Origin of the sequence: Collinsella aerofaciens (genome assembly GCF_028206795.1) — a bacterium.
Lineage (GTDB): Bacteria > Actinomycetota > Coriobacteriia > Coriobacteriales > Coriobacteriaceae > Collinsella > Collinsella aerofaciens_AX.
Map to the genome: position 1 here is coordinate 57,672 of NZ_JAQLFJ010000006.1, position 57,671 is coordinate 115,342.

The 57,671-nt window shown below is 60.0% G+C and carries 48 protein-coding genes and 6 tRNA genes (2 of these 54 cut by a window edge); 51 read left to right on the top strand and 3 right to left on the bottom strand.

Features of this window, described 5'->3' with window-relative positions; translation table 11 throughout:
- On the bottom strand, positions 1-686 hold the start of the coding sequence (gene pyk, locus PMX70_RS05320; protein ID WP_117637393.1) for a pyruvate kinase. 775 nt of this gene lie to the left of the window's left edge; only the first 686 of its 1,461 coding nucleotides appear in the window; the start codon lies at positions 684-686; its stop codon lies beyond the left edge, outside the window.
- A gap of 442 nt (positions 687-1,128) precedes the next feature.
- Here pyk and PMX70_RS05325 point away from each other — a divergent pair, with 442 nt between their 5' ends.
- The 26 genes from PMX70_RS05325 (at position 1,129) to proC (ending at position 24,696) form a co-directional block, all read left to right on the top strand.
- Positions 1,129-3,810 carry a cation-translocating P-type ATPase gene (locus tag PMX70_RS05325; RefSeq protein ID WP_117773233.1) on the top strand — a complete coding sequence of 894 codons (2,682 nt, stop codon included), beginning with the start codon at positions 1,129-1,131 and terminating at the stop codon, positions 3,808-3,810.
- A 383-nt stretch (positions 3,811-4,193) separates the two neighbouring features.
- Positions 4,194-5,378, top strand: coding sequence for a ribosome small subunit-dependent GTPase A (gene rsgA, locus PMX70_RS05330; RefSeq protein ID WP_416378134.1), 1,185 nt, complete (start codon positions 4,194-4,196; stop codon positions 5,376-5,378).
- Positions 5,379-5,630: 252 nt separating this feature from the next.
- Positions 5,631-6,290: a Flp pilus assembly protein CpaB gene (gene cpaB, locus PMX70_RS05335; protein WP_231500753.1), complete on the top strand. Its 660-nt coding sequence runs from the start codon at positions 5,631-5,633 to the stop codon at positions 6,288-6,290.
- On the top strand, positions 6,290-7,939 hold the full coding sequence (locus PMX70_RS05340) for a nucleotide-binding protein (protein ID WP_117839816.1): 1,650 nt from the start codon (positions 6,290-6,292) through the stop codon (positions 7,937-7,939). The genes cpaB and PMX70_RS05340 overlap by 1 nt, the downstream gene beginning before the upstream one ends.
- Complete coding sequence (locus tag PMX70_RS05345) at positions 7,936-9,264, top strand: CpaF family protein (RefSeq protein WP_117839815.1); 1,329 nt, start codon at positions 7,936-7,938, stop codon at positions 9,262-9,264. Before PMX70_RS05340 ends, PMX70_RS05345 begins: the two co-directional genes overlap by 4 nt.
- Entirely contained in the window at positions 9,237-10,163 is a 927-nt protein-coding gene (locus PMX70_RS05350) for a type II secretion system F family protein (RefSeq protein WP_117563706.1), read from the top strand. The genes PMX70_RS05345 and PMX70_RS05350 overlap by 28 nt, the downstream gene beginning before the upstream one ends.
- Entirely contained in the window at positions 10,160-10,801 is a 642-nt protein-coding gene (locus PMX70_RS05355; RefSeq protein WP_117759583.1) for a type II secretion system F family protein, read from the top strand. The genes PMX70_RS05350 and PMX70_RS05355 overlap by 4 nt, the downstream gene beginning before the upstream one ends.
- 10 nt (positions 10,802-10,811) lie before the next feature.
- Positions 10,812-11,045 (top strand): hypothetical protein, encoded by a 234-nt coding sequence (locus PMX70_RS05360; protein WP_117583818.1) that lies wholly within the window; start codon positions 10,812-10,814, stop codon positions 11,043-11,045.
- Positions 11,009-11,572 carry a hypothetical protein gene (locus tag PMX70_RS05365; protein ID WP_271743111.1) on the top strand — a complete coding sequence of 188 codons (564 nt, stop codon included), beginning with the start codon at positions 11,009-11,011 and terminating at the stop codon, positions 11,570-11,572. The genes PMX70_RS05360 and PMX70_RS05365 overlap by 37 nt, the downstream gene beginning before the upstream one ends.
- Position 11,573: 1 nt before the next feature.
- A complete protein-coding gene (locus PMX70_RS05370) occupies positions 11,574-11,792 on the top strand; it encodes a hypothetical protein (RefSeq protein ID WP_117563704.1) in 219 nt (72 codons plus the stop codon).
- Positions 11,728-12,264, top strand: a complete 537-nt coding sequence (locus PMX70_RS05375) for a TadE/TadG family type IV pilus assembly protein (protein ID WP_117839813.1) — start codon at positions 11,728-11,730, stop codon at positions 12,262-12,264. Before PMX70_RS05370 ends, PMX70_RS05375 begins: the two co-directional genes overlap by 65 nt.
- Positions 12,265-12,328: 64 nt before the next feature.
- Positions 12,329-14,389 (top strand): hypothetical protein, encoded by a 2,061-nt coding sequence (locus PMX70_RS05380; RefSeq protein ID WP_117839812.1) that lies wholly within the window; start codon positions 12,329-12,331, stop codon positions 14,387-14,389.
- Positions 14,389-14,865, top strand: coding sequence for a hypothetical protein (locus tag PMX70_RS05385; RefSeq protein WP_117773223.1), 477 nt, complete (start codon positions 14,389-14,391; stop codon positions 14,863-14,865). Before PMX70_RS05380 ends, PMX70_RS05385 begins: the two co-directional genes overlap by 1 nt.
- Complete coding sequence (locus tag PMX70_RS05390) at positions 14,862-15,221, top strand: DUF192 domain-containing protein (RefSeq protein ID WP_231500755.1); 360 nt, start codon at positions 14,862-14,864, stop codon at positions 15,219-15,221. Before PMX70_RS05385 ends, PMX70_RS05390 begins: the two co-directional genes overlap by 4 nt.
- A 58-nt stretch (positions 15,222-15,279) precedes the next feature.
- Entirely contained in the window at positions 15,280-15,570 is a 291-nt protein-coding gene (locus tag PMX70_RS05395) for a hypothetical protein (RefSeq protein WP_117773219.1), read from the top strand.
- Positions 15,545-15,829: an ATP-binding protein gene (locus PMX70_RS05400; RefSeq protein WP_035137167.1), complete on the top strand. Its 285-nt coding sequence runs from the start codon at positions 15,545-15,547 to the stop codon at positions 15,827-15,829. The genes PMX70_RS05395 and PMX70_RS05400 overlap by 26 nt, the downstream gene beginning before the upstream one ends.
- 123 nt (positions 15,830-15,952) lie before the next feature.
- A tRNA-Phe gene (locus PMX70_RS05405) sits at positions 15,953-16,025 on the top strand.
- 482 nt (positions 16,026-16,507) lie between these two features.
- A complete protein-coding gene (locus tag PMX70_RS05410) occupies positions 16,508-17,569 on the top strand; it encodes a glycoside hydrolase family 5 protein (RefSeq protein ID WP_161115712.1) in 1,062 nt (353 codons plus the stop codon).
- A gap of 6 nt (positions 17,570-17,575) precedes the next feature.
- Positions 17,576-18,454, top strand: a complete 879-nt coding sequence (gene rsmI / locus PMX70_RS05415; RefSeq protein ID WP_271739842.1) for a 16S rRNA (cytidine(1402)-2'-O)-methyltransferase — start codon at positions 17,576-17,578, stop codon at positions 18,452-18,454.
- Between the two features lie 69 nt (positions 18,455-18,523).
- Positions 18,524-20,125, top strand: a complete 1,602-nt coding sequence (gene metG, locus PMX70_RS05420; protein WP_271739841.1) for a methionine--tRNA ligase — start codon at positions 18,524-18,526, stop codon at positions 20,123-20,125.
- 107 nt (positions 20,126-20,232) lie between these two features.
- The gene (gene rsmA, locus PMX70_RS05425) at positions 20,233-21,093 is read left to right on the top strand and encodes a 16S rRNA (adenine(1518)-N(6)/adenine(1519)-N(6))-dimethyltransferase RsmA (RefSeq protein ID WP_271743112.1); all 861 of its coding nucleotides are present in this window, start codon (positions 20,233-20,235) and stop codon (positions 21,091-21,093) included.
- The gene (locus tag PMX70_RS05430) at positions 21,083-22,000 is read left to right on the top strand and encodes a TatD family hydrolase (RefSeq protein WP_271739839.1); all 918 of its coding nucleotides are present in this window, start codon (positions 21,083-21,085) and stop codon (positions 21,998-22,000) included. Before rsmA ends, PMX70_RS05430 begins: the two co-directional genes overlap by 11 nt.
- Before the next feature lie 43 nt (positions 22,001-22,043).
- Positions 22,044-22,130, top strand: a tRNA-Leu gene (locus PMX70_RS05435).
- A gap of 306 nt (positions 22,131-22,436) precedes the next feature.
- Positions 22,437-23,375 (top strand): SPFH domain-containing protein, encoded by a 939-nt coding sequence (locus PMX70_RS05440; protein ID WP_118256237.1) that lies wholly within the window; start codon positions 22,437-22,439, stop codon positions 23,373-23,375.
- A 6-nt stretch (positions 23,376-23,381) separates the two neighbouring features.
- Positions 23,382-23,852, top strand: a complete 471-nt coding sequence (rlmH, locus tag PMX70_RS05445; RefSeq protein ID WP_271739838.1) for a 23S rRNA (pseudouridine(1915)-N(3))-methyltransferase RlmH — start codon at positions 23,382-23,384, stop codon at positions 23,850-23,852.
- A gap of 73 nt (positions 23,853-23,925) precedes the next feature.
- Positions 23,926-24,696 carry a pyrroline-5-carboxylate reductase gene (proC, locus tag PMX70_RS05450; protein WP_271739837.1) on the top strand — a complete coding sequence of 257 codons (771 nt, stop codon included), beginning with the start codon at positions 23,926-23,928 and terminating at the stop codon, positions 24,694-24,696.
- 155 nt (positions 24,697-24,851) lie between these two features.
- Here proC and PMX70_RS05455 read toward each other — a convergent pair whose 3' ends face one another.
- Positions 24,852-25,025, bottom strand: a complete 174-nt coding sequence (locus PMX70_RS05455) for a DUF6724 family protein (RefSeq protein WP_006235069.1) — start codon at positions 25,023-25,025, stop codon at positions 24,852-24,854.
- Positions 25,026-25,136: 111 nt separating this feature from the next.
- On the opposite strand from PMX70_RS05455, the gene serS reads away from it, so the two are divergent.
- The 7 genes from serS to PMX70_RS05490 all read left to right on the top strand — a co-directional run bounded on the left by serS (position 25,137) and on the right by PMX70_RS05490 (position 30,822).
- Positions 25,137-26,420, top strand: a complete 1,284-nt coding sequence (gene serS, locus PMX70_RS05460; protein WP_271739836.1) for a serine--tRNA ligase — start codon at positions 25,137-25,139, stop codon at positions 26,418-26,420.
- A 173-nt stretch (positions 26,421-26,593) separates the two neighbouring features.
- Positions 26,594-26,971, top strand: coding sequence for a hypothetical protein (locus PMX70_RS05465; protein WP_271739835.1), 378 nt, complete (start codon positions 26,594-26,596; stop codon positions 26,969-26,971).
- Between the two features lie 77 nt (positions 26,972-27,048).
- Positions 27,049-27,125: transfer RNA gene (locus PMX70_RS05470), tRNA-Arg, on the top strand.
- Positions 27,126-27,480: 355 nt separating this feature from the next.
- Positions 27,481-27,557, top strand: a tRNA-Arg gene (locus PMX70_RS05475).
- A 378-nt stretch (positions 27,558-27,935) separates the two neighbouring features.
- A tRNA-Arg gene (locus tag PMX70_RS05480) sits at positions 27,936-28,012 on the top strand.
- Positions 28,013-28,197: 185 nt separating this feature from the next.
- Positions 28,198-30,639 (top strand): tetratricopeptide repeat protein, encoded by a 2,442-nt coding sequence (locus PMX70_RS05485; RefSeq protein WP_271743113.1) that lies wholly within the window; start codon positions 28,198-28,200, stop codon positions 30,637-30,639.
- 92 nt (positions 30,640-30,731) lie between these two features.
- A tRNA-Ser gene (locus PMX70_RS05490) sits at positions 30,732-30,822 on the top strand.
- Between the two features lie 316 nt (positions 30,823-31,138).
- Here the strand turns inward: PMX70_RS05490 and PMX70_RS05495 are convergent.
- Positions 31,139-32,479 (bottom strand): D-alanyl-D-alanine carboxypeptidase family protein, encoded by a 1,341-nt coding sequence (locus PMX70_RS05495; protein ID WP_271743114.1) that lies wholly within the window; start codon positions 32,477-32,479, stop codon positions 31,139-31,141.
- Between the two features lie 197 nt (positions 32,480-32,676).
- On the opposite strand from PMX70_RS05495, the gene PMX70_RS05500 reads away from it, so the two are divergent.
- From PMX70_RS05500 to larA, 18 genes are all read left to right on the top strand, one after another.
- Entirely contained in the window at positions 32,677-33,372 is a 696-nt protein-coding gene (locus PMX70_RS05500) for a response regulator transcription factor (protein ID WP_117745652.1), read from the top strand.
- 26 nt (positions 33,373-33,398) lie between these two features.
- On the top strand, positions 33,399-34,637 hold the full coding sequence (locus PMX70_RS05505) for a sensor histidine kinase (protein ID WP_271739832.1): 1,239 nt from the start codon (positions 33,399-33,401) through the stop codon (positions 34,635-34,637).
- A 103-nt stretch (positions 34,638-34,740) separates the two neighbouring features.
- Complete coding sequence (gene pstB, locus PMX70_RS05510) at positions 34,741-35,616, top strand: phosphate ABC transporter ATP-binding protein PstB (RefSeq protein WP_215694906.1); 876 nt, start codon at positions 34,741-34,743, stop codon at positions 35,614-35,616.
- A gap of 64 nt (positions 35,617-35,680) precedes the next feature.
- A complete protein-coding gene (locus PMX70_RS05515; protein WP_271739831.1) occupies positions 35,681-36,409 on the top strand; it encodes a response regulator transcription factor in 729 nt (242 codons plus the stop codon).
- Positions 36,410-36,412: 3 nt separating this feature from the next.
- Positions 36,413-37,837, top strand: coding sequence for a sensor histidine kinase (locus PMX70_RS05520; RefSeq protein WP_271739830.1), 1,425 nt, complete (start codon positions 36,413-36,415; stop codon positions 37,835-37,837).
- A gap of 196 nt (positions 37,838-38,033) precedes the next feature.
- On the top strand, positions 38,034-38,690 hold the full coding sequence (locus tag PMX70_RS05525) for a YveK family protein (RefSeq protein ID WP_022094058.1): 657 nt from the start codon (positions 38,034-38,036) through the stop codon (positions 38,688-38,690).
- Between the two features lie 2 nt (positions 38,691-38,692).
- Entirely contained in the window at positions 38,693-39,430 is a 738-nt protein-coding gene (locus tag PMX70_RS05530; protein WP_055285949.1) for a CpsD/CapB family tyrosine-protein kinase, read from the top strand.
- 17 nt (positions 39,431-39,447) lie between these two features.
- Complete coding sequence (locus tag PMX70_RS05535) at positions 39,448-40,098, top strand: tyrosine-protein phosphatase (RefSeq protein ID WP_022094060.1); 651 nt, start codon at positions 39,448-39,450, stop codon at positions 40,096-40,098.
- 39 nt (positions 40,099-40,137) lie between these two features.
- On the top strand, positions 40,138-40,638 hold the full coding sequence (locus PMX70_RS05540) for a GNAT family N-acetyltransferase (RefSeq protein WP_271739829.1): 501 nt from the start codon (positions 40,138-40,140) through the stop codon (positions 40,636-40,638).
- Positions 40,639-40,840: 202 nt separating this feature from the next.
- The gene (gene htpG, locus PMX70_RS05545; protein ID WP_271739828.1) at positions 40,841-42,865 is read left to right on the top strand and encodes a molecular chaperone HtpG; all 2,025 of its coding nucleotides are present in this window, start codon (positions 40,841-40,843) and stop codon (positions 42,863-42,865) included.
- A 326-nt stretch (positions 42,866-43,191) separates the two neighbouring features.
- On the top strand, positions 43,192-45,957 hold the full coding sequence (locus tag PMX70_RS05550) for a YhgE/Pip domain-containing protein (protein WP_271739827.1): 2,766 nt from the start codon (positions 43,192-43,194) through the stop codon (positions 45,955-45,957).
- Positions 45,958-48,147, top strand: a complete 2,190-nt coding sequence (locus PMX70_RS05555; RefSeq protein ID WP_271739826.1) for a YhgE/Pip domain-containing protein — start codon at positions 45,958-45,960, stop codon at positions 48,145-48,147. It begins immediately after the preceding gene.
- Positions 48,148-48,480: 333 nt separating this feature from the next.
- Positions 48,481-49,464, top strand: a complete 984-nt coding sequence (locus PMX70_RS05560; RefSeq protein ID WP_271739825.1) for a DMT family transporter — start codon at positions 48,481-48,483, stop codon at positions 49,462-49,464.
- 116 nt (positions 49,465-49,580) lie between these two features.
- On the top strand, positions 49,581-50,879 hold the full coding sequence (locus PMX70_RS05565) for a M20 family metallopeptidase (protein ID WP_271739824.1): 1,299 nt from the start codon (positions 49,581-49,583) through the stop codon (positions 50,877-50,879).
- Between the two features lie 122 nt (positions 50,880-51,001).
- On the top strand, positions 51,002-51,421 hold the full coding sequence (locus PMX70_RS05570) for an MFS transporter (protein WP_271739823.1): 420 nt from the start codon (positions 51,002-51,004) through the stop codon (positions 51,419-51,421).
- Between the two features lie 192 nt (positions 51,422-51,613).
- Complete coding sequence (gene hisS / locus PMX70_RS05575; protein ID WP_271739822.1) at positions 51,614-52,927, top strand: histidine--tRNA ligase; 1,314 nt, start codon at positions 51,614-51,616, stop codon at positions 52,925-52,927.
- 256 nt (positions 52,928-53,183) lie between these two features.
- Positions 53,184-55,997, top strand: coding sequence for a phosphoenolpyruvate carboxylase (locus tag PMX70_RS05580; RefSeq protein ID WP_416378135.1), 2,814 nt, complete (start codon positions 53,184-53,186; stop codon positions 55,995-55,997).
- A 992-nt stretch (positions 55,998-56,989) separates the two neighbouring features.
- Positions 56,990-57,671: the 5' portion of a nickel-dependent lactate racemase gene (larA, locus tag PMX70_RS05585; RefSeq protein ID WP_271743115.1), read on the top strand. 596 nt of this gene lie beyond the right edge of the window; 682 of the gene's 1,278 nt are visible here — the first part of the coding sequence; it begins with the start codon at positions 56,990-56,992; its stop codon lies off the right edge, out of view.

Consider the following 57,671-nt stretch of genomic DNA (forward strand, 5'->3'; position numbering starts at 1 on the left):
AGGGCGCACTCGATCTTCGGGAAGATCGTCACGTGCTCGCCACCGTTCTCGCGGCAAAGCTTGCGGATGCCGCGGACGGACTCGCCGTCACGGATGAAGGAAGCGGCGATGTAGTCGATGTTCTCGGTCAGGCCAAAGAGGATGTCCTGACGATCGCGCTCGGTGATGGCGGGCAGCGAAATGTTGACGTTGGGCATGTTGACGCCCTTGCGCTCGCCAATCAGGCCGTCGTTCTTAACGACGCAGGTCATGTCCTGGCCGCTGACGGACTCGACCTCGAGGGCAACCAGGCCGTCATCGATCAGGATGAGGGAGCCCTTCTCGACCTCGGAAGGCAGAGCCAGGTAGTCGAGGGAGATGTGCTCAGCGGTGCCGTGGAAATCCTCGGACGTGGGCTGAGCGGTGACGACGATCTTATCGCCGGTCTTGACGGCAACCTTCTTGCCGTCGACCAGAAGGCCGGTGCGGACCTCGGGGCCCTTGGTGTCGAGCAGGATGCCGACAGGCAGACCGAGCTCCTTGGAAATACGGCGGACGCGCTCGATGCGACCGTGGTGCTCGTCGTAGGAGCCGTGCGAGAAGTTAAAACGGGCGACGTTCATGCCCGCCTTGATCATCTCGCGGATGGTCTCGTCGCTATCGCAGGCGGGACCCATGGTGCATACAATCTTAGTGCGCTTGTACATTCAGACCTCCATCTGACATCGTCTTGCGCTGATAGATAAACCATAAGAAATAAAACCGAGATGATTATAACGAAATGCCGACCGAATACCCCAAAAAATCGACCGTATGCCGAAATGGAAGTTCATTTTTTGCGGGAAAAACGGTATATGAAAAATCTTTACCAACCACTCCAACCGCTGCTATCTGGGAGATATGTCAGTTTGGCGATGTGCCGAAGAAAAAACGTTTTACCAATGTTGAGCATCACACGGTCTGCACCGTTGCGTGCGGACCATATTTCCAAACCGATTGTTTTGGCTAGACGCGTCGCTTTGGGGTACCATAGCTCCACTATCAACTGCCGCTCAGCACGGCAGCCTTGATGAGCCCTTGCCCTTCTCCTGGGAATTATGATCGGGCATCAATCTGCTGAGTGGCCCGAATCCCAGGAGGGGACTCTATATGCAAAAGGAATACCTGTCCGCCGCGGCGGAGGTGCTCAGCGACCAAGGTGTCGATGAGAACCTCGGCCTGAGCAACGACGAGGCGTCTTCGCGCCTCGCCAAGACAGGCCCTAACAAGCTCGAGGAAGCCGAGAAGACACCGCTGTGGAAGCGTTTCTTTGAGCAGATGGCCGACCCCATGGTCATCATGCTGATCGTTGCCGCCGTCATCAGTGCGCTCACGGGCATGGTCAAGGGCGAGCCCGACTTTGCCGATGTTGCCATCATCATGTTCGTCGTTATCGTCAACTCGGTGCTGGGCGTGGTCCAGGAAGCCAAGAGCGAGGAGGCCCTCGAGGCCCTGCAGGAGATGAGTGCGGCGCAGTCCAAGGTGCTGCGCGACGGCAAGCTCGTGCACCTGCCGAGCGCCGAGCTCGTGCCCGGCGACGTGATCATGCTCGAGGCGGGCGACTCCGTCCCGGCCGACTGCCGCGTGCTCGAGAGCGCCACGATGAAGATCGAAGAGGCCGCGCTCACCGGCGAGTCCGTGCCCGTAGAGAAGCACGCCAACGTGATCGAGCTCGCTGCGGGCACCGATGACGTGCCGCTCGGCGACCGTAAGAACATGTGCTATATGGGCTCCACCGTCGTGTACGGCCGTGGTCGCGCCGTCGTGGTCGGCACCGGCATGAACACCGAGATGGGCAAGATCGCCGGCGCCCTGGCCGAGGCCAAGGAAGAGCTCACGCCGTTGCAAGTGAAGCTCGCCGAGCTCAGCCGCATCCTTACCATTATGGTTATCGTCATCTGCGTCGTCATCTTTGGCGTTGATATCATCCGCCACGGCGTGGGCAACGTTCTTACCGACCCGACCGCCCTGCTCGATACCTTTATGGTCGCCGTCTCGCTCGCCGTCGCTGCCATCCCCGAGGGCCTGGTCGCCGTCGTGACCATCGTGCTATCGCTTGGCGTGACCAAGATGGCTAAGCGCCAGGCAATCATCCGCAAGCTCTCTGCCGTCGAGACTCTCGGCTGCACGCAGACCATCTGCTCCGACAAGACCGGTACCCTTACCCAAAACAAGATGACCGTCGTCAAGCACGAGCTCGCTGCGCCCAAGGAGAAGTTCCTGGCCGGCATGGCGCTGTGCTCCGATGCTCAGTGGGACGAGGAGCTGGGCGAGGCCGTGGGCGAGCCGACTGAGTGCGCGCTCGTCAACGACGCCGGCAAGGCGGGCCTCACTGGCCTGACTGCCGAGCATCCGCGCGTGGGCGAGGCCCCGTTTGACTCGGGCCGCAAGATGATGTCCGTGGTCGTCGAGACCCTGGATGGCGAGTACGAGCAGTACACCAAGGGTGCGCCCGACGTGGTGATCGGCCTGTGCACCCATATCTACGAGGGCGATAAGGTCGTCCCCCTGACCGAGGAGCGCCGCGCCGAGCTCGTGGCGGCCAACAAGGCCATGGCCGACGAGGCCCTGCGCGTACTGGCGCTGGCAAGCCGCACCTACACCGAGGTTCCCGACGACTGCAGCCCCGCTGCGCTCGAGCATGACCTGGTCTTCTGTGGCCTGTCCGGCATGATCGACCCGGTCCGTCCCGAGGTGGCCGACGCTATCCACGAGGCGCACGACGCCGGTATCCGCACCGTCATGATCACGGGCGACCACATCGACACCGCCGTGGCCATCGCCAAGCAGCTGGGCATCGTCGCCGATCGCAGCCAGGCCATCACCGGTGCCGACCTCGATCGCATGAGCGACGAGGAACTCGACGCGCACATCGAGGACTACGGCGTGTACGCCCGCGTCCAGCCCGAGCACAAGACACGCATCGTCGAGGCTTGGAAGTCGCGCGACCAGATCGTGGCCATGACGGGCGATGGCGTCAACGACGCCCCGTCCATCAAGCGCGCCGACATTGGCGTTGGTATGGGCATCACCGGTACCGACGTCACCAAGAACGTCGCCGACATGGTACTTGCCGATGACAACTTCGCTACCATCATCGGCGCCTGCGAAGAGGGTCGTCGCATCTACGACAACATCCGCAAGGTCATCCAGTTCCTGCTTTCGGCCAACCTTGCCGAGGTGTTCTCGGTGTTTATCGCCACGCTCATCGGCTTTACCATCTTCCAGCCGGTGCAGCTGCTGTGGGTGAACCTGGTCACCGACTGCTTCCCCGCGCTTGCGCTGGGCATGGAGGATGCCGAGGGCGACATCATGAAGCGCAAGCCGCGCAACGCCAAGGACGGTGTCTTTGCCGGACATATGGGTCTGGACTGCGTGGTCCAGGGCCTAATCATCACCGCGCTGGTGCTGGCGAGCTTCTTTGTGGGCGTGTACTTTGACATGGGCTACATCCACATCGCCGATATGATCGCCGGCAATGCCGACGAGGAAGGCGTGATGATGGCGTTCATCACGCTCAACATGGTCGAGATTTTCCACTGCTTCAATATGCGCAGCCGTCGTGCGTCGCTGTTCACCATGAAGAAGCAGAACAAGTGGCTGTGGGCTTCCGCCGCGCTGGCACTGGTGCTGACGGTGATCGTGACCGTGCAGCCGACGCTTGCCGAGATGTTCTTTGGCCCCGTGACGCTTGAGCTCAAGGGCGTTGTCGCTGCCCTGGGCCTGGCCTTCCTGATCATCCCGCTGATGGAGATCTACAAGGCGATCATGCGCGCGGTCGAGAAGGAGTAAGTTAACCTGTCCGGGCCCGCCCCTGCGTGTTTTCTTCTTCGCTGGTCCTCGCGCTTCGCGCTGCGGGATCGCTCAGAAGAAAACACTCCCAGGGTGGGCCCTACGGTATCCTTACTGGCTTTTCTCCCGCGCGGATGAAAAAGGGCTGAGGGAAAGAAGGTGAGCGGCCGAGCAATTGCTCGGCCGCTCGTTTTGAATAAAGGATGTGCCCTTTGGAAACCCCTCTCGGCGGGCGGGCCCTGCGGTGACGTTGCTGACTTTTCTCCCGTGTGGATGATAAAGGCTGAGGGAAAGTGTGTGAGTCGGTCGAGCATTTGCTCGACCGACTCTTTTTTGTGGGAAAATACCTGCTCAGTTGTGATTTTTGGTGCTGGGAGGCGTTTGTGGCTAAGGCTAAGGCTAAGGCGAAGAAAAAGACGACGGGGGCGCGGGCTAAGCGCGATCGTCGTCGGAAGCTCGCGACCGAGGCTCCCGCACCTGCTGAGGAGCTGCTGGCAAGCGTGCCGGGGCTCGACGCGCTGCAGGATGTTCCGGCGTTTGATGACCTGCCGGTCGATGAAGCCCAGCAGGCTGCCTTTGATGATTTCTGCGCACATGCCGAGGAGCCCGAGCAGATGCAGCTTGGCGCCGTGGTGCGCTTGGATCGCGGGTTTCCACTGGTGGCGACTGCCGATGACACGTTTCGTGCCGAGCATGCTGTGGGGTTTGCCAAGTCACGCGGCGAGGACGAGGTCCTGCTGCCTGCCGTGGGCGATCGTGTGGCGGTGCGCCGCGCTCCCGGGCACGATATGGGCGTGATTGAGTGCGTGCTGCCGCGCCGTACGAGCTTTGAGCGTTGGCGCGGCCGTGCCCGCGGGGAGCGTCAGGTGCTCTGCTCCAACGTGGATAGCGTGCTAATCGTGCAGGCGCTCGGTGCCGGCGAGGTGCTGCTCGACCGCGTGGCGCGCTCGCTGGTGTTGGCGCTCGACTGCGATGCCGAACCGGTGGTGGTACTCACCAAAGCTGACCGCTGCGATGCCGAGGAACTCGAGCGCGATCTGGACCGCGTGCGCCGCCTGGTGGGTCCGGACGTGCGCGTGATCGTGACGTCCTCTGCCGAGGGCCGCGGCCTGGACGAGGTCCGTGCCTGCGTGCCCGCCGGGAGCTGCGCCATGATTCTGGGCGAGTCGGGTGCCGGCAAGTCGACGCTGCTCAATGCGCTGCTGGGCCACGATACGTTGGCGACCGGCGGTGTGCGCGAACGCGACGATCAGGGCCGTCACACTACCGTCGCGCGCGTGATGGTGGCACTGCCGGGCGACGCCGGCGTGATCGCCGATGCCCCGGGCCTGCGTAGCCTGCCGCTCGTGGGTCACGAGCGGGGTCTGGCGCGCGCTTTCCCCGAGATTGTCGAGGCATCGCGCGCGTGCCGGTTTGGCGATTGCACGCATGTCCATGAGCCGGGCTGCGCCGTTCGCGAGGCCGAGGACGCCGGGCAGATCGATAGCCTGCGTCTGGAAACGTTCCAAAACCTGGCGTCATCCATGCGCGTGAGTGCTCAAATGCTCGATCCCGATGTCCATCTGTAATTGATTTTTCCTATGACAGCCGTCTCCCAACTGTTCGGGAGACGGCTTTTTTGCTGTGGAAAAGCCTCGAAACATGCAGTTTGCTGACGTGCTGACCAAAACCTTGCCACGAGCTTGACGGGCTGGTCAGCTTTTGGTCAGCGATTGGTTTGACATCGAAAACCAAGATTGCGATTGCGCCGCTTTGCACTCTGACCGCCCAGACAATGGTGGTACGGGCATTCGCCCGGCACTGCCATGAGAGGAGCGGCCGTGAACAAGAGCAAGCGCATCGCCATCAGTCTGGTCGCGGGCGTGCTCGCTGCTCTGCTCTGCATGGTTTACGGCTCGTCGATCCGCTCGCAAGCCGAACAGGTCCAGGCTGAGACCTTGGCCAAGTACGGTGGCGATCGCGTCGAAGTTTGCGTCGCGGCGCGCGATATCGATGTGGGCGAGACCCTCGATGAGACCAATGTCATAACCCAGGAATGGCTGACGAGCCTGCTGCCGCGTGACGCAGCGACCGAGCTGCGCCAGGTGCGCGGCGACGTGACGACTTCGCGTATTCCCAAAAACGCCGTGATCTGCAATGTCTACACCAAGGCCGAGAGCCGCAAGCTCGAGGTGCCTAAGGGCAAGGTCGCCGTTTCGGTGGCGGTCGATGCCGAGCACTCGGTCGGCGGTGCTACGGGCGTGGGCAGCTACGTGGATGTGTATGTGCAAAAAGACGGCGTGACCGATCGGCTGTGCGGCGCGTACGTGATCGATACCAGTGAGGATTCCGGTGCCACGCGCGAGGGCAAGATCGAATGGGTGACGCTGGCGGCTGACCCCGAAGACGTCAAGGAACTGCTGGGAGCCTCGGGCAAGGGAACGGTCAGCTTGACGATTCCCGCCACGGCGCGCGGCAAAAAGAGCGGAGGCGACGAGTGATGAAGGCGATCTGGCTTGCGTGCTGCGCGTGCGGCGATTACGGGCTGTTGCAGCGGGAAGTCGAGGGCCGTGATGCGGGTGCACAGGTGCTTCGCGTGGGTGACCTGGACGGGCTGGTTTCCATGGCGCGGGCGTTTCCGTCGCGCCGCGGGGCTGCCATCATCGCGGCGTCTCTGTTTGATACCGAAGATGTGCGCAAGACTGTTGCGCGCCTGACGGCCGAAGGCCGCGTGAGTCGCGTGGTCGTGTTGATAGAAGCGCTCGATCCGTCGGATATCGAGGGGCTGTTTCGCGCGGGGGCGACCGAGGTTATCGCTGCACACAGTATATGCGGCAACGGGCGCGCGGGCGAGGGAGCGGTTGATTCCGATCGGCGCATGACGATTGAGCCCGATGCTTTTGTTGATAGGGAACCCGGGGCGCCTCGCGCTACAAGAGGCCCGCGTGTTGATGATTATGGAAAAGCGGAAGCCGAGCATGGTCGGCGCCCCCGGAACCCCCTTGTATACGATGACGCTGGAGGGCCGGCGCAGCATGCTGGCGACTCCCCGGCAGTAGATATGGGATACGTGCACGGCGTGAATCTGGCGGATGAACTCGACGAAGTTGAGGGCCTTGCCGGGTGCGGCGAGTTGTCGCTGATGCAGCATGAGCAGATTGCGCAGAACGAGCCTGCCTCGCAGACCGAACAAGCAGCCATGCCGGCTTGGACGCAGCACGTGGTTGCGGCGGGGGAGACGGGGACGCTGTCACCGACGCCCGCCCCGCCGCCTCCGATGCCGCCGGCAGACGCTACCGCTCCGCCGCATCGAGCTCCAGTCATCTGCGCTATTTCGGGTTCGGGCGGTTGCGGCAAGTCGACGATCGTTGCCGCCATGGCACACACATCGTCGCTGTTGGGCTTGCGTGCCGCCGTGCTCGACCTGGACCTGATGTTTGGAAACCTTTACGACTTGTTAGGCGTCGATGCTCCGCGCGATATGGCGGCACTTATCGAGCCATCGGCGGCGGGCGCGCTCACCGAGCCGGATATCGTAGCCACATCGATGCGCGTGGCGCCGGGCGTTACGCTCTGGGGTCCCGTCGCGGCGCCCGAGCAAGCCGAGCTCATGGCACGTCCGGTGGAGCTACTGCTTGATGTCCTGCGTCGCGAATCCGACGTGGTCTTTATCGATACCTCGGTCTTTTGGGGCGACGCCGTGGCGGCTGCGGTGGCGGCGAGCGACCGTTGCCTGGTCGTTGGCGATGCGGCGGTGTCGTCCGCGGCATCGGCGTCGCGCGTCATTGAACTGGCAAGTCGAGTAGGTGTGCCGCGCACGCGTATGAGCGCCGTGTTCAACCGGTTCGGTGCGCGCGGGGCAGACGAGGACGTCGCTATGCGCTTTGAGATTGCCTGTGCGTTGAGCTCCAAGATTCGTATCGCCGATGGCGGGCAGGATCTCGCCGCGCTCATGGCGTTTGGGCGTGCTGACGAGGCAGTGGGGCAGACCAGCGCTTTTGCGACCAGCGTGCGCGAGGCCACGCGCGAGATGCTCGTGGAACTGGGGTGCGCCGTCGGCCCTTGGAGCGATATGGTCGCCGACCGTGCAATGCGCACCGAACGCCCGCGTATCCGCCTTCCCTGGTCGCACGAGGGTGATCAGCGATGAGCCTGCAAACGAGGATTAAGGCTGCCGGCGCTGCGGCGGCGGCAGCGCCTGTAGATGCGGGGCGTCGCCGCGCCGTGAAACGACGCACCAAGCGCGCCGTGATGGACCGCATGGGTTACGACGAAGTGGCGCGTATCAGCGCCTATATCGACCCGGCACTTGCCCGCTCGGAATTGCGTCCTGCGGTGGAGGCGGCGCTCAATGTTGAGGAGCCGACCGATCTCGCGACGCCCGAGCGCGAGGCCATCATCGACGAGATTTTGGATGACGTGGTGGGCTTGGGGCCGTTGCAGCCGCTCATCGAGGACGACACCGTTACCGAGATCATGATCAACGGCTGCCGCTCGGCTTTCTTTGAACGCGGCGGCGTCTTGTACCCCATCGAGCATGCGTTTGAGGATGATGAGCAGATCCGTGTGCTTATCGACCGCATTATCTCGCCACTTGGCCGCCGTATCGACGAGCGCAGCCCCATCGTCAACGCCCGCCTTAAAACGGGCTATCGCGTCAACGCGGTGATTCCGCCTGTGGCGATTGACGGACCGATTCTCACCATCCGAAAGTTCTCGGACCGTATCTGCTCGCTGGACGAGCTCGTGGGGTTGGGATCGCTGCCGCTTTGGTATGCGCAGCTGCTGTCGTGTGCGGTGTCGCTGCGACAGGACTTGGCGGTTGCGGGAGGCACGGGATCTGGTAAGACCACCCTGCTCAACGCGTTGTCATGTGAGATTTCCACCGGCGAGCGCATCGTGACGATCGAGGACTCTGCCGAGCTCAAGTTTGCGCATCATCCGCACGTGGTGCGCCTAGAGGCGCGCGAGGCTTCAATTGAGGGCGAGGGCGCGGTGACGATCCGCGACCTGGTGACTAATGCCCTGCGCATGCGCCCCGACCGCATCGTGGTGGGCGAGGTGCGCGGTGCCGAGTGCTGCGACATGTTGCAGGCCATGAACACGGGCCACGACGGGTCGCTCACCACGCTTCATGCGGGTTCAGAACAGGAGACCGTGGTGCGTCTGACGTTGCTTGCACGTTATGGCATCGATCTGCCGAGCGAGCTCATCGAGGAGCAGATTGCCATGGCACTCGACGGTATCGTGATGTCCGAGCGCCACGCCGATGGCAGGCGCTTCGTCTCCTCGTATTCGGGGGTGCGACGCGCCGCATCGGGCGGCGTAGAGCTCGAGCGCTATGTGACGTTCGATGCCGCCGAGCGCACCTGGACGCTTGACCGCGAGCCGCCGTTTATCGCAGAAGGCTTGCGGTCGGGGACGCTCACACAAGAGGAGGTGGACGAATGGAGATCACTGTGCCCCTCGTCGTAGGGGGCTTGGCAGGGCTTTCTGTCGCGACGGCGTGCGGGGCGGAACCTCGTGTGCCGCAGGTACCGCCGGCGGAGCTGGCACGTCAGGCGCTCGAGACGGTGGCAGAGAAGCTGCCGCGTGAGCTGGTGGAAAACGATCTGCTGAAAAAGATCGCCCGTTCGTGGGCATCGCTGGCTCCGGCGCATCGCCTTGGCCTCGTGATCGAAGATGCTTCGGGACGTTTGGCGTTTCTGCTGCTATCGAGCGGTGTCTGCTGCGTTTTACTAACGATGGTGTCGTTATCGCCCCTCGGATTTGCCTTGGGACTTGTTGCTCCGTTTGCCGTCGGTGCCGCCCGGGATGGCTTTGAGAGCCGGCGCGAGCAACACGATGCAGAAGAGGCGATGCCCGAGGCGTTTACCGCACTTTCCATGTCGCTTGCCTCGGGACATTCGCTGGCCCAGGGCATGCGCTTTGTGGGCGCTCATGCGCAAGAGCCAGTGCATACCGAGTTTTTGCGGGTGGCGGCGGCGATCGATTGCGGCATCTCGGCGACCGACGCGCTCGATGACTTGCTCGTACGTATCGACGCCCCCGGTCTTTCGCTTGTGACCTTGGCGCTTAAGGTGTCTCAGCGCACCGGCGCTCCGCTTGCCGACTTACTGTCCGAGGCGTCGAGCATGGTGGGGGAGCGCATTGAGCTCAAGCGCCGCCTGGATGTTAAGACGTCGCAGGCTCGCATGTCTGCGCATATGGTCGCGGCGATGCCGGCGGGCATGTGCGCGGTGTTGGCGCTGCTTTCGGCAGATTTTCGTCGCGGTCTTGCGACGCCTGCCGGCGCGGGCGCTGTGGTGCTGGGTCTTGCCCTCAACGCCGTTGCCCTGGTGGTTATCCGGCGCATTATGCGGGTGGAGCTATGAGCGCCTCGGTTGCAGTTGCGGCTTGCCTGTGCGCCCTGAGTGTATTTGTCGCGACGGGTTTTGATCGGGCGGATGCACGCAAGATCGCAGGGGCCTGCAAGCGCGAGGCGGTGCTGGTCGCTGCCGCGGGTCGCTCGGTGGTCGATGCTCTGACCGCGCGAGTGAAGGGCGCGGTTGGAGCGGGCGGCCCGGCGCGAGTGTCGCTCGGCGAAGTGTCCGAGATGATCGATGTTGTGCGCTTGGGTCTTTCGGCCGGTCTTTCGTTTGATGCGGCGCTTGAGATTTTCTGCGCCAACCGCCGGTCAGTGCTGGCTCTTCGCCTTGAGCGCGCCTGCATGGCGTGGCAGGTGGGCGTGGGCACGCGTGAGGACGAGTTGTTGGCCGCCGCGCGCGACCTGGACGTGCGAGCGCTCGAGACCTTTGCCATCACGGTGGGGCAGGCGCTCGCCCTGGGTGCCCCACTTGCCGAGACGCTGGCCGCTCAAAGTCGCGAGATCCGTGCGGCTCATCGCGCCGCGGTCGAGCGCGAGATCGAGCGTGCGCCCGTCAAGCTGTTGATTCCCACCGGCACGCTCATCTTGCCGGCGTTGCTTCTGTCCATATTGGGCCCGCTGCTGGGAGCAGGCGGGATGATGTAGGGAGGAATACATGAACACGATGGTCGAAGTTGCTGACAAGGCTTGGAGCTGGGCTTTTTGCCGGGCGATTCACACTCGCCAGCATGCCAAGGAGCTGTTGCAGGAGGAGAGCGCGCAGGGTACCACCGAGTACGCCATTTTAGTGGGCGTACTTGTGGTGATCGCGATTATTGCCATCGTTGCATTTAAAGGCAAGGTTAAAGAGCTATGGGATGCGATCAGCGAGGGCATCAACAGCCTGTAGAGGGCGAGCGCCCCATCGGGGTGCTGCTGGTGTTTGCTTGCCTGACCGTGGCGATAGCGGCGGTGCTTTGGGGGCTTAACGCCGCGCGGCAGCAGCGTCCTGGGACCGCCTCCGATTTGGGCTCAGATTCGGCGGTGGCGTCTCAAAAAGATGAGATGCGAGATGCGGACGATTCGGATGTCGCTGTCACGGCGCAAACCTTTCTGCGGACGCTCGACAAGCGGTCTGGCACTGCGACGGATTCGCCTGAGGGCAACGCGATTGCGGTCCGGCTTGCATGGTCCGAGGACCGACCGATGACCGAAGCGGCGGCGGATATGCTGCGTGCCTATCGCGAGGTACCCACGGCGCAACTTGCTCTGAGCGGCTATCTCGACATCAAGGGAAACGTGTGGGGCGCCATCGTGCGCGACGGACGCGGCTGGGTCGATATGGTGACAATTGCCGCGGATGCTGGCGATGCTTCGTGTCGTCTGCGCGCCGTGCGCCTGAGCCCGCAGGCAACGGACTCAAAGGAGGGATCGTGAAATGCATGATGTCCTGCGTGAGGAATCTGCCCAGGCGACGGTCGAATACGCCATCGTCACGGTGGCGCTGTTATCGATCGTGCTGGCGATCGCGGGACTTTGGCGTGCCGGCACCGATGGGCGCTTGGCGGCGCTGGTTGAGCGGGCGGCATCTCATGGCGTTGCCTCGACGTCGGTTATCGACGCCGCTGCGGCCGCTAAGGACATCGCGTTGTATTGATGCCGCGCGCGAGGACCGGGCGCAGTCTACGGTCGAGGCCGCTTTTTTGCTGCCGACGTTTCTGACACTCATCCTTCTCGCGCTGCAACCGGTGTGCCTGCTCTATACGCGCGCGGTCATGGAGTCTGCCGCCGCCGAGACCGCGCGGCTCATGACCACGACGACGGCGGAGGACGACGATCTTAAGGAGTTCGCCCGCCGCCGACTTGCCGCAGTGCCCAACGTTTCGATCTTTCATGCCGGCGGGCCGTTGTCGTGGGATATCGAGCTTGGCCGGGCCGGTGCGGGTGGCGTCTCGTCCGTGTCCGTTTCCGGCGAGGTCAAGCCGTTGCCTGTGATCGGTGCGTTTGCGCAGGCTATGGGTGGTACCGCCGAGGGCGGCTACGTTGAGCTCAAGGTCGATGTCTCGTATCAATCGCGTCCCGAATGGCTGGAGGGAGATTATGATTCGTGGATTGCTGCATGGGATTAAGCGTTTCTGGTCTAGACGCGTTTTGACGCACCGTCCGAGCTGCCATCGCAAGCGAGGCGGCTTTATGGGTCGAGCCGGTGTCGATCTGTTTATCGAAGACGGCGCCTATACCACGCTTTCTTCTGCCGTGGTCATCCTAGTGGTGCTCACATTGTTGTTTTCGTCGACCGCGGCGATATGGAGCATGTCGCGTGCCGGGGATACCCAGGTGGCGGCTGATAGTGGCGCGCTGGCGGGTGCCAACGTAGTGTCGTCCTATCACACGGCTGCAACGGTGGTTGATGCGAGCATCTTGAGTCTGGGGCTGGCGGGGTTTGCCACGATCGGGACGGGCCTGGTCGCCATCCTCATCCCGGGTGCCGAGCCGGTTGCCGGCAATATGGTCGACACCGGGATCGAGATCATTAAAACGCGCAACAAGTTTGCCAAAAGCGCATCGGAAGGCTTACAGAAAATCGAGACGGCCCTGCCGTATCTGATCGCCGCGCGTGCCACGCAGGCGGTGTCGGCGCAGGATACCGATAGTGTGACCTATACCGGTACGGCGCTTGCCGTGCCCAGGACATCCGAGTCTGACTTCGCTGCGCTCAAAGGGTCAGAGATCTCGACCGATACCATTAAAGACACATCAGATGATTTAGAGGGTGCGGCCGAGGAGCTGCGGAAGGCTTCTGAGGACACGGCGAAGGCTAAAGAGCGTGCTTGGCTGGCGGATTGTGGTGGGTCTGACAAGGGCTCGGTCGGCAGCTGTTCTTGCATGTGGGAGCGTGCGAAAAGCCTAACGGATCTCTCCGGTGTTCAAAATCCGCATTACTCATCGAGCGTTACGTGGGAGCCCCAAGTTGCCCTTGATCGCGCGAAGGACTACTACCATTGGCGTCTGACAAATGAGAAGCCCCACGGCTCGAGTGTCGAGATGAAGGCAGAGTCTGCGGCGCGTAAGGCGTTTTATACCTATGCGAGCGCGGAGGTCGATCGGGCACATATAACCGAGAACGGAGACAGGGTTTCCTCCTATATTCCGCTGCTGCCGCGCAACTCTGATGAGGTTCGGGCGACGGAGCTCTATACCGATGCGGTGTGGCCGACGAGCGTGAACGATGACAAGGCGTATCTGCATTACGGGACGACCTGCCCTAACTATAAGAAAGGGACGCCGAGCGGATTTGCTTCGGTTGCCGATTACGATGGACAGGATAAATGCAGCAAATGCCATTTTGGCGTTTCGTCGCTTGGTGCTGTTGCGGCGCCTTCAACCTCTATCGAAAACGGCTTCGAGTATCACTTTGACAAGTTTAAAGACGCCCTGGAAGGCTACGTCGAATGCCGCAACAAAGAGCTCGAGCTCGAACGTCAGACCGAAGACGAGACCGACCGTGCGAGCAATGCGTTTGACCAGGCCATCAAAGCGCTTTCGGGCGAGCGTCCGCGTATCGCTCCTCCCGGTCGCAACGGCGTGGTTGCCTTTGCGGTTTCGGGTGCCATCTCGAGCCCCGATGAGCTCAACTCTTCGTTTAACACGGCAGTCAGGCTTGGCGATCGCGGTGCCATCTCTGCCGCGGTGCTGGCGCCCGATGAGGCGACGGCGCAAAACAACGTGCTTTCGCGATTTTTCTCGACATTGAAGGAACGCTCGGGTGGCGTTGCCGGCGTACTCGATGGCGTCATGGATGTCTGGGGACGGCTGCTTGTGGGATACGGAGACATCCAAGGTTCGGCCGACGAACTTATGGACGAGATGATTAAAGGCCTAGGAGGGGGCAGCGGCGCGTTGGGCTCCATCGCATCGTGGCTCGGCGATACCGTTTCGGCGTCCGTGGCGGCGTTGGATCTGGAGCCGTGCGACTTGCGCCTGCGAAAGCCGGTGCTGACTGATTCCGCCAACGTCATTAAGAGCCCGGGGTCTGACATTGCCGGTCTCTCTCAAGCGCAAGACAAGCTGCGAAGTATTCCGTTGGGCGTGACCGATCCCAAGGCGCTTTGCGAAGCGCTGGAATATCAAGTCGAGCGCACCATCAGCGGCACGACGTTCACGCTTGCGGAGATTCCGCTGCCCGGCGGCGGTTCCATCCCACTTACCGTCGATGTCACCACACTGGCGGGTGCCCTGGGCGGTGGGTCGTAATGGGCATCCGCACGCGCCTGTGCGAGGAGTGCGCCCAGGCGACGGTCGAGATGGCCGTGGTCACGCCCGTCCTGCTGGTTCTGGCGCTTATCGTGTACAACGTCATGGTCTTTGCCGGTGCGGTCGCACGCTTCGATCGCGTGGTGCCCGATATCGTGCTAGCACATGCCGTGGCGCCGAGCGGGGAGGGCGATGGCAGCTCCATCGATGCTTCCGCGACCGTTCAGGCTCAGATCCAACATGCCATGGAAGGCTATGACTTGCTGATCGAGGTCTCGAGCGAACAGGGTGCGACGACATCGGATGGCGGTTTGCTTTCGCTTTCCGGCACGTTTAGGACCTACACCTGCACCATGCACTATGAGCCGTGGCCGACTTCTCTCAGCATCGCTGGCGTTCCGCTGGGGGCGCCGACAACGTTGTCGCACGAGCGCGCGGTGACGGTCGATCCATGGCGCCCGGGGGTGGTCATGTGACCGCGGTCTCGTCCTACATCGCCTACGCGCGGGCACTCAATAGGCTGGGTTGGACGCCGGCGGAGTTTGTGGTGGCGGAGTCGTTTGTCGTGCGCCTGCGCGGCATGCTGGGACGGCATCCGGTTGCCGCCAACGGCTTGCCGCTCGTCATGGCGTTTCCACGCTGCTCTTCGGTCCATACGTGTTTTATGGCCTATCCCATCGATATCGCCTTTATCGATGCACGTGGCTATGTCCTCGTATGCTACGAAAACGTACGTCCCTGGCGTATGTGCTCCTGCCCCGGCGCCTGGGCCGTACTAGAGCGTCCTTCAATCATTGTTTCGACCCCTGCTCTCCAACGCGTGCCGGCTTAAGAATTGGCGACAGCGGACTTTCGTCATACGAAATTGGGTAAGATGGAGGAGAAGATGCATGGATGTTGAGATCCATCCCAACGCTAAAAAGCACCTGACGGAAAAGCAGGTGCTTAGCGCTTGGCTTGCGGTTACTGAGTGCATTCGTCGCGAGCCGAAGGGCGAGCCGCTGAGATGGCTTGCGATTGGATGGCTCCCAGACGGACGAAGCGTGGAGCTTGTCGCGGTCGAGCTTGTCCGTGGGGGCTTATCATTCATGCCTTGTCTCCAGTCCAGAAGAAATTTTGGCAGGAGATTGAACGGGCTCGGCAAAGGGGTCGATGATGGGCAAGACGTATACGGCCGCTAATGGTCAGGTTGTAACGGATGAAATGATTGACGCGTGGTGCGAGTCGTACGAGCGCGGAGAGTTTCCGGATGGCGAACACACCGTTGGTGGGATCGTGCATGGACGGCCCCCACTCTCAGGTGAGGGGACGGCAACGCTGTCGGTCAAGATTCCTCTGGGAATGAAGGAGGCCATTCGTCGACGGGCGGCTGCCGAGGGGATGACTCCAAGTGAGTTTGCCCGTGCGGCTCTGAGCGAAAAACTTCTTGCTGCCGGCTGATGCCTCTGACGTGCCGATTTAAAGAACCGAGGCTGTGCTCAAAAACTTTTTTAAAATTCTCGGTTGACCGGAACGCGTCCTTGGTTATACTAATCAAGCCTTGAAACAAGGCACACCTCAAATGGCTGGGTAGCTCAGTTGGTAGAGCAGAGGACTGAAAATCCTCGTGTCAGGGGTTCGATTCCCTTCCCCGCCACCTTGAATTGACTAGGACCTCTGCAAAGGGGTCCTTTTCTTTTATGCAGCTCCCACATGGAATCGAACCCCGTGAGGGCGCGGAGCTGAGTAAACGCGTAAGCGTTTGCCAGCGCAGCTCGCAAGGCGCGTAAGCGCCGCAGCGGTCCGTCCGCGCAGCGCGCGGACGCGATTCCCTTCCCCGCCACCTTGAATTGACTAGGACCTCTGCAAAGGGGTCCTTTTCTTTTATGTAGGGTTCTGCGGAAACTGCGTCCCAGAATAAGGGCTCAGAACGGGACACACTTTCCGGTGCCTGCCTCCGGCGCGCGTACACACCTCGTCGCACCATTCCGAGCCCGCCCGCCCCAGACATTCCTCCCACTTTCGCGCCACTTTACAGACCGTTCGGTCGTCTGTCCGCACGCGCGGGTATACTCAAAACGATACTTTTCCTATGCAATACGATGCAGGCTCGGCCTGCACGATCCGAAGGGGGCAGTGATGGAGAGGATACTCGGCGTTAATCTCTCTGGCTGGTTTATTCCCGAGCCTTGGGTGACCCCGTCGCTATACGCGGCGACCGGTGCATCCAATGCGGCCGAGCTGCAGGAGGCCATGGGCACCGCCGCCTATAACGAGCGCATGCGCCGTCATTACGAGACGTTTGTGAGCGAGGATGATTTCCGTCGCATGGCGCAGATCGGCCTCAACGCCGTGCGCCTGCCGGTGCCTTGGTATGCCTTTGGCTCACAGGAGTCCGATGCCTCCTACATCTCGGTTGTCGATTACATCGACCGCGCGATTGAGTGGGCTGCCAAGTACGACATCCGCGTGCTGCTCGATCTGGCAACTGTGCCCGGTGGCCAGGGCGATTCCAACGATTCGCCCGCCACGCCGGAGGCTGTTGCCGAGTGGCATTCGTCCACCAACGGCCGTCATGTCGCACTCGACGTGCTCGAGCGCTTGGCCGATCGCTACGGCGAGGCCGAGAGCCTGCTGGGCATTGAGCTGCTGGATACACCACAGATGAGTGTCCGCAAGAGTCTCTTTACCATGACGGATGGCATTCCGGCCCACTACCTGCGTAATTTCTATCGCGATGCCTACGAGCTCGTCCGTTCGTATATGCCCGAGGATAAGATCGTCGTCTTCTCGTCGTCGGGGCATCCCAGCGAGTGGAAGCATTTTATGCGCGGCGCCAAGTACAAGAACGTCTACATGGACCTTCACCTGTACCATTACCGTGACGAGTATGCGCTCGACATCACGAGCCCCCGCGGGCTGACGACGGCGATTTCGCGTAACAAGCGCGAGCTTAAAGAAGCGATCTCGACTGGGTTCCCCGTGCTGGTGGGCGAATGGTCGGGTGCGGCGATCTTTGCCAACTCGTCGGTCACGCCCGAGGGCCGCAATGCCTACGAGCGCGTGTTTATCGCCAACCAGCTGGCTTCGTTTGCGCCGGCTGCCGGTTGGTTCTTTCAAACGTGGAAGACCGAGAAGCGCATTGCAGCATGGGACGCCCGCGCGGCACTCGGCACGCTCGAGCGCGGCATGATTGAATAGGTTGATATGACGCAAAACAGCGCCCATACGGGCAAACTCTATGTGGTCGGCACACCCATCGGCAATCTGGGCGACCTGTCCCCGCGCGTTGGCGAGGCGTTTGCCGCCGCCGATGCCATTTGCTGCGAAGACACGCGTGTGACGTCAAAGCTGCTGATGCACTTGGGCATTTCCAAGCCGCTTGTCCGTTGCGACGAGAATGTGATCGCGAGCCGCGCCACCGGCCTGGTCGACCGTCTGCTGGCAGGGGAGACCCTCGCTTTTGCCTCGGATGCCGGCATGCCGAGTGTGTCCGATCCCGGCCAGGCGCTGGTCGAGGCAGCACGTGAGGCCGATGTGCCTGTCGAAGTTATTCCCGGACCCTCTGCTTGCGTCACGGCACTCGTTTCGTCCGGCATTCCCTGCGAGCATTTTTTCTTCGAGGGCTTTTTGGGCCGAAAGCACGGCGACCGCGTGCGCCGTTTGCAGCGCCTTGCCGTGGTGCCCGGCGCACTCATCTTCTACGAGTCTCCACATCGCATCGTGGCGACGCTCGAGGCCGTGACAGAGGTCTTTCCTCAGCGTGAGGTTGCCGTCTGCCGCGAACTCACCAAGCTGCACGAGGAGGTCTTGCGCGGGCCCGCTGCCCAGCTCGCCGAGGAGCTGCGTGCTCGCGGCGAGGTAAAGGGCGAGATTGCGCTGGTCATCGCGCCGCCGAGCGAGGATGAGGAGGCCGGCATCGTGCCGGTTGGCGCCGCGGCAGCGGATCCCGATGAGGCCCTGCGCGAGGATATCCGCACCGCACTCGAGGAGGGGGAGCCCGCCTCTGCGGTGGCCAAGCGCCTGTCTCAGAAGTACTCGCGCCGCAAGCGCGATGTCTATGCCATGGCGCTCGATATGCAATAGATGGAGGATATCCAGCCCTTGCGCTAGAATCATCCCCTGTATGCAACGTTTTTCTGGAGGACAAACCCCATGGATCAAAGCAAGCCTTCGTTCTTTATCACGACGCCCATCTACTACGTCAACGCCGATCCGCACCTGGGCACGGCTTATTCCACCATCATCGCCGACGTTCAGGCTCGCTATCGCCGCTCCGCCGGCTATAACGTCAAGTTCCTGACCGGCATGGACGAGCACGGCGAGAAGGTCGCCGAGGCCGCAGCCAAGCATGGCATGACGCCGCAGGAGTGGACCGACAGCCAGGCCCCGCACTTCAAGGAGCTTTGGAGCAAGCTCGAGATTTCCAACGACGACTTCATCCGTACCACCGAGCCGCGCCAGCATCATGCCGTGCAGTACCTGTGGGAGCGCATGAAGGAGTCCGGTTACCTGTATAAGGGCAGCTACGACGGCTGGTATTGCGTGCCTGACGAGACTTACTTCACCGATACTCAGGTCCAGAAGGGCGACGAGGAGTACGGCAGCGTCGGCCAGCACCTGTGCCCCGACTGCCACCGTCCGCTTGAGCGCGTGCAGGAGGAGTCCTACTTCTTTAAGCTTTCCGCCTTCCAGGACAAGCTGCTCAAGCTCTATGACGAGCACCCCGACTTTGTCGAGCCCGCGTTCCGCATGAACGAGGTGCGTAGCTTTGTCGAAGGCGGCCTCAACGACCTTTCCGTGAGCCGCACGAGCTTTGACTGGGGCATTCAGGTCCCGTTTGACGAGGGTCACGTGACCTACGTGTGGTTCGATGCACTGCTCAACTATATGACGGCCGTCGGTTACGGTGTCGACACCGACGAGGCGCGTGCCGAGCTGGCCTATCGCTGGCCTGCGCAGTTCCACATCGTGGGCAAGGACATCATCCGCTTCCACTGCGTCATTTGGCCCGCCATGCTCATGGCCATCGGCGAGGCCCTGCCCGAGCACGTCTTTGCCCACGGCTTCCTGACCGTGCGCAATGCCGAGACCGGCAAGGCCGAGAAGATGTCCAAGAGCCGTGGCAACGCTATCGCTCCGCAGGACGTTATCGACATGTTGGGCGTTGAGGGCTATCGCTACTACTTTATGACCGACGTCGTCCCCGGCACCGACGGCGCCATCAGCTTCGATCGCATGGAGCAGGTCTACAACGCCGACCTGGCCAACAGCTGGGGCAACCTTATCTCGCGTTCGCTCAACATGAGCGGCAAGTACTTTGACGGTTGCGCGCCCGCCAAGCCCGCGTCGTTCGACGCGTTCGACAACCCGCTGGCAAAGATCGCCGATGGTCTGGTCGAGCGCTACATGGCCAAGATGGACGTGCTCGATTACGGTGGAGCCAAGGACGAGGTCATGGAGCTCATCCACGCCGCCAACCACTACATCGAGGACTCCGAGCCTTGGGCGCTTGCCAAGGACGAGGCCAAGGCTGACGAGCTGGCGTTTGTGATCTACAACCTGCTCGAGGCCATCCGCATCGCCGCTCACCTGCTGATGCCGCTCATGCCCCAGACCTCTGCCGAGGCCCTGCGCCGCCTGTCCTGCGAGGACGAGGCCACGAGCGACGACCTTAAGGGCATTTGCACTTGGGGCCTGCTTGCTGGTGGTCAGCCCGTCGAGAAGGGCGAGCCGCTGTTCCCGCGTCTGGGCTAAGACGCCGCGCGCCATATCGGCAATTTGCTGTTTAGATGTAAGGGCATGGCCGCAACGGTCCATGCCCTTTTGTTTCAAGACGCCGCCACCATGCTAAGGAGGCAACTATGACAACTTCGCCTTTGGCTAACCTCACGGCAACAAGGGAACTGCTGGAGGAGTTTGGCCTTGCGACCAAGCATCGCCTGGGGCAGAACTTCCTGATCGACAACCATGTAATTGAGCGCATTTGCGAGCTTTCCGAGCTTGCGGGCGATGAACGCGTGCTCGAGGTTGGCCCGGGCGTTGGCACGCTCACACTTGCACTGCTGCAGGAGGCGGCGTGCGTCACGTCGATCGAGGCAGATCCCGAGCTCGAACCGGTGCTCGATGCCCATGCCGCCGACTATGCCAACTTCCGCTTTATCATGGGCGACGCGCTCAGGGTGACGCCGGAGCAGATTGAGCAGGCTGCGGGCGGTGAGCCGACGGTGTTTGTCGCGAATCTGCCCTATAACGTGGCGGCGACAATCATTCTGCAGTTCTTCCAGACGATGCCTGCGCTCAGGCGCGCCGTTGTCATGGTTCAAAAAGAGGTTGCCGATCGCATTGCCGCAACGCCGGGCAACAAGACCTATGGCGGCTATACGGCAAAGCTTGGCCTGTATGCGCAGGTGACGGGTCGTTTTGAGGTGCCGCCGCGCTGCTTTATGCCGGCACCGCATGTGGACTCGGCCGTCGTGCGTATCGACCGTGTTGACGGCGTGGTGCCCGAGGGGCTCGATCGCGAGTTTGTGGCCCGCGTGATTGACGCTGCATTTGCTCAGCGTCGCAAGACCATCCGCAATTCCATGAGCGCCAACGGCTTTGCCAAGGACGCGCTTGATGCCGCCTTTGAGGCTTGCGGTATCGCACCCACCACGCGCGCCGAGACGCTTGATGTTGCCGACTTTGTCCGCCTGGCCCAGGAGCTAATCCATGATGCCTAATGCCGCACGCGTGACGTTTACCAAGAAAAAGAAGACGGTTGCTTGTCCCGTGCCCTTGGCACCGCTTGCCGACACGCATGCGCATCTGCTTTCGTTTTGGGGCAAGGAGGTGCCCGAGACGCTCGTGCGCGCCAAAGCCGTGGGCGTCGACCTGTTGGTGACGATGTTCGACCCCATCGCTGACAAACGCAGCGTGACGGACTATAGCGACTGGCTGGTGCGCGAAATTCTGCCGATGCGGGATATTCCGCAGATCAAGTATCTCGCCGGCGTGCACCCCTATGGCGCGCCGGACTATACCGACGACATTCACGCACAGGTCGTTGCCGCGCTCGATGACCCTTTGTGCGTCGGTATCGGCGAGATCGGTCTGGACTACCACATGGATTACGACGACGACATCGCGCCGGCGCCCCACAGCGTGCAGATTGATTGCATGGCACGTCAGCTCGAAGTTGCCGTGCGCCGCAATGTGCCGGTGGAGCTGCATCTACGGCACGAGGACTCGGATGGGGAGCGCACCTCGCACGTTGATGCGTACAACGTGCTTCGCGAGGTAGGTGTGCCTCAGGCCGGTTGCGTGCTGCACTGCTTTGGCGAGGATCGAGCCACGATGGAGCGCTTTGTGGGTTTGGACTGCTATATCGCCTATGGCGGCGCGGCCACCTTTAAGCGCAACGACGACGTGCGCGAGGCATTTGCGGCGACCCCGCTCGACCGTATTTTGTTCGAGACGGATTGTCCCTATATGGCGCCGGAGCCCATTCGCGGTCTTGAGTGCGAGCCGGCAATGATTTCCATCACAGCAAACGCGCTGGTCAACGACCGCGTCGATCGTACCGGCGAGGACGCTGAGGCAATCGCTCGAGCCGCCTGGGAAAATGCCTGCAAACTTTTTCAAAAATAGTTCTTGCGTTCGCGGTGGCGCTCCGTTATTCTAATTCCTGCACGCGGGCGTGGCGGAATTGGCAGACGCGTACGGTTCAGGTCCGTATGGGGGCAACCCCATGAAGGTTCAAGTCCTTTCGCCCGCACCATTAAATGAAAGAGCTCCCAGCAATGGGGGCTTTTTTGTTATGGGCCCATCGCGGGGACTTGAACCTGCGAAGGAGCGAGCGTCAAGAAAACGCGGAGCGTTTTTAGCGAGCTGGCGAGGACGCCGGCAGGCGGCCGAAGCCGGCGCGGATCCGCGAAGCAGATACGCGGACGTCCTTTCGCCCGCACCATTAAATGAAAGAGCTCCCAGCAATGGGAGCTTTTTTGTTATGGGCCTCCTGTTGATGTCACGTGGCTGCTTCGTGCGGGTATCCTAGTGCCAACGTGAGCCTATCAGAGGAGAGACCATGCTGTTGTCCGGAATCATTGCCGCCCTTACGAGTCTTCTGCTTCCCATCATCATTTTGTTGCTGCTGCTCCCCAACGCCTGCTATGTCGTTGAACAGCAGCATGCTGTAATCATTGAGCGCCTGGGCAAGTTCAACCGCATCGTCAACGCGGGCTTCCACATGAAGGTGCCCGTAATCGACCGTAAAGCCGCCACGGTGAGTCTGCGCACCATGAAAAACGGTTTTGGCATCGACGTTAAGACCCAGGACAACGTGACTATCGGCCTTGAGGTCTCTGCTCAGTACCACGTGAGCTATGACATGGGCGCCGGCCCGGCAGATTCGGGCATCTACAAGAGCTACTACATGCTGCAGGAGCCCGTCGACCAAATGCGTGACTTCATCACCGATGCCCTGCGCTCTTCTATCCCCGTCTACACGCTCGATGAGGTCTTTGCCAAAAAAGACGATATCGCCAAGGACGTCAACGCCACCGTGTCCGAGCAGATGGCCGCCTACGGCTTTACCCTCGTGTCGACACTTATCACCAAGATCGCGCTGCCGACCGAGGTCGAGAACTCCATGAACGACATCAACGCTGCCCAGCGAAAGCGCGCCGCTGCGCAGGAGCTCGCCGAGGCCGATCGCATCAAGCGCGTTACCGAGGCGACCGCCGAGGCCGAGGCAATGGAAAAGGCGGGCGAGGGCATCGCCAACCAGCGCAAGGCCATTGCTCTGGGCATCAAAGATTCGCTCGAGATCATCCAGGAGACGGGCGTCGGCAACGATGAGGCCAACCAGCTGTTCATGTTTACGCAGTGGTCCGAGATGATGACGGAGTTCGCTCGCACGGGCAAAACCTCGACGGTCGTGCTGCCGAGCGATTTCTCGCAGTCGGCCTCGATGTTCGAGCAGATGCTGACCGCCGGCAAAGTTCAGAACGAGTCAAAGGAGTAGACGCGCGTGAAATATACCGTTGTTTGCGTTGGCAAGCTCAAAGAGCGCTTTTGGAAGGACGCGTGCGCCGAATACACCAAACGCCTAGGCGCCTATGCCAAGGTAGATATGCGCGAGGTTGCCGATATCGATCCGGCCAAGGCGGGCGGCGTGGATGCCGCGCGCAACAAAGAAGGCGCGGCGATTCTTGCTGCCCTGCCACCGCGGGCACATGTGATTCTGCTGGCTATCGAGGGCAAGGAGCGTTCGAGCGAGGAGTTCTCGGCCTGCCTCGATGACCTCATGCTGAGAGGCAACAGCGACATCGCTTTTGTAATCGGCGGATCGGACGGCGTGAGCGATGCCGTGCGCGCCCGCGCCGACGAGATGCTCAGCTTTGGACGCATTACCTTGCCGCACAACCTGGCGCGCGTGGTGTTGCTGGAACAGATCTACCGCGCCTGCAAGATTAGCCGTGGCGAGCCGTATCACAAGTAGGTCGGCAATACGAAACAATGGCGTGGGACAATGACTTTCGTTTTGAGGAACGCATCTGAGAGGACTGTGTGATATGAAGATCGGATTTGTCGGTTTTGGCAATATGGCGAGCGCTATGGCCGATGGCTGGATTGCCGCCGGCGTGGCCGCGGGCGACATGTGCGCTTGCGCAGGCCGCTACGATGCTCTGGTTGAGCGTTGCGAGGCGCGGGGCATGGCTGCCTGCCACGATGCGGCGGAGGTTGTTGCCGCGTCCGATATCGTGGTTGCGGCGGTCAAGCCGTACATGATTGAGAAGGTCTTCGCTCCACTCAAGAATGCGCTTGCCGACAAGGTCGTCCTTTCGGTCGCCTGGACCTGGGATAGTGTCAAGTGGGAACAGGTCCTGCCAGGTGTCGCTCATATCTCGACGGTGCCCAACACGCCGGTTTCGGTGGGCGAGGGCGTTATCGCCTGCGAGAAGGCTTCCACGCTTAGCGATGAGCAGCGTGCCACGGTGCTCGGTCTGCTCGGAAAGCTTGGCACGGTGGTCGAGCTCGATTCGAGTCTGCTGTTTGTGGGCGGTACCGTGGGCGGTTGCGCCCCGGCGTTTGTCGCCATGGCGATCGAGGCTCTGGGCGATGCGGCTGTCAAACACGGTATTCCGCGCACCGATGCCTATCGCATTGTGAGCCAGATGGTGCTGGGTACGGCAAAGCTGCAGCTTGCAACCGGTCAGCATCCCGCAGCGATGAAGGATGCCGTGTGCTCGCCCGGCGGTGCTACCATCAAAGGCGTCGTCGCGCTCGAGGACGCCGGCATGCGCAGCGCCCTCGTCAAGGCCATCGACGCAACCCTCCAGTAAACTGACCAATAAGGGACAGATTTATTTTGGCAGGTTTTTCCTGCGGTTTTGTACCTTGAGCAAAAAGCGCCCCGCAACTGGCTCAATTCCAGTTGCGGGGCGCTTACGTTTGCCCAGATAAAACCGACCAAAATAAGCCTGTCTTTTTTTGCAGGTTAGTCCCAGAAGCTGTCTTCTTCATCCTCGGACTTGGGGCCGCGGTCGACATACATCTTATGGGTGCGCTTCTCCATCACAAAGGCAAGAATCGCAAACAGCAGGATGCCGCCGGCGAAAAGGATGGCAAAACCGGTGCGGGTGCCAAACAAAAAGGAAAAAACTGCGTCCATTGGGTGCCTTCTTGCGTAGTTGGGTTGGGTCGTAAACGCTCATAAGTATATACTTGCCCATACATGTACAAGGTTGCAACCTAAATGGAATGTATATCGCCGGAGGATCTAATGCTTGATATCAAGTTTGTTCGCGAGAACCCCGATGCCATCGATGTCGCCATGGCTAACCGCCAGACGTCTTGGGATCGCGAGAAGTTCTTTGAGCTCGACGACGAGCGCCGTGCCGTCATCACCGAGGTCGAGGAGCTCCAGGCTACGCGCAATGCCGAGTCCAAGAAGATCGGCGCCCTGATGAAGGAGGGCAAGAAGGGCGAGGCCGAGGCCGCCAAGGAGGCCGTGCGCGCCGTCAACGAGAAGATTGACGGTCTGGCCGAGCGCCGCACTGCTCTCGAGCAGGAGCAGTACGACTTCATGGCTCACCTGCCCAACATTCCGTGCGATGCCACCCCGTACGGTAAGGACGAGGACGAGAACATCGAGCGTCGCCGCTGGGGCACCCCGCGCGAGTTCGACTTCGACTTTAAGCCGCACTGGGACCTGGGCACCGATCTGGACATCCTCGACTTCGAGCGTGGCAACAAGCTCTCCGGCAGCCGCTTTACCGTTCTCGGTGGCGCCGGCGCCCGCCTGGAGCGTGCCCTCATCAACTTCTTCCTCGATACGCACACCAGCCGTGGTTTTAAGGAGTGGTGGCCGCCCATCGTCGTCAAGCGTCAGACCATGTTTGGCACGGGTCAGCTGCCCAAGTTCGAGGACGACGCCTATCACGTCTCGGGTGACAACTTCCTGATCCCCACCGCCGAGGTCGTGCTCACCAACCTGCACGCCGGCGAGGTCCTCGACGCCGACACCCTGCCGCGCCGCTACACCGCCTTCACCCCCTGCTTCCGCGAGGAGGCCGGTTCCGCCGGTCGCGACACCCGCGGCATCATCCGTCAGCACGAGTTCGACAAGGTCGAGATGGTCAAGTTCGCTAAGCCGGAGGAGTCCGACGAGGAGCTCGAGAGCATGACCGCCGAGGCCGAGTATCTGCTGCAGCAGCTGGGCCTTCCGTATCGCGTGATTAGCCTGTGCACCGGCGACTTGGGCTTCTCTGCCCGTCAGACCTACGACGTCGAGGTCTGGCTGCCGAGCTACAACGCCTACAAGGAGATCAGCTCCTGCTCCAACTGCGGTGACTTCCAGGCTCGCCGCGCCAACATCAAGTATCGCGACCCCGAGAACTTCAAGGGTTCGCGCTACCTGCACACTCTCAACGGTTCCGGCCTGCCGGCCGGCCGCACCATGGCCGCCATTCTGGAGAATTACCAGAACGCCGACGGCACCATCACGATCCCCGAGGTTCTGCGTCCTTACATGGGCGGTCTCGAGAAGATCGAGCCGGTCGCGTAACTTGGCTGCATAGGGGATATGCAAGGGCGCTCCTTCGGGGGCGCCCTATTTCGTGCGCAGGTCCATATCATGCCGTGCGGACAGCTCAATAGAAAACACACGAACAACTGTTCTGTATACAGCCATCTACCTGCTATGCTTTTGCTAAATAAGAGCGAGAGAAAGGGGACGCGATGGAGTTGTTTGATGATCGGGCGGTTTTGTTTGAGAGCGACGAGGGCGGGGAGTACCTGCTTGTAACGTGTGAGCCGTCTGGCATGGGCGGCCTGGTGGTTCGGCAGACGAGTGAGGGTCCGTTGACACAATGGTGCTTTGAGGAATCGCCGCATGTGGTCGAGACCTTTGTGACGCACGAGGGGCTTGTGGCGCTGGAGCACTTCTATGGAGTTGGGACTTCCAACCAGGTCGCGCGCATGCTGAGCATCTCGTTTGCCGATTATGACTGTGCCCAGCGGGTGAGATCGCTCCTGAGGGAACTTGATGCTAAGTTTGACGTGATCGAAAAGCCAATCGATCGTACGGGGAACGGCGGTATATGCGGAGCAGCATGACAAAACTGCGTTCCACAAAAAAGTTTGAGATTATGCTTGACTCCAATAAGCTAAAGTGGTTTTATATGTCTTGCGCTGCGGCGTTACCTCAGCTGGATAGAGGGTCTGACTACGAATCAGAACGTCATAGGTTCGAATCCTATACGCCGCACCAATTGAAATCGAAAGCCTCCGGCAACGGGGGCTTTTCTTTTACGCCGCCGCTGCATGGATTCGAACCTCGGTCGAGGCGCGGGCGTCAAGAAAACGCGGAGCGTTTTTAGCCCGCGGGCGAGCACGCCGGCAGGCGGGCGAAGCCGGTGCGGATCCGCGAAGCGGATGCGCGGAATCCTATACGCCGCACCAATTGAAATCGAAAGCCTCCGGCAACGGGGGCTTTTCTTTTACGCCGCCGCTGCATGGATTCGAACCTCGGTCGAGGCGCGTGCGTCTTAATCATCACTTCGTAAAATTTTTCCAAATTGTCGCTTGACCCATCGAGGGGTCACGTGCATAATAATCCGTGCGTTGCGGCGTTACCTCAGCTGGATAGAGGGTCTGACTACGAATCAGAACGTCATAGGTTCGAATCCTATACGCCGCACCAATTGAGCTTTAAGCCTCCGGAAACGGGGGCTTTTCCTTTACGGGGACATTGCGGAGATTCGAACCTCGTTCGAGGCGCGAGCGTCAAGAAAACGCGGAGCGTTTTTAGCGAGCGGGCGAGTCCGCCGACAGGCGGGCGAAGCCGGTGCGGATCCGCGCAGCGGATGCGCGGAATCCTATACGCCGCACCAATTGAATTTTAAAGCCTCCGGAAACGGGGGCTTTTCTTATATGTCGACATACTTGAGGAGTTGCTTTCGCCGTGTTTGAAAGTATCGAGTCGATCGACTGCATCAAATGAGTAAAAATCAAATTTGATAACTTTTTTCGAAAAATGCTTGACCTTTATTCAGTCGATGTGCATAATAATCAACAAGTCGCGGCGTTACCTCAGCTGGATAGAGGGTCTGACTACGAATCAGAACGTCATAGGTTCGAATCCTATACGCCGCACCATTTGAGATTAAAGCTCCCGGCAACGGGGGCTTTTCTTTTACGTAAACACCGCATGGATTCGAACCTCGGTCGAGGCGCGGGCGTAAAGCGGACGATTTCCTGTCGACTCGTGTAAGATTCCGAGTAGATGTCGCGACTAATTCGCGACCACTCCTTCTTCAAGCGACCGATCAGGGTGATACTTCGTGGCAGAGCGTCCGACATACAAGCTCAGGTTTCTCGATCCCAAAAAGCGCTTTCCGGCGATGCCCGAGCAGCCTGCGGGACGTTCATATGGCGTGGTCTGGAAACTCTTTGGCGAGGATCAGCATGAATCTTGCTATGTCGTCGAATTCGTTGGCAAAAGCCATGTGTCGCTTTTGGGCTATGTAAGCGTTTCGGGCGAGGTGTACAAGGTGGACCGCCCCGTTAGCGAGACTCCGCTGCCCAACGATCCCGACATGGAACTGGTCCTTGACGAGTCGGACTCCGGTATTGGTGAGATTGTGGTTCGGGGAGCCAACGGCACAATGCGCGCGTGCGCGCGAACCGTCGGCTCTCCCGAAGGCCCCATGCGCGAGCAGTCCGACCACGAGACATGGAATTCGACCCGCTCCCTTCCTTACGGCGAGTTCATGGCATCGATGTTCCTGCGCTACGTGATATTCGCTGACTCCGAAAATGCCATTGCGAGCACGGCGGACGCCGGCGGACTCGACGAGGGTATGCAAAATGTTATCGACAAGATCAAGCTCGTAAAGTTGCCCGAGCCGGTCGAGGTGTTTTTGGGCTTTAACACGGCACCGCTCCCTGATGCTATCGAGACGCTGCTTTACCGCGTTGACCATGCCGAGAATCCGAGCGGTATCGAGCGCTATGCCGCCGCCCTTATGAGTGAAATTGACTTGCCCCGCTTGCGCACCATCGCCGCTAAGTCCGAGATGAGCCTGGCTCGCATCGATCGCTCAAAGCTTTTCTATCTCAATTTTGATCGCAGCCTGCTGGACCAGGACGAGATTGACATGCTGCTTGCCATCGAGTGCCGTCTTAACCGTCTCTCCGGCATCCTTGAGCACATCGGGGCCGGATTGGTCCCTGCGGCATCCTCGCCGAGCCTTGAGGGCTGCGCGCTCTTTGATGCGTGGCATATCGCCAAGACGACCAACGATGTTCCCCGACTGCTCGATACGGCCTCGAGCGATAACCCGTGGGGCAAACCGGGTACGGTGGCTTGCCAGCCGGGCGGTGAGTGGGATGTGCGTACCCGCTTCGCGCGTATTGTCGAGGCGCTTAACGTGGCCACGCGGCTCGACTATACCTATCGGGCAAACGTTGCCGAGGGGATCATGCTCGTTCGGTTTGGGCAGTCTGTCGTTGATGCTATGCCACAACGTGAATACGACGCTCAAGATGACGCCTGGCGCGAGTTGGACGAGGACACGCGCGCGATCTGGGCCGCGGAGCACGATGCGCGCGTGGCGCTCACGCTTGCGGCAGCGTGTTTTGCCGCGGGCACCTGCATCACGCGCTGCTATGTGCAGATTGCTGCTCCCGACAGTGAGCAGGGCGAGTGCGTTGTCGCAACGTATTTCTTTGGGCGCGCGGCCTATCTGGCCGATTGCGTGCCTGTCGCCAAGGATCTTGAGAGCATGGACATGGACGATATGCCGTGCAAGCGTGTGCTTGAGGCATATGAGTCAACCGCTCCGGAGACGATTGAACCTGCGGAGGTTCATGCTCGTCCGCGTGATGACCATCGCACGCTGCCGCCGGCGCTGCGCGATCTGCTGCTTGCCGATACGGCTGACGAGTTGGAGGTCATGGAAGAGGACGACGACCCATACGTGGCCCGTGTTGTTGAATTGCGCGAGCAGGCAATAGTCGACCGTACAGGTGCTTTTGAAGGCTTTTCCCGTCTTGTCGAGGAGTTGGAGGCTAAGTGCGCCGTCGCCGAGCTTTTGGCGACAGGTCCGGTTCAAACGCAGTTTTGCGATAACCAGCTGGTGCGCATGGTGCTACCGGTGTTGGAAGAAGACCGCTCTGTGCGAATCCTTCGTGCGCCCGATGCGCTGTACTTTGCCCAGCACGAGATCTGCAGTTTTTACGCCGAGCAAGAGGACTTTGAACGAGCACTGCCCGAGGTGCGCCATCTTTACGATCTGGCGCGCTCGTCCATGCAGTCGCACTTTGCGCTCATCAACGTGCTCGCGCGTCTGGAGCGCTTTGACGAGATTATCGAGGTGGCGCGCCACGGCCTACGTATTGCCAGCGATCGTTCTGCAATCGGCTACCTGTTCTATCGCTTGGCGTTTGCCTATTGGAATTGCGATCAGCTCGATCTGGCGCTGGCTTGTTACCGTCTGGTGCCGCGCGGCGAGGAGTCGGGCAGCAGCGCACTGGAAGAAATGCAGGGCCTTATGAACGAGATGGGCGTCAGCGAGCCTCCGACGTTCGAGGAAGCGGTCGAGACCATCCACAAGGCTGGACTCGAATTGCCGCCCGTGCCCGCGGTGACCAATCAGCTTGCGGATGCCGCCGTGCAGCTGGTCGATAACGGCTTCTTTTTCCTGGCGCGCGGCTGCATCTTCCAAATGTGGCGCACCATGGGTAACGACGAGCTCGGCTCCCTCAACCGCTCGCTGGGGTAGGCGAAGCTTTCAAGAAGGAAAGGCTGCTAGGCAATTAGAAAATTTCCTCTTGCCCATCCTTGGCTGTTTGGTTACTATAGAACGGCTGTTACGGAGAGCTGACCGAGAGGCCGAAGGTGCTCGCCTGCTAAGCGAGTATGCCCCAAAAGGGCATCTGGGGTTCGAATCCCCAGCTCTCCGCCAGTACGAATTTGAAGAAGGGTCCCATTTGGGGCCCTTTTTATTATCAAGAATGGCGGCTGGGGATTCGAACCCGAGAGGGCACGGGCTACAAACGCGAAAGCGTTTGTAGCCCGTGGGCGAAAAGCCGCCAGGCTTTGAAGCCGGAGGGCATGCGCAGCATGCCCGGACATCCCCAGCTCTCCGCCAGTACGAATTTGAAGAAGGGTCCCATTTGGGGCCCTTTTTATTATCAAGAATGGCGGCTGGGGATTCGAACCTCAAAAAAAGAGGCATCCTTTCGGACGCCTCCCTTCAGTGGGCTTATTATTCTTGCGCACTACACCTCGGGCGCCTTGGCGACGGTCTCGCTTTCTGCCGTGAGTGGGCGGTTGTCGATGCGGCGGCCCAGGCGGTCGAGCTTCACAAGGAGCCACTCAATGGGATTCGGCCCTGCGCCTTCCTCGTCAGCAACCAGGTCCATGACGGCGATCTTGGTGCCGTCTTGCTTGAGCGTAACGCTGCCCACCTTGTCGCCCACATGCACCGTGCCCGAAAGATCGTCGTAGCTAACCTTTTCGGTCACCTCGCCGGCAAGGGAAAACACGGTCGCTTGCGCCGTGGGGTCGGCGAGCGTGGCGTCGATCGTCTTGTCCGTCCAATCTGTCTGGCTAATGCGTGCCATAAGCGGGTTGTCGTTGGCGGTCTTTTCCTGCGTGTTGGCGATCGCGACCGTCACCTTGTGACCGTAGTACCAATTGGCAAGGGTTGCGGTATCGGTAAAGCGCTGGTCGGTGGTAGTGGAGTTCAAAACGACGGTGTAGATCTCGTCGCCATCGCGGTTGTAGGCACTCGTAAAGCAATAGCCTGCATCGTCGGTGGTGCCGGTCTTGCCACCGATGTTGCCATCTTGGCCCAGCAAATAGTTATGCGTGTCCATGGAATGCGAATGGTCGGTGCCGTTGGCGCCCGTGACCTCGATCCAGGAATCCTCGCTCGCTACGACCTCGCGGATCGTGTCGTTTTTCATGGCCTCCTGCATCATCAGCGCTACGTCATGTGCGGTTGAGTGCATATCGCCAGCCCACTCATCAAAGTCCAGACCATGCGGGTTTTCAAAAAGCGTACCGGTACAGCCGAGCTTCTTAGCGCGCTCGTTCATGGCCTTCACAAATGTGGCCTCGGCGTCTTTGGTCTTAGGGTCGATCTTCTTGCCCACATATTCGGCGAGCACGATGGCGGCGTCGTTGCCCGAGGGAATCATCAGGCCGCGCAGCGCCTGCTCCACGGTAAGCTTGTCGCCTTCGAGCAAGCCGGCGGTCGAATTGCCCACGGTGGCTGCGGCGTTGCTCACCGTGACCTTCTCGTCCATCTTGCAATTCTCGACGGTTAGGATTGCGGTCATGACCTTGGTGATCGAGGCGATTTTGACCTGCTCATCGGCGCCGCGCCCATAGTAGACGGTGCCGTCTTTGCCCATGACGAGGGCATTGGTCGCATCGATATCGGGCAGGTTTTCGGCCGTGATGCCGCGCGCATCGGCGGTTTTGCCGCAAACATTGTCGGTCGTGAGCACTTGGGCGCCGGCGACGGTGGGCGCGCCAGCGGCAAGAGCGATAGCGCAGACAAAGCCGGCGGCAAGCTGGGCTGAGCGCTTTGCAAAAGAGGTGAGGGACTTCACAGATTTCGCTTTCGACGGGATGGTCTCTTCTGGAACTAGAGTATATCGTTTGCCGGCGTCGGCGATCATCGCGTGCGTGTGTGGCCCACATCCGCGCCCGAACGGGCACAAGGGTGCTTAAGGTCGACTTAATCACCCACGCTTGTTGTGTGTGGCGTGCGTCGCCTCGGGCATAATGGAGCGCGAGAGGAGCACGCATGAACGAGCACATTTTGGTAGTTGATGACGAGAAGGCCATCGCCGACTTGGTTGGTATCTACCTTACAAAAGAGGGCTTTGATGTCCAGATTGCCTATAGCGGGGCCGATGCTGCCAAGGCAATCTTGGAGCAGGAGTTCGATTTGGCGCTGCTGGATGTCATGCTGCCCGATATCGATGGATTTGAGCTGCTGCGTACGATCCGTTCCAGCCATACCTATCCTGTGATCATGCTGACGGCGCGCGATGCCCAGCAAGACAAGATCGAGGGCCTTTCGCTTGGTGCGGACGATTACGTGGTTAAGCCGTTCCGCCCGCTGGAGCTCATCGCGCGTGTGCACGCTCAGCTTCGCCGCTACACCAGCTACGGTAGCCGTGCGCAGGCGGCCGAGTCGCCGACCATTCAGCTCGACGGCTTGGAGATCAACCGCGATGCTCGTTCCGTAACGGTGGACGGTTCACCGGTACGCCTCACACCCACCGAGTATTCAATCTTGCTGTATCTGGTCGAGCATCGCGGCAGCGTGGTGGCCGTGGAGGACCTGTTCCGCGCGGTATGGAACGAGGACTTTATGCCCGGCTCCAACAATACGGTGATGGTGCACATTCGCCACTTGCGCGAAAAGATCGGCGACGACGCACAAAAGCCGCGCTTTATCAAAAACGTCTGGGGCGTCGGCTACATCATCGAATAACGCTTTTCGCTTGTGAGGATCTTGATATGACAAAAGACGATAGGCAAGCGTTCGAGGTGCCCGATCGACTCATTGAATACGTGAGGTCAGTCGTCGACAACCGCGCGCTTGCAACGGTGCTGCTCTTTTTGCTGAGCCTGCTGCTGATTGGCATCGATAACATCGCTGGAATCTTGGCGGTGCTGCTTGTTGGCTTTTTGCTGATCGATCGATTTGAGATCGTGTGCCGCTGCGTGGTGATTGGCGGCGCCGCGTGGGCCATGACGTTGGCGATTGGCGCCATGGCGCTCGGCGGCATCGAAGGGCCGGTGTTGTTCGATGCCGGCTTTGTATTCAACATGCTTGGCTTTGTGCTGGCGCTTGCCGCGTGCGTGCTGTTCTTGTGCGGCCGCGCCCTGTGCTACCAGGGCTACGAGCAGGGCGAGCAGCATGCCGATTGTGTGCTGGCTGCTCGTATTCAAGATCGCCTGATCGATCACCCCGACACCTGGGACAACATCGACGGCGACTTCTTGGAGGTCGAGGGCGCCCTTAACCGCGTGCGTGACCGTGAGCGCAAGGTGCAACAGGCCTTGCGTGACGAATCTCATCGCAAGGACGATCTGGTCACGTACTTGGCACATGACCTACGCACCCCGCTTGCCAGTGTGGTGGGCTATCTTTCGCTGCTGCAAGAGGCTCCCGAGCTGCCGGTTGAGCAACGTGCGCACTTTACGGGCGTGGCTCTCGACAAAGCGCACCGGCTCGATGCGCTCATCGAAGAGTTCTTCGATATCACGCGCTTTGACTTCCACGATATCGTGCTCACGCGCGGCTATGTTGATCTGGGGTTGCTGCTGGCTCAGGTGGCTGACGAGTTCTATCCCATCCTCAACGAGCAGCATAAGGAAGCCCAAGTTGATATTCGCGAGGACCTGACGGTGCTCGTGGATGGCGACAAGATGGCTCGCGTGTTCAACAACATCATGAAAAACGCTATTGCCTATAGCTATGAGGGCTCGACCATCACGATCGAGGCCAGACGCCGGGACGGCGGTGGCGTGCGCGTGCGCTTTATCAATCAGGGCGATCCCATCCCTGAGGCAAAGCTCAAGGTGATCTTTGAGAAGTTCTATCGCCTGGATGCGGCGCGTGCGACCAATCGCGGCGGCGCTGGACTGGGGCTTGCCATCGCCAAGGAGATCGTATGCGCGCACGGCGGTACCGTTGCATGTGAATCGACGCCCGAACACACGATATTCACCATCGAGCTGCCCGCCGCATAGCCAGTGTGCCCTTACAAACACTTGACAATGCGCTCACGTGCATATGAGCCGCGATTCCTACTATCGATACTGCTGAATTGATATCGATGTGGAGGTATGCGGTATGACGGCTGCTGCGGCTGTGGAGCCCACGGAGCTTGAAGAACTCATGAAAGCGCAGGCCGAGGCCGCGCGCGAGCGCGAGGTTGGGGATGCGACTCGCCCCACGGCAGAGGATCTTGCCGCCTCGCCGACGCGTATCGATGTCGAGGGCCTCGACCTGTTCTATGGCGACCACCATGCGCTCAAGGACGTGAATATCAAGATCCGCGACAAGCAGATCACCTCGTTCATCGGGCCTTCGGGCTGCGGAAAGTCCACGTTGCTGCGCTGCTTTAACCGCATGAACGACGGCATCAAGGATTGCCGCATCGAGGGCAAGATTGCGCTCGATGGTCAAGATATCCTGGGCGACTACGACATCTGCCGCCTTCGCCAGCGCGTGGGCATGGTGTTCCAGCGCCCCAACCCGTTTCCCATGAGCATCTACGACAACGTCGCGTATGGTCCGCGCGGTATGGGTGTGCGCGATCGCGCTGCGCTGGATGAGCTGGTCGAGGACTCCCTTCGTCGCGCTGCGCTATGGGATGAGGTCAAGGACAAGCTCAAAGAGTCGGGTCTGGGTCTTTCGGGCGGCCAGCAGCAGCGTCTGTGCATCGCCCGCGCACTTGCCGTGCAGCCCGACATTCTGCTGATGGACGAGCCGACCTCGGCACTCGACCCTGTGTCGACGCTGGTGGTGGAGCAGCTGGCCTGCGAGCTCAAAGAGACCTGCACGCTCGTGGTCGTTACGCACAATATGCAGCAGGCGGCGCGTATCTCCGATTCGGTCGCATTCTTTTTGCTGGGTGAGCTGGTGGAGCACGCGCCCACCGCGCAACTCTTCAAGAATCCGACCGATCCGCGCACGGCGGATTATTTGACGGGGCGTTTTGGCTGATACCATCTAGTGAAGGTACCTTTAGGGTTAAGATGCGGTCATGCCGGCCGCAAAGGGGTTCAACATGATCTATTACGTCGAGGACGATGACAACATCAGGGATCTGACGGTCTACGCGCTGCGCAAGCAGGGAATCGAGGCCGAGGGCTTTTCGTGCGATGGCGAGTTTAAGGCCGCCGTGGCGCGACGGGTACCCGATGCTGTCCTGCTCGACATCATGCTGCCCGATACCGATGGCTTGGCGATTATGCGTCGCCTGCGTGCCGACCGTCTGACGGCGACGGTGCCCATCATGATGCTTACCGCCAAGGACACCGAGCTCGACAAGGTGATGGCGCTCGATGGCGGTGCCGACGATTACCTGACTAAGCCGTTTTCGCTCATGGAGCTCGCCAGTCGCTGCCGCGCACTGTTGCGTCGCGGCGGTATGGTCAAACAGGCAAGCGATGTGCTCAGCGTGGGCGACATTGTGCTCTCGCCCAGCCATCGCGAGGTGACCGTTGCCGGCGAGTCGCTTAAGCTCACCCTGCGCGAGTTCGACCTGCTCGAGTACCTCATGCGCAAGCCCGGCGTGGTCTTTACCCGCGAGTCGTTGCTGCAGAGCGTGTGGGGCTGGGACTTCGACGGCGGTTCGCGCACCGTTGACGTGCACGTGCAGACGCTTCGCCAAAAACTGGGCGAGCATGCCGGCGCCATCGAGACCGTGCGCGGCGTGGGCTACCGCTTGGCCGAGCCTTCTGCCGGTGATGGTGCCGAAGGTGACGACACCGCGGCCACCGCATCGGAGGAGTAACCCGTGGTCTTCGCCCCCCAGGGAAAACATACGCTGTCGCACCGCGTTTTTGTGACGATCTTTGTCTGCGCCATGGCGGTTATCGTGGCGTTTACGGTGCTGGGTGCGTTCTTTGTGCAAAACACCTTGGCGGATGCCACGAGTGCCAACCTGGCGCAGGAAACCGAGCTCATTGCTGCCGCCCTCGATGAGCAGCAGGAGCCCATCCCGTTCTTGCGTAGCCTCGATCGCGAGGACTTGCGCATCACGCTGATTAACAAGGATGGATCGGTTGCCTACGACAACGAGGCGTCGCCTTCCACACTGCCCAACCATGGCGATCGCCCCGAGGTCATCGAGGCCTTTGAGAGTGGTTTGGGTTCCGCGGAGCGCGCAAGCTCTACGCTCGACGAGATTATGCTGTATCGCGCCGTCGCCCTTGATAACGGCCAGGTTGTCCGCTTGGCGCAGGCCCAGCCTGGCGTTGCGGCGATTTTGCTGTCGATGGTGGCGCCGATGCTGCTTATCGCAGCAGCGGGTGCGGTACTCTCGTTTTTTATGGCGCGCCGCGAGTCCCGTGCCATCATCGCGCCGTTGCAAGAGGTGGATTTGGACCACCCACGCCGTAGCTATGAGCACGCCTATGCCGAGATGGTCCCCATGCTTGAGCGTATCGAGTCGCAGCGCCAGGAACTCAAGCGCCAAATGGCGGTGCTGGCGGACAACGACCGTATGCGCCGCGAGTTCACGGCGAATATCACCCATGAGCTCAAGACGCCGCTTACGGCGATTTCGGGCTATGCCGAGCTCATCGCAAGCGGCATGGTCGAGGGCGAGGACGACCTGCGCAACTTTGGCGGTCGCATCTATCGTGAGGCAGGCCGCTTGGCGGCGCTCGTCAACGACATCCTTACGCTGTCTAACTTGGACGAGGCCGAGCGTGCAACTGAGGGCGAGGCGGTGCCCATTGGGTCCACGGAGCCTATTGAGCTCTCGCGTGCCATCTACGCGGTTGAGCAGCGTCTTGAACAGGTCGCCCGTCAGGCGAATGTGACGATAAGTCATGAGACCAAGCCTGTGGTCATCGAAGGCGTGTCGCGCTTGATCGACGAGCTCATCTATAATCTGGCAAGCAACGCCATCCGCTACAATCGGCCCGGCGGTACGGTTACGCTGCAGTGCGGCACCAACGACGAAGGCCATCCGTTCCTCGCGGTCGCCGACACGGGAATCGGTATCGCGCCTGAAGAACAGGGCAAGGTATTTGAGCGGTTCTATCGCGTGGACAAGAGTAGGTCCAAGGCACGCGGCGGAACCGGCCTGGGGCTTGCCATTGTCAAGCATGCGGCCCTGTATCATCACGCCACGCTCGATTTGTCGAGCGCGTTGGGCGTGGGAACCACCATTACGGTGACGTTTCCCATACAGCAGGACGAGCCATTCGCATAGCGATACAACATAGATATTGATGCAGACGCCGCATTTGACTTTCGGGTGCGGCGTTGTTGTGCAATTTTACGATTGCTTCCGACATTTTTACAGGAGAGCCTGTTTCTTATGTATAGAGTTTGGTCTCGGTAAAAAGATGCGATAATATACGGACAGTTTTGTCAATTCCGAACTGGGGAAATGAAAGGCAAGCTGCATGACCCTTCTCGAACTGTTCCAGCTGCTGAAGAAGCACCTTCAGCTGGTCATCACCCTTCCGGTGGTCTGCGCGATCGCCATGGGCATCGTGTCCTTCGTTGCGATGGACAACACCTATACCGCGACGACGAGCATGTACATTCTCGCCAAGACCGACGATAGCGGCCAGATGAGCTACAACGATCTCTCGGCGAGTCAGATGCTTTCCAACGATATCGCCACGCTGCTGGATAGCGATAGCGTTAAGAGCGGCGCAGCCAATGAACTGGGCCTCACCGATCTGGATGACTACAAGGTGTCTGTTTCCTCCGAGACCACCACGCGTGTCATTACGCTTTCGGTTACCGGCACCGATGCCAAGGAGACGGCTAAGGTCGCAAAGGCCATGGCCAGCTCGGTGAGTACGGTCGCTCAGAACGTCGGCGCTGCCCAGAGCATCAACGTTATCGACGAGGCTAAGACCCCCGAAGCTCCCAGCGGTCCCAAGCGTATGCTGTACGTTGCTGTCGCGTTCCTCGCGGGCATCTTTATCGCAGTTGCCTATGTCGTTTTGGCAGACATGCTCAACACCCGCATCCGCGGTGCAGAAGAGGCAGAAGAGCTCCTGGGTATTCCCGTTGTTGGCCGAATTCCGGCTATGAAAGGTGGTAAATAGGCATGGCTAAGGCAAAGAACACCGATAAGCTCGTTGTACAGAATGCCGCCAAGACCCTTCTGGCCAACATCCGCTTTGCGAGTGTGGACGACCCCATTCGCACCATCACCGTTACCTCCTCGATTCCCAACGAGGGCAAGTCTACGGTTTCCATTAACCTTGCTCAGGCAATCGCCACGAGCGGCAAGTCCGTGCTCCTGGTCGAGGCCGATATGCGCCGCAGGTCCCTTTCCGATATGCTCGGCGTTCGTTCGCGCGGCGGACTCTATGCGGTTCTTTCCGAGCAGATCTCCATTGACCAGGCAATTGTCGAGACGGGTCAGAAGAACTTCTACTTCCTCGATGCCGAGCCGCATATTCCCAATCCTGCCGACATCATCGTCTCTCACCGCTTTGCCAAGCTGGTAAAGGCACTGTCCGCCAAGTTCCAGTACGTCATCTTTGATGCTCCCCCGGTCGGCACTTTCATCGATGCTGCCGAGATCGCAAGTCTGACCGACGGTGCGCTTTTTGTCGTGCGTGAGGATTTCACCAAGCGCGAGGAGGCGCTCAACGCCATCGGTCAGCTTAAGAAGTCCGAGAAGGTCAAGCTCATCGGTACCGTTATGAACTACTGCGAGACCGAGACCAGCGAGTACTACTACTCCTACTACACCAAGGACGGTAAGAAGGTGAAGAAGGGCTCGGACGATCAGGGGACTTCCAAAAAGGGCATCTTCACCAACCGAGCAAACGTTTAGTTGATTAAGGCTGACCTATGCGTGACATTCATTGCCATATCTTGCCGGGTGTAGACGACGGCGCCGCCGATCTCGATGAGAGCTTGGCGATGCTCGAGGCTGCCAAGCGGGCCGGTGTAACCAGAATCGTTTGCACTCCTCACTGCCGTGATCCCTATTTTGATTACGACAAGATGTGGGATGCCTTTGAGCTGCTGCGTGATAACGCTGACGGTTTTCCGCTCCAGATGGGCTTCGAGGTCAACCATCGAAAGCTTGTTGAGCTTGGTATCGATGCTGCGGAGCACTTGCATTTCGATGGAACCAACGAGTTTCTGCTCGAGCTTTCGACGCATGCCGATGCGTATGCGTTTAGAGAGTACGAGAACACGATTTACGATTTGCAGTGCCGTGGTTACCAGGTGATTATCGCTCATCCTGAGCGCTATCGTGCGGTTCAAAAGGATGTAAGCGTGGCGGAGCGCCTGGTCGATATGGGCTGCAAGCTGCAGGCTTCGGCGGACTTTATTGCCGGCGGTCGCTTTGGTCGCGAGAAAAAGCCGGCACAGCGCCTGTTCGATCAGAACCTGTACAGCTTCATCGCGAGCGATGCCCATAACGTGGGTCATTACGACTGCCTGGCGAAGGCTCGCGCGAAGTTTAGCGTGCGTGGAGCCCATTTTCGCTAAAATCTGTCCCTAACGTTCGCATTGAATGAAGGGGCAGCCATGGATATCCAACTTAAGACGGGATGCTTTGATGACGCGGCGCTGGTGCGCCGCGTCGTTTTTATGGACGAGCAGGGCTACGAGAATGAGTTCGACGCTATCGACGAGGATCCGAACTGCATTCATGTGACGCTCTATGCAGACGGCGAGCTTGCCGGTTGCTCGCGCGTGTTTCCCGAAGAGCTTGAGCGCGTGGCTGACGCAGAGGCCCCGGTGTTGCCGGCATGCGACATGGACGAAGGCGTTGCGGCGGGGGAGACCTACATTATGGGGCGCGTCGCCGTGCTGCCGGCTATGCGTCGTCGCGGACTGGCGAGTGCGATCGTCGAGGCCAGTGCTTCGTGTGCACGCGATGCCGGCGCTAAGCTTATTAAGCTGCATGCGCAGGAATACGTGTTGCCGCTCTATGCAAAGGCGGGCTACACGCAAATCGCCCCGGTAGATTACGAAGACGAGGGCCAGCCCCATGTCTGGATGGCCAAGCGCGTAGATGGCAGATAGGGACGTTCCTTTTCTGCCGGCAGTTGGGGACGCTCCTTGGCAATTGGCGCATCGGAGCGCTTAGACATACAGTTTTTCGATTCCGTATGTATATATGCGCGCTAATGGGTTATAAAATCTAAGTCTGAACATAGCAGGTCTGCGATTCGGCTCGGGCGACCGGGCCGTTTTTGCGGACGGGGGTAGCGCGAAAGGACTGCACATGCGTCAATTTAAGACCGAGAGCAAAAAACTGCTCGACCTCATGATCAACTCCATCTACACCAATAAGGAAATCTTCCTGCGCGAGCTTATCTCTAACGCGAGCGACGCCGTCGACAAGCTCAACTTTAAGAGTCTGCAGGACCCGAGCGTCAAGATCGACCAGGGCGACCTGGCCATTCGCGTCTCCTTTGATAAAGACGCCCGCACCATTACCATCTCGGATAACGGCATTGGCATGACCGCCGAGGAGCTCGAGCGCAACCTAGGCACTATCGCTCATTCCGGCTCCGAGGAGTTTAAGACCGAGAACGCCGAGCAGCAGGGTTCGGATGTCGACATCATCGGCCAGTTTGGCGTGGGCTTCTACTCGGCTTTTATGGTCGCCAGCCATGTGAAGGTCGTCAGCCGCGCCTACGGCGAGGATGTCGCCCATGTGTGGGAATCCGACGGTCTTGAGGGCTACACCATCGAGGACGGCGAGCGCGCCGAGCACGGTACCGATGTCATCCTGACGCTGCGCGAGAACGAGAAGCTCGACGCCGACGGCGAGGCCGAGACCTACGATCGCTTCCTGACCGAGTGGGGCCTCAAGAGCCTGATTCAGCAGTACAGCAACTATGTGCGCTACCCGATTCAGATGATGGTGTCCAAGAGCCGCCAGAAACCCAAGCCCGAGGACGCCGGCGACGATTACAAGCCCGAGTACGAGGACTACCAGGAGCTTGAGACCGTCAACTCCATGACGCCGATCTGGAAAAAGCGCAGCTCCGATGTCGAGCAGAAGGACTACGACGAGTTCTACAAGTCCACGTTCCACGACTTTGACGATCCGGCGCGCACCATCAGCTTCCACGCCGAGGGTACGCTCGAGTACGACGCACTGCTGTTTGTGCCAGGTCGCGCGCCGTTCGATCTGTACAGCAAAGATTACGAGAAGGGCCTGTCGCTCTACAGCTCCAACGTCCTGATTATGGAGAAGTGCGACGACCTGCTGCCCGACTACTACAACTTTGTCCGCGGCGTCGTGGATTCCGCCGACGTGTCGCTCAACATCTCGCGCGAGACGCTGCAGCAGAACCGTCAGCTCAAGGCCATCGCCAAGCGTGTGGAAAAGAAGATTACCGCCGACCTTGAGGATATGCGCGACAACGACCGCGAGGCCTACGAGAAGTTCTTTGAGAACTTTGGCCGCGGCCTTAAGTACGGCATCTACTCGAGCTATGGCATGAAGGCCGATGAGCTTGCCGACCTGCTGCTGTTCTGGTCTGCCAAGGAACAGAAGATGATTACCCTGGCCGAGTATGCCAAGGGCATGCCCGAGGATCAGAAGGCCATCTACTACGCCGCCGGCGATTCGCGTGAGCGCTTGGCCAAGATGCCCGTGGTAAAGGGCGTGCTCGACCGCGGCTATGACGTGCTGCTGCTGACGCAGGATGTGGATGAGTTCACGTTCCAGGCTATGCGTGAGTACGTTGCCGCCGATATGCCCAAGATCTACGAGGACGATGCTGCCCGCGAGGCTGCCGAGAAGGCTGTGGCCGACGGTGCCGAGCTCGAGGTCGAGGATCGTCATCTGGAGCTCAAGAACGTCGCGACCGGTGATCTTGACCTGGCGACCGAGGATGAGAAGAAGGAGGCCGAGGACGCCACCAAGGAGAACGAGGACCTCTTTAGCGCTATGAAGGAGGCACTCGGTGACAAGGTCGAGAAAGTTGCCGTCTCCGCGCGCCTGACCGATGCCCCCGCTTGCATCACCACCGAGGGTCCGCTTTCGCTTGAGATGGAGAAGGTACTCCAGAAGGGACCCGAGGGCGCGCCCGACGGCATGCCCAAGAGCCAGCGCGTGCTCGAGCTCAACGCCAAGCACCCGGTCTTTGACAAGCTTGTCGCTGCCCAGAAGGCAGGCGACGCCGACAAGATCAAGCAGTACTCTGGTCTGCTCTACGATCAGGCCCTGCTGGTCGAGGGTATCCTCCCCGAGGACCCCGTTGCCTTCGCGGCGGCTGTTTGCAACTTGATGTAGTTCGGGGATACGGCACCGTAACTAGATTAGAACGAGAGTGGATAATCTCCCACTTTTGGCTCGAATGCGGGCTTGAAGTGGGAGATTTTCCACTCTCGTTTCCTTTTGAATGATCCCTTCGTCCCCAAGGGATCATTTATTTGTGCGGGTTGTGGTTTTGTGACCTGCTGAAATTTAGGATACTGTACATCTGTACGTTAACTCATCTTCGTAGTATATTGCTACCCGCAAAACTCAACACCATTGTGCTTTGAGACGTTAAAGCGCCTACTACAATGGTTGTCGATAGTACGATTCGATTTAACGACAGGATGGATGGTCCAAGCGTGAGTCTCGGCAGCAAACTATCCAATGCAAAGGTGTCCTTTGCGATATTTAAGCGCGACATTAAGCGACTGCTTGTGAACCCCGTCGCCCTGGTGGTTACCCTAGGCGTGTGCGTTATTCCCTCGCTGTATGCCTGGTATAACATCGTGGCAAACTGGGATCCGTATGGAAACACCCAAGGCATCAAGATTGCTATCGCCAACAACGATCGAGGCACCCAAAACGACTTGGTGGGTGAGCTCAACGCTGGCGACAAAGTGGTCGACCAGCTCAAGGAGAATCATCAGTTGGGCTGGACGTTCGTCGACTCGACGGCCGATGCCAAGGAGGGCGTCGAGAGCGGCGAGTACTATGCCGCTATCGTGATTCCCAAGAACTTCTCGGATAACCTGGTTTCGATGCTCGACGGCAACTACCATCAGCCCAAGCTCACGTACTACGTCAATGAGAAGAAGAGCGCCATTGCGCCCAAGGTTACCGATACCGGTGCAAACACCATCGAGGAGCAGATCAACTCGGAATTTGTCTCTACGGTAGGCAAGACTGTTGCCGGTATCGCCAAGGATGCCGGAGTCGATTTAAAGGACAAGGCAACCCAGACTCAGGATTCGTTGGCCGGTTCGGTATCAGAGGCTTCCGATACGTTGGGCGAAGTGCGTGATTCGATTGGCGACATGAATGCCGCCATCGATAAGACGAGTGGTTCCATTGCCTCGGCAGATGCGGCACTTGCCGGTCTGCAGGGTCAGGCGCCGTCGCTGACGCAGGCGATCTCCCAGGGCAATGACCTGCTGGGCGAGGCTCGCGCCACGGCGGGCAACTCTGTCGCCTCGCTCTCCAAGGCGCTCTCGGAAGGCAGCCTTGCGCTCACCAAGACGTCAGCCTCCGCAAACGCTGCGATTGGCAAGCTGACGGGCACGGTCGCATCTACGACTACCCGTATCGACAACTCGCTTGAGTCTCTCCAAGCGACGATCGACCACAATAAGGCCGTTATCGGGCACTTGGAAATTCTCGTCAATGACACGTCGACAGGTTCCAAGGAAATTGACGCGCGCATTGTATCGATCATCGATTTGCTCCGCGAGCAGAATGAAAAGCTTCAGAGCATCAAGGACGGTCTGTCTGCGCAGTCGAGCGCCATGGCGAATGACGCTGCGGCTGTCTCGGGTGCCAGCGACGCTATCAATAATGCAATTCAGACCGGTGCGACCAACCTTGGCCAGGCTCAGACGGACCTGGGTCAAAACGCGCTGCCGAAGGTCTCGAGCGCACTTGATTCGTTTGCCGCCGTCTCGGGTGATCTGACGGGAATCGTGTCTGGCCTCACGCCTACTATTGCAAGTGCGCGCGGTACACTTTCGCAACTCAACGCCACGCTCGGTCAGGCCAAGACCACGCTGTCCCAGACCGATGCCTCGCTTGCCAAGGTCCAGGACAAGCTCGCAACCGCCGCCAACGACATCGCGGCGCTACAGACCTCCGAGTCCATGGGCGAGCTGGCCGGCCTGATGGGCGTCGACGTCGATGATGTTGCAGACTTCATGGCATCTCCGGTCGAGCTGACCTCAAAGTCAATTTACCCGGTCAAGAGCTTTGGTTCGGGCATTGCCCCGTTCTATACCAATCTGGCGCTGTGGGTGGGCGGCTACGTGCTTATCGCCATCTACAAGCTCGAGGTCGACCGCGAAGGCATCGGCAGCTTTACCGCGCGTCAGGGCTACTTTGGCCGCTGGTTGCTCCTGGTGATCCTGGGCGCGTTGCAGGCCATCATCGTTACGGTAGGCGATCTGGTGATCGGCGTGCAGTGCGTCAGCCCGCTGCTGTTCGTGCTGGGCGGCATCGCCATCTCGTTCACCTACGTCAATATCATCTATGCGCTGTCCACCACGTTTAAGCATATCGGCAAGGCTATCGGCGTCATTCTGGTTATCGTGCAGATCCCGGGTTCGTCGGGCATGTACCCCATCGAGATGATGCCAGGCTTCTTCCAGTGGCTGCACCCGCTGCTGCCCTTTACCTACGGCATCAATCTGCTGCGCGAGACGGTCGGCGGCATGTATTCGTTCAACTACCTGTTTAACCTGTGCATTCTGGGCGTGTTCTTGATCGTGGCGCTCTTTATCGGCCTGCAGCTGCGTCCGCTGCTGCTCAACCTTAACCTGCTCTTTGATAAACAGCTCTCCACGACCGGTATGATGATTTGCGAGTCCAACGACCTGCCGCGCCAGCGCTACTCGCTGCGCACGGCCATGCGCGTCATGCTCGATTCCGATTCGTACCGTCGCGAACTGCTCGATCATGCGGTCGCCTTTGAACATCGCTACCCGTACTACATCAAGGGCGGTTTTGCCGCCGTGGTGGGCGTTCAGGTCCTGCTCTTTGTCCTGTCGACGGTTCTCGATATCGACAATAACGGCAAGATCATCCTGCTTGTCATTTGGATCATCTCGGTTATTGCCATCTGCGGCTGGCTGATCAATATCGAATATATCCGAGCGAGCCTCAATACCCAGATGCGCATCTCGGCGCTTTCGGATGAGGACCTGCGTCGCGAGATGCGCGAACACACGGCCGCCATTCCTGCCGCCCGCCACATGTTTGGCCTCAACGCCAGCGAGCGTGGTGCCAAGGGCGGCGATCAGTCCACGGGCCGCTTGCCGCATATCGGCTCGCACCATAAATCTCAGGGCAGCGACAGCACAGCCACAAATGATGGAGATACCACCGCGCTTGGCAAGCACTCCAAAGGAGGTGAGGCATAAATGAAGAACATCCTGCATCTGTTTAAGCGCGATGTCCAAAACGTGTCTCGCTCCGTGATCGGCTTGGTTGTCGTGATGGGCCTCATTATCGTACCGTGTCTGTACGCGTGGTTTAACATCGCCGGCAGCTGGGATCCGTACGGCAACACCGGCAATCTTAAGATCGCCGTGGTCAACACCGATGAGGGTTACGAGAGCGATTTGATCCCCGTCGAGGTTAACGTGGGCGAAAACGTGACCGCCACCCTACGCGGCAACGAGAGCTTCGATTGGGTTGTGCTCAACAATCGCGAAAAGGCTATCGAGGGCGTTAAGTCGGGCGCGTACTATGCTGCCGTCGTTATCCCCAAAACGTTTAGCGCTGACATGATGACGCTTTTCTCGACCGACGTGAAACACGCCGATATCGAGTTTTACGAGAACCAGAAGGCCAACGCCATTGCGCAGATCGTGACCGAGAAGGGTTCGAGTGCCGTTCAGAGCCAGGTTAACGAAACTTTTACCGAGACCATTACGAGCATCGGTCTTAAGACGGTGTCCAGCCTGCTCGATTACATGAGCACCGACCAGGTCAGCAACTTTATCGCCAATCTGTCCTCTATGCTGGGCGATTCGGTCGAGGACCTGCAGGACGTTCAGGCGAGCGCGACGTCGCTTGCGGGCATTTTGAGCTCTACGTCCGATTCACTGACATCGGCGGGCGGCATGCTCAAGCAGACGGGCACCGTTGATGAGTCGACGAAGCAGCTGATGGAGCACGCCAAGAGCGGCATCAATGATTCCAAGGAAGCGCTCAAGGCCGCCAACGATGCCGTTAACGCGGCGATTGACGGAAGCGCGGGTTCGTTCGACAACGTCTCCGCCGAGCTTGCGAAGGCATTCGACGCAGCGAATCAGCATGTTGACCTTACGGTATCTCAGCTCAACGAAGCCGCGGCGGCACTCAATACGCGTGCTGACGATATCGATGCGATGGCCGATCGGCTCCGCAACCTAGCCGACCAGGTGAGTGATGACAAGCTCAAAGACGGCCTCAAGTCCGCTGCGACGTCGCTGGGCAGAATTGCCGTGGAGTACCGCAACAATGCGAAAGACCTGACGGCGACCGCAAAGTCCCTTTCGGACAGCATGGCGGAGGTCAACAACTCGCGTGCCGAGGTCGACCAGGCCATCGCCGATGCCAAGGCGGGTATCTCGGGTGCCAAGACTGACTACGACTCTACGTTTTCGGTCAAGGCCAAGGAGCTCAAGAAGACCATTTCGGGCGTTCTGGATTCCCTGAACGGTATCTCGGGTGACCTAGATAGCGCCGTGAGCGGTCTGACCGACGCCTCTGGTTCGCTCGCGAAGGGTCTCTCCAAGGCTGCAAGGCTCGTCAACAAGGCTTCCGATCAGCTGGGTGAGGCATCGGACAAGATTAGCGCGTTCAAGGACGAGCTCGACGGTGCCCTTATGTCGGACGATCTGGCCACGATCAAGACGATGATCGGCAACGACCCCGATGGCCTCGCCGTGTCGCTTTCCGGCCCCGTTGCGCTCGATCGCAAGCCGGTCTATCCGATCCGCAACTACGGCTCGGCCATGGCGCCGTTCTACACGATTTTGTCGCTGTGGGTGGGCTCGATTGTTCTGGCGGCCATGATGAAGGTCTCGGTTGACGATGAGCTCATCAACGAACTCATTCCCGTGCGCTTGCACGAGATCTACCTGGGCCGTTATCTGTTCTTTGGCGGTCTGGCCTTGCTGCAGGCAACGCTCGTGTGCGCGGGCGACATTCTGTTCTTTGGCATCCAGTGCGACAACCCCCTGCAGTTTGTGCTTGCCGGCTGGGTCGCGAGCCTCGTGTTCTCCAATATCGTCTACACGCTCACGGTATCGTTTGGAGATATCGGCAAGGCCCTCGCCGTCGTGCTGCTGGTCATGCAGGTCGGCGGTTCGGGCGGTACGTTCCCCATCGAGATGACCGGTCCCGTGTTCCAGGCGATCTATCCGTTCCTGCCGTTTACCCACGGCATCAACGCCATGCACGCCGCCATGGCCGGTGCCTACCATATGGAGTACTGGATTGAGCTGGGCATTCTGGCGAGCTATCTGATTCCGTCGCTGGCCCTGGGCGTCGTCTTCCGCCGCCCGGTTATCAAAGCCAACGACTGGATCATCGAAAAGCTGGAGTCAACCAAATTAATCTAGTTACGCGGTTTTACCAAACCGCGTAACGGCTCGACGCTGCAAACGCCCCTAAGCGGCAATCTGACGTTCAATTTCAAGGGCGCGACCAGAAGGTCAGCGCCCTTTCATTTCACGTCACCTTGCTCGCTTAGGGTCGTTTTCGCTGACATTGCCGGACCATCGAGGTTCACTTTGCCGACGCTTTAGTGGGCTGGATTGCGATGCAGCGTTGATTGTTGCTACAGTAGCGGGGCGTGCCGGGGGTCCGGTGCGCCCCGTTTTTATTTGACCATGAGGCGGCACGCAGCCATACGCGTGCGGACACCACGCCCAGATTGAGTGCGAGGATGTTCCATGGCCCAATACGCTGCCAACGAAATCGAAAACTTGCCCGATAGCCCTGTAGCCCGTGAAGACCTGGGCGCGGGCGGCACCTTCCGCGGCGCCGGCGCACGCTCTCCGCTGTTCTGGAAGGTTCTGCTCCTTTCGGTGGCGGTCATCTGGGGCTACTCCTTTACCACTATGAAGGACGCACTCGGCACCATTCCGGTGTTCGCGCTGCTCTATGTACGCTTTCTGCCCGCAGCGTTGGTCATGTTTGCCGTCTTCCACAAGCGCATCATTGCACATTTCAACGCTCGCAACCTGATCGTTGGCCTGAGTATGGGCGTGCTCATGTGGGCGGCCTATGCGTTGCAGACGGTCGGTCTGGCACATACTACGGCGGGCAAGAATGCTTTTTTGACGGGCACGTACTGCATCCTTGTGCCGTTCGCGAGCTATTTTCTGAGCGGCGAAAAACTCACCCGCTATAACCTGGGCGCGGCACTGCTGTGCTTGGCGGGCATTGGTTTGGTGGCGCTCGATAGCGTTGAATTCAACATCGGTGACGTCATTACGCTGGCGGGTGCGGTCTTTTTCGCCATCCAGATGGCGGTGACCGCCAAGTACGGTCGCAAAATGGACATCAACGTCATCACGTTTTGGATGTTTGTGGGCAACGGCGTGCTGAGCCTGGCAACGTCGCTGCTATTCGAGACCCAAGCGCCTCTGTCCGTGTGGACGCCGAGCTTTATCGGCGTGATGGCCTTTCTATCGGTGGGCTGTACGTGTGTGGCTCTGCTCATCCAAAACGTCGGCTTGGCGCACGTTCCGGCCTCGACGGGTTCATTGCTCCTATCGATGGAGTCCCCTTCGGGCGTGTTGTTTTCGGTGCTGCTGATGGGGGAGGCGCTTACCTCGCGTCTGCTCGCCGGCTTCGTCCTCATCTTCTTGTCGATCGTCTTGAGCGAGACACATTTCGATTTTTTGCGCCGAAATAATTGCGCGCAATTGTAAACAACTTGTTGCGCCGCCCTTCTGGGGCGGCGTTTTTTATGTAACGCCCTTACAGTTATGCCTTGCACTTTAGACCATCAAAGTGTTTGCTGCACAAATAATACTGGAGGGCATTTATGGCACCAGCTCAGTCCGATTTTCAACCGCAACCAGCGCCCAAGGCCACCCCGGCAGCGCAAGCCGCTATCGGTGACGGTCTTGTTGCCGAGGCTCAAGCTTTTGCCGACAAGCTTGCTGCGTGGCGCCACGACCTGCACCAGACGCCTGAGTTGGGCAATCGCCTTCCGCAAACCTCTGCGTATATCCAGGCACGTCTGACCGAGATGGGCATCCCGTTTGCCACGCTCGTCGACGGCTCCTGTGTTGTGGGCCTCATCGGTGCCGGTGCGGCCGTGGCGGCCCAGGGCAACGGTACGTGCACGGACGATCAGGCCGGCACGGTCATCATGTTGCGCGGTGACATGGATGCCCTTCCCGTCGCGGAAGAGTCGGGCGAGTCTTTCGCCTCTGTCAACGGCTGCATGCATGCTTGCGGCCACGATATGCATGCGACGGCCCTGCTTGGTGCCGCCCGCCTGCTCAAGGCTCGCGAGGCCGAGCTTGCCGATGCCAATTCCACGGTTAAGCTGCTGTTTCAGCCGGGCGAGGAAACCTTTGAGGGTGCCCGCGCTGCCATTGCCGACGGCCTTCTGCAGAACCCGCGTCCCCAGGCGGCTTTCGCCATGCATGTTAACAGCCAATCGCCGCTCGGCCTGGTGCTCTATGGAAGCCCGGCGCTTTCGGGCGTGTACGGTTTCCGCATTACACTGCAGGGCAAGGGCGGCCATGGCTCGAGCCCCGAGATCTGCATCGACCCCATCACGGCCGGCGTCCATGTGCATCTGGCGCTTCAGGAGCTCATCTCCCGCGAGGTGCCGGCGGCCAAGGAGGTCGCGCTTACCGTTGGCAAGTTCGCTGGCGGTCAGGCCGCAAATGTCATCCCCGACACTTGTGTGCTCGAGGGAACGCTGCGTGGCTTCGATGTCGAGCTCATGGCGCATCTTAAGAGCCGCATCGCCGAGGTCGTCAATGGCGTCGCGGCAACGTATCGTACGCCGGCGACCATCGAGACGCTCTCGGATGTTCCGCCACTCGTACTCGATGACGATATGACCCAGGCATCGCTGGGCTATGTGGGTGCGACATTGCCCAAGGCAGCTTTCCTGCCGTTGTTCCACGCCATGGCGAGCGAGGACTTTGCGCTTATCTCGAGCGAGATCCCGAGCGCGTACTTTACCGTGGGCGCCGCTGTAACCGATACGGATGAGCATTTTGCCCAGCACCATCCCAAGGCGCGCTTTGACGATGCCGAGCTGCCGCTTGGTGCCGCGGCCTATACCGCCGTCGCTTTGGGCTATATCGCCGACCACCGGTAGCACCCAACCTTGCCTTTCAAGCCTGCGGGCATGGCCGTAAGGCCTATGCCCTTGTCTTTCAAGGCAATCTTGGGCACTACCGGCCCCCGGCGCAGGCTATTCGTCTGTTTAAAAGGAGCGGTATGTCCCGGCAGCATAAATACTTCCCCGGTTGGCTCGTCGTGGCCTCCGTCTTTGTCATCATGGCCACGTGCTACACGATTTTCGTTAACTGCATGAGCCTGTTCCAGCCGCTCATCGTAAGCGACCTCGGGATCACGCTTGCCCAGTACAACATCTCCAACGCCATCTCCACCGTGGTGGGCGTCATCGGCTCACTTGTCATTGGCCATGTTGCCGATAAAGTAAACGGCCGCGTTTTGGGCTCCCCCACCGTTATCGCCACCTCTGCCGTTCTTGCCGGCATGAGCTTTGCCGGTGAGCTATGGCAGGTCTACGTGCTCTTTTCTGTTCGCTCCGTTCTGTCCGTGGCTGCCCTGGAAGCCGAATGGATGCTCGTACCATCATTCGGTTTCCAAGGCGGCCACGGGCCTACGAAATGATCCGTTTTCCTCCGTCCCCAACAGATCACGTAATCCGAAGGGGACGGAGGAAAACGGATCACAAACAGCGGCGGTGCGTCTGGCCGAACGAGTCCCCATACCCTCGTTCGGTCAGACGCGCCGCCGCGTTGCTGCTTTGTGCCGTATAATGTCCACTACCTATGACGCGATACAAAAGAAAGGTGTTTGCCCATGCAGGCACAGAAGGCGGAGGGAACCCGCGACCTTATCGGCGCCGAGATGCGCGCTTGGCAAAAGATGCAGCAGATTGCGGCCGGCGTATTCGAGCCGTTTGGCTTTAAGCCTATCGAGACGCCCGCGATCGAGCAGGTGGACGTCTTTGTCCACGGCATCGGCCAGTCGACCGACGTTGTGCGCAAGGAGATGTTCCGCGTCTTTAGCGGCGCCAACCTGGAGCGCGTCTTTACCGAAGGCACCGACACCAAGCTCAAGCCCAAGCAGCGCCTGGCCCTTCGTCCCGAGGGCACGGCCGGTGTGGTGCGCGCCGTCGTGGAGAACAACCTGGTGCCCCAGGGCTCCACGCCGTTTAAGGCTTACTACGCCGAGGCCATGTTCCGTGGCGAGCGTCCCCAGAAGGGTCGCCTGCGCCAGTTCCATCAGGTGGGCATCGAGTGGCTCGGCGCTCCCGATCCGGCTGCCGACGCCGAGTGCATCATCATGCTCATGGAGTTCTACAAGCGCCTGGGCTTCGATCTTTCCAAGCTCCGTCTGCTCATTAACTCGATGGGCGATGCCCAATGCCGTCCGGCCTATCGCGAGCAGGTCAAGCAGTTTATCCTCGATCACGCCGACGAGATGTGCGACGAGTGCCGCGAGCGCGCCGAGCTCAATCCGCTGCGCGCCTTCGACTGCAAGAACGACCACTGCCGCGAAATCATGGCCGACGCACCGCTGATGGGCGACAACTTGTGCGATGAGTGCCGCGAGCACTACGAGCAGGTCAAGCGCTATTTGGATGCGGCGGGTATCGAGTATGTCGAGGATCCCACCCTGGTGCGTGGCCTTGACTACTACACCCGTACCGTCTTTGAGGTCGAGGCTCCCGGCGCCGGCGTCGGCTCCATCGGCGGCGGTGGTCGCTACGACGGCCTGGTCGAGCTCGAGGGTGGTAAGCCCACGGCAGGCGTCGGCTTTGCCGTCGGTTTTGAGCGCGCCCTGCTGGCCCTGCAGGCCTTTGGCAGCGATTTGGGTGCCGATGAGGCCCCGTGCGTCTATGTCGCCAATGCCGGCAAGGAACTGCGCCAGAACGTCTTTGCCATTACGCAGGAGCTTCGCGCCGCAGGTATCGTGACCGAGGCCGACTATCAGGGCCGTTCGCTCAAGGCTCAGTTTAAGCAGGCCGATAAGGTAGGCGCCAAGCTCATCCTGGTCCTGGGCGGCGACGAGCTTGCCGCCGGCAAGGTCAAGGTGCGCGACATGGAGAGCCATGAAGAGGTCCTTGCCGATCTGGCCAACGTCGTCGAGGCGGTTCGCGAGCGCCTGTAGCGCATCTTTTTGAGCTGCGGACCCGCTAACATGTCCCGCTCGCGGCGAGCGATTGTTACGGGGGTGTTTCGCTTTTATGCGGAATGCCCCCGTTTGCGTATGCCGCCCACCGAGAAATACGACCATTTAGGGCAAAACCCTTGCAATGCAGAAAATACTTTTGTGTGGTAAAGCGCAATCAGCGCCGAAAGTTTTTGCCGAGTGCCTATAATGAATATCGCATGTTACGTGCATAGAAGGAGGAATGGGAGGAAACGTGGCTGAGAACCTAAGCAACCAGTCTGTACCCGAAGCCGCGGCGCGCGTCGCTGCCGTGGTCAACCGCCTCGTTAACCGAATCGGCTCGAATGCCGAGTCCAGGGAGCGTCTCGCCGAGATCGAGATCCCCGAGGAGCTGCGCGATAATCTGGCGCTGTTCCTGCGCCTGGAGCGTCGTGTGCTTAGCGAGTATGATCCCGAGATCGCGGACCTGTTCGACAAGATCCTGTCGGCCGAGATTGTGGTCAATGCCGGCAACCCCGGTACCCGCGCTGCCGACGAGGCCGTCGACGAGCAGGGCGTGCCCACCGCCGACGAGCCCACCGCCGTGGCATTTCGTGAGGTCGTCGATCTGATCGACAGCCTGCCGCTCGATAAGCAGCAGGTCATTGTCCGCGCCTTTACGAGTTTCTTCCATCTGGCAAACCTGTCGGAGGAGAACTACCGTGTGGCGCAGCTGCGCGAGCGCGAGGCCGGTGCGTCGACCGATACCGAGGTCGATCCCGCCAACGAGCTCACCGTCGCCTATCACCAGCTGGTGAATGAGCTGGGCGTCGAGGGCGCCAACGAGCTGCTCGGCAAGCTCGAGTTCCACCCCGTCTTTACCGCGCATCCCACCGAGGCCCGTCGTAAGGCCGTCGAGGGCAAGATTCGCCGTATCTCTAACCTGCTGGAGGAGCGTCCGCGTCTGGGCGGCTCCGACCTGGTGGAGAACGAGCGCCATATGCTGCAGGAGATCGACGCCCTGGTGCGTACGAGCCCCATCGCGCTCAAGAAGCCCACGCCGGTCGAGGAAGCCGATACCATCATCGACATCTTCGATAACACGCTGTTCGACGTCATCCCCGTCATCTATCGTCGCTTTGACGACTGGGTGCTGGGCGACAAGGCCGGTACCGTGCCGCCGCTGTGCCCGGCGTTCTTCCATCCCGGCAGCTGGATCGGTTCCGACCGCGACGGTAACCCCAACGTCACCGCCAAGGTGAGCCGTGAGGTCGCCGCCAAGTACTTCACTCACATGGTGCTCAAACTCGAGGACAAGTGCCGCCACATTGGCCGCAACCTCACGCTCGAGGCCACCTACAGCAAGCCGTCTGCCGAGCTCATCAACCTGTGGAACCATCAGGTCGAGATGAGCCCTCGGTACACGGCCCGCGCCGAGCTGATCTCCGAGCACGAGCCGCATCGCGCCGTCATGCTTGTCATGGCCGACCGTCTGAACGCCACCGTGCGCCGTATCACCGACACCATGTACCACAGCGCCGATGAGTTCCTGGAGGACCTGCGCGTCGTCCAGCGCTCGCTGGCCGCCTGCGGTGCCGTCCGTGCTGCCTACGGCCCGGTCCAGACCATCATCTGGCAGGTCGAGTCCTTCGGCTTCCATATGGTCGAGATGGAGTTCCGTCAGCACTCCGTGGTGCACGCCCGCGCCCTCAAGGATATCCACGAGAACGGTATCCATGGCGACCTGCAGCCCATGACGCGCGAGGTCATCGATACCTTCCGCGCTATCGGTTCCATCCAAAAGCGCTACGGCAAGAAGATGGCGCACCGCTACATCATCTCGTTTACCAAGAGCGCCCAGCATGTGGCCGACGTCTTTGAGCTTGCCCACCTGTCCTTTGCACACGAGGAGGATGTCCCCGAGCTCGACGTGATCCCGCTGTTCGAGCAGCTCGAGGACCTCGAGGGCTGCGTCGACGTGCTCGACCAGATGCTTACGCTGCCTGTGGTGCAAAAGCGCCTTGCCCAGACCAACCGCCGCATGGAGGTCATGCTGGGCTATTCCGACTCCTCCAAGGATGCCGGTCCTACCACGGCCATGCTCGCGCTGCACTCCGCGCAGGAGCGCATTGCCAAGTGGGCCGAGAAGAACGATATCGACCTGGTGCTCATGCACGGTCGCGGCGGTGCCGTGGGCCGTGGCGGCGGCCCGGCCAACAAGGCCGTGCTGGCGCAGCCCAAGGGTTCGGTCAACTGCTTCTTTAAGCTCACCGAGCAGGGCGAGGTCATCTTTGCCCGTTACGGCAACCGCACGCTGGCTCAGCGCCATGTTGAGTCCGTTGCCGCCGCAACGCTTTTGCAGTCGGCCCCGAGTGTCGAGAAGACCAACACAGAGACCACGCAGAAGTTCTGGGATATGGCCGAGAAGCTTAACGCTGCAAGTCACGAGCGCTATCTGGACCTGCTGAACACCGAGGACTTTACACCGTGGTTCTCGACCGTGACGCCGCTGACCGAAGTCGGTCTGCTGCCGATCGGCTCGCGTCCCGCTAAGCGCGGCCTGGGCGCCAAGTCGCTCGACGACCTGCGTACCATTCCGTGGATCTTCAGCTGGAGCCAGGCACGCATTAACCTGGCCGCTTGGTATGGCCTGGGCACCGCCTGCGAGCAGCTGGGCGACCTTGACCAGCTCAAGGCTGCCTACCAGGAGTGGCCGTTCTTCCGCACCTTTATCGACAACATCGAGATGTCGATCGCCAAGACCGATCAGCGCATCGCCAAGATGTATCTGCACCTGGGCGATCGCCAGGATTTGTCCGAGAAGGTCTTCACCGAGATGCAGCTCACGCGTAAGTGGGTCCTTGCCATCGTCGGTGACGAGTGGCCGCTGCAGCGCCGCCGCGTGCTCGGTTGCGCCGTCCGCGTGCGCAACCCCTACGTCGACGCCCTGTCCATCGCCCAGGTCCGCGCCCTTCGCGAGGTGCGTATGAACCAGGACGAGATGGCCGAGGAGAAGAAGGCCGAGTACATGAGCCTGATTCTTTCGACTGTGACCGGCGTCTCGGCAGGTTTGCAGAACACGGGGTAATCGATAGCCCTGTAGCTCTCACCGGGACCCGATGGGTTTCCCTCTGAATGCGTCCTCGCACTTGAAGCCCCCTTATCCTACTCCTTCGGAGCTGCGGATAAGGGGGCTTCGTGCTGCGGAATGCATTCAGAGGGAAACCCATCGGGTCCCTTCGTCCTCGGTCTTCGGGGATTACAGCTGAGGGGAGAATGGCGCGCTTCGCGCTTAATGTGGGGTGCGGCGAGGGCTTCTTGCGTCCTGCGGAGTGTGCCTAAAAGTAAACTGATGGCGGGCCCTGCGATGTCCGGTCTTCGGCGGATTACTGGCTGGTGGAATAATGGCGCGCTCCGTGCACTTTGATGGGGCTTCGTGCTGCGGAATGCATTCAGAGGGAAACCCGTCGGGCCCCTTCGTCCTAGGTCTTCGGTGAATCAGCCGCTGGGTGAGGGTGGTGCTTGGGGTGACGTGCAAAAAAACGGAGTTTTCAGCAGCTAAAGATTGATGCATAGGACCATAGGTGACGTTCGCGGTCCCTGTTGATGCTTTTGCACGACAATTGGGCCTTGGCGATGCTCATATATGACTGGTTTCTTGCCGCATGCTGCCTAGAAGGCAAGAGCCATGGAGGCTTCCTAGCTTTCGATAGGCTTTTAGCCCTATAGACTTATCTCGCGATGCTGAATACTCCCAAAAATGCACGCTCCGGATGGGGCTACCCTGTTACGGTTCGAAACCCGTGCGTCATTCTATGCATTTTATTGACGTATTTATGCAAGATAGCTTACGCGCGCATGCCACAGGATTGATGTGTGTCTCTGCGCTGTGTAAGCCATCCTGTCCATAGTGCCATTGACAGGCGGCCGCGGTCCCGTTTGGGATCACGGCCGTTTTGGTGTGGGTCAAATATGAACGTTGTGTTAATGAGTCGGTGGACGGTGGTGTTTTTCGGTGAGCGGCGTATCCTTCCAACGGTTTGACTAGTGTGTCAGTTGAAAGGAAGAGGGCGCTCGTCATTGTTTGAATGTGAACTGCCGTTTGACCACAAGACGTTGCATTTGGAGCTCGAGGATAAGAACTTCGCGGGTGTGATGGAAGGTCATCAAAATGAGTTTAAGACCACGAAATCGCAGGAAGAGCTGGTAGAGGAGTCGCTTGCCAACCCTTATGGATCGCCTTCGCTCGAGGAGCTTTGTGCTGGCAAGAAGGATATCGTCATCATTAGCTCCGATCATACGCGTCCCGTTCCCTCGCGTGTGACGATGCCTATTCTGCTGCATCACATCCACTCCGCTGCGCCCGAGGCTCGCGTGCGTATTCTGGTTGCTACGGGTATGCATCGTCCGTCGACGCACGAGGAGCTCGTCAACAAGTACGGCGAGGAGATCGTTGCCAACGAGGAAATCGTTATGCACGTCGCGACTGACGACAGCATGATGAAGAAGATCGGCACTCTGCCCTCTGGCGGCGAGTGCATTATCAACAAGATTGCCGCCGATTGCGATCTGCTGCTTGCCGAGGGCTTCATTGAGCCGCACTTCTTTGCCGGTTTCTCTGGTAGCCGCAAGTCCGTCCTGCCTGGCATCGCCAGCTACAAGACCATCATGTACAACCACAACGGTCAGTTTGTGAACGATTCCCATTCGCGTGCCGGCAACCTGTGCCACAACCACGTGAGCGAGGACATGTTTGCCGCTG

Excerpts from the sequence above, each read along its gene's own strand:
- PMX70_RS05535 (WP_022094060.1), top strand. The coding sequence starts at position 39,448 with ATGCGTGACATTCATTGCCATATCTTGCCGGGTGTAGACGACGGCGCC.
- PMX70_RS05530 (WP_055285949.1), top strand. The coding sequence starts at position 38,693 with ATGGCTAAGGCAAAGAACACCGATAAGCTCGTTGTACAGAATGCCGCC.
- PMX70_RS05340 (WP_117839816.1), top strand. The coding sequence starts at position 6,290 with ATGAAGGCGATCTGGCTTGCGTGCTGCGCGTGCGGCGATTACGGGCTG.
- PMX70_RS05455 (WP_006235069.1), bottom strand. The coding sequence starts at position 25,025 with ATGGACGCAGTTTTTTCCTTTTTGTTTGGCACCCGCACCGGTTTTGCC.
- serS (WP_271739836.1), top strand. The coding sequence starts at position 25,137 with ATGCTTGATATCAAGTTTGTTCGCGAGAACCCCGATGCCATCGATGTC.
- hisS (WP_271739822.1), top strand. The coding sequence starts at position 51,614 with ATGCAGGCACAGAAGGCGGAGGGAACCCGCGACCTTATCGGCGCCGAG.
- PMX70_RS05570 (WP_271739823.1), top strand. The coding sequence starts at position 51,002 with ATGTCCCGGCAGCATAAATACTTCCCCGGTTGGCTCGTCGTGGCCTCC.
- proC (WP_271739837.1), top strand. The coding sequence starts at position 23,926 with ATGAAGATCGGATTTGTCGGTTTTGGCAATATGGCGAGCGCTATGGCC.
- PMX70_RS05325 (WP_117773233.1), top strand. The coding sequence starts at position 1,129 with ATGCAAAAGGAATACCTGTCCGCCGCGGCGGAGGTGCTCAGCGACCAA.
- PMX70_RS05500 (WP_117745652.1), top strand. The coding sequence starts at position 32,677 with ATGAACGAGCACATTTTGGTAGTTGATGACGAGAAGGCCATCGCCGAC.
- rsmA (WP_271743112.1), top strand. The coding sequence starts at position 20,233 with ATGACAACTTCGCCTTTGGCTAACCTCACGGCAACAAGGGAACTGCTG.
- metG (WP_271739841.1), top strand. The coding sequence starts at position 18,524 with ATGGATCAAAGCAAGCCTTCGTTCTTTATCACGACGCCCATCTACTAC.
- PMX70_RS05380 (WP_117839812.1), top strand. The coding sequence starts at position 12,329 with ATGGGTCGAGCCGGTGTCGATCTGTTTATCGAAGACGGCGCCTATACC.
- rsmI (WP_271739842.1), top strand. The coding sequence starts at position 17,576 with ATGACGCAAAACAGCGCCCATACGGGCAAACTCTATGTGGTCGGCACA.
- PMX70_RS05410 (WP_161115712.1), top strand. The coding sequence starts at position 16,508 with ATGGAGAGGATACTCGGCGTTAATCTCTCTGGCTGGTTTATTCCCGAG.
- pstB (WP_215694906.1), top strand. The coding sequence starts at position 34,741 with ATGACGGCTGCTGCGGCTGTGGAGCCCACGGAGCTTGAAGAACTCATG.
- PMX70_RS05515 (WP_271739831.1), top strand. The coding sequence starts at position 35,681 with ATGATCTATTACGTCGAGGACGATGACAACATCAGGGATCTGACGGTC.
- PMX70_RS05385 (WP_117773223.1), top strand. The coding sequence starts at position 14,389 with ATGGGCATCCGCACGCGCCTGTGCGAGGAGTGCGCCCAGGCGACGGTC.
- PMX70_RS05375 (WP_117839813.1), top strand. The coding sequence starts at position 11,728 with ATGGCGTTGCCTCGACGTCGGTTATCGACGCCGCTGCGGCCGCTAAGG.
- PMX70_RS05465 (WP_271739835.1), top strand. The coding sequence starts at position 26,594 with ATGGAGTTGTTTGATGATCGGGCGGTTTTGTTTGAGAGCGACGAGGGC.
- PMX70_RS05365 (WP_271743111.1), top strand. The coding sequence starts at position 11,009 with ATGGGATGCGATCAGCGAGGGCATCAACAGCCTGTAGAGGGCGAGCGC.
- PMX70_RS05395 (WP_117773219.1), top strand. The coding sequence starts at position 15,280 with ATGGATGTTGAGATCCATCCCAACGCTAAAAAGCACCTGACGGAAAAG.
- PMX70_RS05440 (WP_118256237.1), top strand. The coding sequence starts at position 22,437 with ATGCTGTTGTCCGGAATCATTGCCGCCCTTACGAGTCTTCTGCTTCCC.
- PMX70_RS05430 (WP_271739839.1), top strand. The coding sequence starts at position 21,083 with ATGATGCCTAATGCCGCACGCGTGACGTTTACCAAGAAAAAGAAGACG.
- PMX70_RS05560 (WP_271739825.1), top strand. The coding sequence starts at position 48,481 with ATGGCCCAATACGCTGCCAACGAAATCGAAAACTTGCCCGATAGCCCT.
- PMX70_RS05525 (WP_022094058.1), top strand. The coding sequence starts at position 38,034 with ATGACCCTTCTCGAACTGTTCCAGCTGCTGAAGAAGCACCTTCAGCTG.
- PMX70_RS05400 (WP_035137167.1), top strand. The coding sequence starts at position 15,545 with ATGGGCAAGACGTATACGGCCGCTAATGGTCAGGTTGTAACGGATGAA.
- PMX70_RS05505 (WP_271739832.1), top strand. The coding sequence starts at position 33,399 with ATGACAAAAGACGATAGGCAAGCGTTCGAGGTGCCCGATCGACTCATT.
- PMX70_RS05345 (WP_117839815.1), top strand. The coding sequence starts at position 7,936 with ATGAGCCTGCAAACGAGGATTAAGGCTGCCGGCGCTGCGGCGGCGGCA.
- PMX70_RS05370 (WP_117563704.1), top strand. The coding sequence starts at position 11,574 with ATGCATGATGTCCTGCGTGAGGAATCTGCCCAGGCGACGGTCGAATAC.
- PMX70_RS05540 (WP_271739829.1), top strand. The coding sequence starts at position 40,138 with ATGGATATCCAACTTAAGACGGGATGCTTTGATGACGCGGCGCTGGTG.
- PMX70_RS05355 (WP_117759583.1), top strand. The coding sequence starts at position 10,160 with ATGAGCGCCTCGGTTGCAGTTGCGGCTTGCCTGTGCGCCCTGAGTGTA.
- PMX70_RS05350 (WP_117563706.1), top strand. The coding sequence starts at position 9,237 with ATGGAGATCACTGTGCCCCTCGTCGTAGGGGGCTTGGCAGGGCTTTCT.
- htpG (WP_271739828.1), top strand. The coding sequence starts at position 40,841 with ATGCGTCAATTTAAGACCGAGAGCAAAAAACTGCTCGACCTCATGATC.
- PMX70_RS05555 (WP_271739826.1), top strand. The coding sequence starts at position 45,958 with ATGAAGAACATCCTGCATCTGTTTAAGCGCGATGTCCAAAACGTGTCT.
- PMX70_RS05565 (WP_271739824.1), top strand. The coding sequence starts at position 49,581 with ATGGCACCAGCTCAGTCCGATTTTCAACCGCAACCAGCGCCCAAGGCC.
- PMX70_RS05360 (WP_117583818.1), top strand. The coding sequence starts at position 10,812 with ATGAACACGATGGTCGAAGTTGCTGACAAGGCTTGGAGCTGGGCTTTT.